Consider the following 54348-nt stretch of genomic DNA (forward strand, 5'->3'; position numbering starts at 1 on the left):
TGGTGCCGGCGGCGATCTCGATCTGGATCGGCGCGCCGGTGGGCAGCGCGGCGGGCGTCTCGATGAACGGCGGCGTGCCGCCAGAGCTCAAGGACTTCGTCCTGATGGGCGTGGCGGCGGCGGCGGGGCTGGCGCTGGCGCGGGTGGTGAAGATCCCCGCGGGCCATATCATCGGCCCGCTCCTGATCACCGCGGTCCTGAGCCTTGCCGGGCTGATCGAGCTGCACCTGCCCTTCTGGCCCATCGCCGTGGCGCAGGTGGTGGTCGGCACGAGCCTCGGCCTGCGGTTCCTCGGCATCACCGCGGCGCATGTGCGCAAGGGGATCGTGCTGTCGATCCTCTCGGTGCTGTTCATGCTGGGGCTCGGCGCGGGACTGTCGGTCCTCCTGGCGCGGGTGACCGGCATGGAGGTCATGCAGCTGATCCTCAGCTTCGCCCCGGGCGGGGTCACCGAGATGTCGCTGATCGCGCTCTCGCTGGCGGTCAATCCCGCGCTCGTGAGCCTCTTTCACGTGCTCAGGATCCTGATGACCGTGGGCGTCCTGATGGTCGCCGCGCGGCGGCTGGGCTACGCGCGGTAAGCCGCGCAGGCCCGGGGATCAGCCGCCGGCCTTCTCTTCCAGGGTCAGCCATTCCTCCTCGGCACCCGAGAGCCGGTCCTGGCGCTCGGCCAGCGCCTCGGTCGCCTTGCGGAACTTCACCGGCTCGCGCGAATAGAGCTCGGGATCGGTCAAGAGCTCGTTGAGCTTGGCGATCTCGGCCTCGAGCCGCTCGATCTCGGCGGGCAGCTCCTCGAGCCGGTGCTTCTCGGAAAAGCTCAGCCCCTTGGATTTCGCGGGGCCCTTGGGCTTGGGCTTGGACGCGCTGTCTTTCTGGGGCGCGGGCTTCGGGCTCTCGGCGGCGGCGCGCGCCTTCGGACGCTGGCTCTGGTAGTCCGACCAGCCCCCGGCATAAAGCGTCGCGCGGCCGTCGCCCTCCATGGCCACGGTGGTGGTCGCCACGCGGTCGAGGAAGTCGCGGTCGTGGCTGACCAGGAGCACCGTGCCCTGGTAGTCGCCCAGCAGGTCCTGCAAGAGGTCCAGCGTCTCGACGTCGAGATCGTTGGTCGGCTCGTCGAGGACCAGGAGGTTCGATTCCCGCGCCATGATCTTGGCGAGCAGGAGCCGCGCCTTCTCGCCGCCCGAGAGCGAGTGCACCGGCGCGCGCACCCGGCGTTCGTCGAAGAGGAACTCCTTGAGGTAGCCCACCACGTGCTTCGGCTCGCCGCGCACCAGGATCTGGTCGGCCTTGCCCGAGACCCGCATCTCGGGATCGCCGGTCAGGTTCTCCCAGAGGCTCATCTCGGGGTCGAGCCGCGCGCGGCTCTGATCGAAGACCGCGGGCACCAGGTTGGTGCCGAGCTTGACCGCGCCGGCGTCGGGCGCTTCCTCGCCGGTCAGCATGCGGATCAAGGTGGTCTTGCCCACGCCGTTCGGGCCCACGAAGGCCACCCGGTCGCCGCGTTCGATCTTGATCGAGAAGTCCGAGACAATGCGCTTGCCGTCGAAGCCCTTGGTCAGCCCTTCGGCCTCGATCACCTTCTTGCCCGAGGCGGGCCCGGAGGCGAGGTCCATGGCGGCGGTGCCCTGGCGGCGGATCATCGCGGCGCGCTCCTGGCGGAGGTCCTGCAGCGCCCGCACCCGGCCCTGGTTGCGCTTGCGCCGCGCCGAGATGCCCTCGACGGCCCAGCGGGCCTCGGCCTTGATCTTGCGATCCATCTTGTGGCGCTGCTGGTCCTCTTCCTCCCAGACCTTGTCGCGCCAGGCCTCGAAGGAGGCGAAGCCCTCTTCCTGGCGCCGCACCGCGCCCCGGTCGATCCAGAGCGTCGCGCGGGTCAGCTCCGACAGGAAGCGGCGGTCGTGGCTGATCAGCACGAAGGCCTTGCGGGTGGATTTCAGCTCGCGTTCGAGCCAGCCGATGGCCTCGATGTCGAGGTGGTTGGTCGGCTCGTCGAGGAGCAGCAGCTCGGGGTCCTCGGCCATGAGCTTGGCCAGCGCCGCGCGGCGCTTCTCGCCGCCCGAGGCGGTGGCCACGGGGCGCGCGGGGTCGAACTTCAGCCCCTCGGCGGCGGCCTCGACGCGGTACATCTCGGCGGGGCCGAGCTCGGAGGCGGCGAAGTCGCCCAGGGTCTCGTAGCCCGAGAGGTCGGGGTCCTGCTCCATGTAGCCCACCGAGGTGCCCGGCGGCACGACGCGCAGGCCCTCGTCGGCCTCCACGAGATCGGCCATGACCTTCATCAGGGTGGATTTGCCCGAGCCGTTGCGCCCCACCAGCGCCACCCGGTCCCCGGGCTGCACGACGAGGTTGAGATCGGCGAAGACGGGCTCGCCCCCGTAGGTCAGCGAGATGTCGGAGAGCTGGAGAAGCGGTGCCTGTGCCATGGCCGGGCTATGGCAGTGCTGCGAAGAACCCGCAAGGGGCGGGGTTGGGGGGTGTCGGGGCGCGGAGGGTTGGTGGTTGAGTTGGCGGGGGCGCATGCGGGCGGCTGGGTTAATCCTGACGCTCGGCGCTTGGCCCGGAATTCGGAGGAATTGCCGACGGCACGGGAACGGCAATCCGATCCGATTACCTGGTGGCCCAAGTCCAAGCCTCTTGCGAGAGGCGCTGACGCAGGTCTGCCGCCCCAAAACTCCCGCCCCTCACCCCTATTCGCCGTCCTCACAACCCGCCTCGGCGCGGGCGACCAGCCCGTGCCGCGCCCGACCCTCCCCCCGGGAGGGCGCTTTGGCGAAGTCTTTCATAGTTCAGCGGTCGTCCGGGGCTTTTGAGATAAACTGCTCAGCTCGGGCGGAGCGCCTGCGCCCACCCAGGGTCGGGCGCGGCACTCTTGTTTTGGGCGGGGCGCGTGGTGAGGGGTGGTGGAGGAAGCCCACCTGGTTCGGTGAAAGAGGCGCTTGCCTTCACCCGGGACGGAACAGCGGGCACTAACTTCGGAAGGTGCTCTCGCCCTGCCCCAGACCTCGCGAATGCCCCCGACTCGCCGTCCTCACAACCCGCCAAGGCGCGGGCGACCAGCCCGTGCCGCGCCCGACCCTCCCCTCGGGAGGGCGCTTTGGCGAAGTCATGCATAGTTCAGCGGTCGTCCGGGGCTTTCGAGATAAAGTGTGCAGCTCGGACGGAGCGCCGGCGCCCACCCAGGGTCGGGCGCGGCACTCTTGGTTTGGGTGGGAGTGTGGTGAGGGGTGGTGGGGCCTACCGTGTGGGTAGTTAGGCGCGCGGTGGGGGAGGAACCAACGTTCGTTCAGAGGCCAGCCCGTCGCGCGCAGGACTGCTCCCAGCAGCGCCTCGCCACGCCCCATCCCCCCTCACCCCGCCACGGCCCGCAAGGCGCGCTTGCGCGCTGCGGGGATGCGGCCGATCTCGACGCCGGTGAAGACGTGCAGCGTGTTCATCTCCGCGTCCACCACCGCGTGGTCGCTGACCCAGCCGCCCATGGCGAGGTAGCTCTTGAGAAGCGGCGGCATGCCCTTCAGCGCCGCGCGGGGGTCGGGCCCCGCACCCTCGCCAGAAAAACCGCCCAAAGGCACCACCCGCGCCGCCTTTACCCGGGGGCGCCAGGCCTCCGGGCCGAGGTGGTGCGCGCCGAGCCGGGCGAAGGCCGCGCGATGGGCCTCGGGGTCGGTGCCCGGGAAGGAGGCGCAGCCGAAAAGCATCTCGACCCCGGCGGCATCGACCAGCGCGGTCAGCGCCCCCCAGGCGAGGCGCGCCACATCGGGGTCGCGCAGGCCGGGCGCGAGGCAGAACCGGCCGATCTCGATGAGCGGCCCGGCGAATCCCGCCAGCCCGGAGAGGTCGTAGAACTGCGCCGCATAGGACCGCGAGACCTCGCCTCCGCCCGAGAGCTGCAACAGCCGGAAACAGGCCAGCGGCGCGCCCCCCTCGCGGGGCTCGACCAGGAGGTGCCGGCAGATGTCGTCGAAGGAATCACGATCGCGGCCCGGGCGGCAGAAGAAGGCTTGATGCCGCAGCCGCGCGAGCGCCTCGCGGTCGGAGACCCCCTCGGCCAGCCGCGCCCGGTAGCGCCCGCGTTCGAGGGAAAACCCCGCGCCGCTCATGCCGCCCGGCCCTGCCCCGCCCCGCGCCAAGCCTGAACCGGACCGGGGCGCATGGGCTTATTCCCCGACGAGTCCCGCCGGGTTCAGCGAGCCGATATTGCCGAAGAGCTTGCGGATGAAGCTGATGTCGCCACCCGAGCTGGCGGTGACCCGGCGCGAGATCGGCACCACGCGGCCATCCTCGAGCCCGTAACGCTCGATGTTGGAGACCACGCCTGCCTCGCTGAAGGAGATCGCCACCACCTCCCGCTCGACGACCTCGGGGCGCTGCCAGGCGAAATGGCGCATGGTCGAGCCGACCCAGTAGTAGGCGCTGTCCGACAACACGCCCGAGGCGGTGGGCACGCCCACGGTCTCCTCGACGGTGGCGCGGGTGTCGATGCCCGGCACGATGGCCTGCAGGTCTTCCTCGGGGGGCACATAGCCGTGATTGCGGAAATCCGCGCTACAGGCGGCAAGCATCAGCATGGCTGCCGAAAGAAGGGCGCTGGCCTTGCCCGTCGCCCGCTTGTGACTGCCGCTCATCGCGTCCCTCTTGCCTTGGGGCCCATCGGCCTTTTATCCCGATTACAGAAGGACGCCCCGGCAATCAAGCCGATGCGGCGACAGGCAGAATCGCGCGGGTGGGGCCCGCGGCGAGGCAGCGGGGCGACAGCGCCGCCCCGGCGCCGCCCGCCCTCCCCCGCGCGCCCCAAGGCAAGGAGCCCGCAAGACCATGGCCGAGACCGACGCCAGCCCCGGACCCTTCCGGGTTGCGAAACTCGACAACAGCGCGCCGACGCCCTTTGCGCTGACCTCCGGCCCCGAGGCCCGCGCCGAGATCGCCCGCGAGCTGGGCTTCGAGGCGATCCGCAAGCTGACCTTCTCGGGCGAGCTGAAGCCGCTCGGCAAGCATGGCTGGCGGCTCGAGGGGCTCCTGGGCGCGACCATCGTGCAGACCTGCGTGGTCACGCTGGCCCCGGTGACCACCCGCATCGACCAGAAAGTGAGCCGCACCTATACGCCCGAGCGCCAGCTCGAGACGCCCGAGCCCGGCTCCGAGGTGGAAATGCCCGAGGACGACAGCATCGAGCCTCTGGGCGAGAGCATCGCCCCCGAGGCCGCGATGATCGAGGCGCTGTCGCTGGCCGCCCCCGACTACCCGCGCGCCGAGGATGCCCCGCCGGTCGCCGCCGAGGCCCGCCCCGAGGGCGCCGAGCCGATCCGCGAGGAAGAGACCAAGCCCTTTGCCGGGCTCGAGGCGCTCAAGCAGAAACTGGGCGGAACCGAGGGCGAGTAACCGCAGAAGGGGCTTGCGTTTTCGCGCGCCCTGACTATGTTCGCGCCTTCACATGAATTCAGGGTTGCCAGCGGGACGCGATAGGGACTATCAGCCCGCCAGTTTACCGACACCGACGGGCGGAGCGCCCGCCCCAGATGAGATTGAGGTTGAGACATGGCCGTCCAACAGAACAAGGTTTCGAAATCGCGCCGCAACAACCGCCGGGCCCATGATGCCCTGGTCGCGTCGAACCCGAACGAATGCACCAGCTGCGGCGAGCTGAAGCGCCCGCACCACGTCTGCCCCTCCTGCGGCAACTACGCCGACCGCGAAGTGGTCGCCGTGGCCGATGACGTCGATCTGGACGAAGACGCCGCCTAAGCATCAGCCGCGCGAGGCCCATCTCCATGACCTCCGAGCAGGATCAGAGGGCGACGGGCGACGCGGGGGTAGTGCTTTCCATCGACGCGATGGGCGGAGATCAGGGGCCGGCGGCGGTTGTCGCCGGCATCGCTTTGTCCGCGCAGAAGAACCCGCGCGTCCGCTTCATCCTGCATGGCGACAAGCCGGTGCTCGAGAAACTCGTGGCCAAGACCCGCGAGCTCGAGGGCCGCTGCGAGATCCGCCATGCCGAGGATGTCGTCTCCATGGACGACAAGCCCAGCCAGGTCATGCGCCGTGGCAAGGGCACCTCGATGTGGTCGGCGCTGGAATCGGTGCGCGAGGGCGAGGCGACGGTGGCCGTCTCCTGCGGCAACACCGGCGCGCTCATGGCGCTGTCGATGGTGCGGCTGCGCAAGCTGCCGGGCGTGAACCGTCCGGCCATCGCGATTCTCTGGCCGTCCCGCAACGCCCAGGGCTTCAACGTGATGCTGGACGTCGGCGCCGATATCCGGGCCGACGCCAAGGACCTCCTGCAATACGCGCTGATGGGCGTCTCCTATGCCCGCAACGGCCTGGCCCTGGCCCGGCCGCGGGTGGGCCTCCTGAACGTCGGCACCGAGGAGCACAAGGGCCGCTCCGAGCTGCATGACGCCCACCGGATGATCGGCCAGACCTGCGACGACGCGGAGTTCGACTTCGTGGGATTCGTCGAGGGCGGCGACATTCCCGGCAACAAGGCCGATGTCATCGTGACCGACGGCTTCACCGGCAATGTCGCGCTGAAGACCGGCGAGGGCACGGCGAGCCTCATTCGCGACCTCCTGCGCGAGGCCTTCGCCTATTCGCCGCTCTCGCGGATCGCCTCGCTCCTGGCCTTCACCTCGCTCAAGCGGCTGTCCAAGCGCACCGATCCGCGCCGGGTCAACGGCGGGGTGTTTCTCGGTCTCAACGGCACTGTGGTAAAATCCCACGGCGCGGCCGACGCCACCGGCGTGTCGGCCGCGGTGAAACTGGCCTTCCGGCTGGCCGAGTCGGGCTTCACCGATCGCCTCAAGGCACGGGTTGCATCCGCCGCGGAGCTTGCCGAGGATGCCGCGACCTCTGCCGGAACAGATGGAACGGATACATGACGACGCGCGCTGTGGTCGCCGGATGCGGCCACTATCTTCCTGAACGGGTGGTGGAGAACGCCGAGTTCGAAAAGACGCTCGATACCTCGGATTCCTGGATTCGCACCCGCTCCGGCATCGAGCGCCGGCATTTCGCCGCCGAGGACGAGACCACCTCGCAGATGGCGGTGAACGCCTCCCGCGCGGCCCTGGCCGACGCCGGGCTGACGGCGGAAGACATCGACGCGGTGATCGTCGCCACCTCGACCGCCGATCTGACCTTCCCCTCCGCCGCGACCATGGTGCAGGCCGGGCTCGGCATGGAGAAGGGCTTTGCCTTCGACGTGCAGGCGGTCTGCGCGGGTTTCATCTACGCGCTGGCCAATGCCAATGCGCTGATCGTCTCGGGCCAGGCCAGCCGGGTGCTGGTCATCGGCTCGGAGACCTTTTCGCGGATTCTCGACTGGAACGACCGCTCGACCTGCGTGCTGTTCGGCGACGGCGCGGGCGCGCTGATCCTCGAGGCGCAGGAGGGCGACGGCACCGTCGAGGACCGCGGCGTTCTTTCCACCGATCTCAACTCGGACGGGCGCCACAAGGACATCCTTTATGTCGACGGCGGCGTCTCCACCCGCAACACCGGCCATCTGCGCATGGAGGGCAAGGAGGTCTTCCGCCACGCGGTCGAAAAGCTCGCCCAGACCGCGACCACCGCGCTTGGCAAGCTCGGGCTGACCGGTGCGGATGTCGACTGGGTGGTGCCGCACCAGGCCAATATCCGTATCATCGCGGGCACCGCGAAGAAACTCGGCCTGCCGATGGAGAACGTCGTGGTGACCGTGCAGGACCACGGCAATACCTCGGCCGCCTCGATCCCCCTGGCGCTCTCGGTCGGCAAGGCCGAGGGCAAGATCAAGACCGGCGATCTGGTCGTCACCGAGGCGATCGGCGGCGGCCTGGCCTGGGGCGCGGTGGTGCTGCGCTGGTAGCCCGCGGCGGCCCCTGTGGCCGCCTCTGCAAGCCCTTGATATTGACTCGGAAAATCCGCCGCGCCTAAACTCGCCGAAATGTCAGCCGGGAGGTGGCTATGGGGGACAATACTCTCACCCGTATGGATCTGAGCGAAGCCGTCTTCCGCGAGGTCGGCCTGTCGCGCAACGAAAGCGCCGATCTGGTGGAGGCGGTGCTGCAGCATATGTCCGACGCGCTGGTCGCGGGCGAACAGGTGAAGATCTCGTCCTTCGGGACCTTTTCCGTGCGCGACAAGGCGGCCCGGGTGGGGCGCAACCCCAAGACCGGCGAAGAGGTGCCGATCCAGCCTCGGCGCGTCCTGACCTTCCGGCCCTCGCACCTGATGAAGGAACGCGTCGCGGTCGGCAACAAGAGCTGAGAGGCCCGATGAGTAAATCCCCCGACGCCTTCCGCACGATCAGCGAGGTGGCGGAGTGGCTCGAGACCCCGGCCCATGTCCTCCGCTTCTGGGAAAGCAAGTTCGCCCAGGTGAAACCCGTCAAGCGCGCGGGCGGGCGGCGCTATTACCGTCCGAACGACATGCTGCTTCTGGGCGGGATCAAGCGGCTCCTGCATGACGACGGGATGACCATCAAGGGCGTGCAGAAGATCCTCTCCGAGAAGGGTCTGCGCGCGGTGGCGAACCTGTCGCAGCCCCTGCCCGGCGAAGAATGGATCGAGGCGGAGCCCGAGGCGATGGCCGAAGCGCCCGCGCCAGAAGGGGCGGAAGGCGCCGGCGAGGAGGCGCCCTTCACCGAGGCCGAACCCGCCCAGCCGACCGTGGTGCCCTTCACCGGCAAGACCGCCGAAGCGGCGCGGCCCCCGCGTGGCGGTGACGCGGCGCGGGCTGAGGGGGCGCAGGCGCAGCAGGAAACCGAGGCAGCGCAGGAGGCGGAGGCCCGACACGCACCCGAGGCCGCGCAGGCCCCTGAGGCCCAACACACGCCCGACGCGGCGCGCGCGGCCGAGGCGCAACACGCGCCCGACACGCAACACGCGACCGAGACCGCGCAGCCCGAGCTCCCCGAGACCCAGGAGGTCGCCCCGACCGATGCTCCCGCGCCTCTCTCGGGTGACGCCGCAGAAGGCACAGGCCAGACCGCCGCCTCGGCCTCCGCCGAGAGCGCAGCGGATCACCCCGCCGAAGACACAACCGCCGCCGAGCGCAGCGTGCCAAGCGACACACCCCTGCCCGAAGGCGGGCTTTTCGGCGAGACGCCGGAGTTCCTCGCCAAGCCGCTGACCGAACGCGGCGAAGGCGTGCGCGCGCCCGAGGCCAAGTCGGGCCTGGGCCTCTCCGGGCAGACCCCAACGGAGCCCGCGCCCGAGGTGCCCGAGACCTCCGATCTGCCCGAGACCGCGGGTGCCGCCACCACCGAGACCCTGCCCGGCACGCCACCCAAGGGCCCGCTGGCGCATCTCGGCGGGCTGCGCGCCCTGACCCGCGACGAGGCCGCGGCGCTCACCCCGCTGGTCGACCGCCTGCGCGCCCTGACCCGGCAGGCTTCGTAAATTTTCCGCTTTGTTGGGGTTGCGACGGCGCGCAAAAAGGGTATGAACCGTCTCCAGAAGTCGGGCTATGGCGCAGCCTGGTAGCGCGTCCGTCTGGGGGACGGAAGGTCGCAGGTTCGAGTCCTGCTAGCCCGACCAATTCACCGATTTCTGCACCAAATGAACGCTTTGGCGTTCCCTGCCCCCTGCCCGCTTGTTAAGGATTGCGAAGCGACAGGAGGGACAGGCCGGTATGACGGGCGTGCTTGCAAGCCAGCAGATCGAGGCATTGATCGACCGGGGCGCCATCACCCCCGGCGCGCGGCTGGTCGAAGGCCAGATCCAGCCCGCGAGCCTGGATTTGCGGCTCGGCCATGAGGCGATCCGCGTCCGGGCCTCCTTCCTCGCCGGCCAGGGCCGCAGCGTCGCCGACCGCATCGCCGAGTTCGAGATGCACCGGGTGAACCTCTCCGGCGGCGCGGTCCTCGAGAAGGGCTGCGTCTACGTCGTGCCCTTGATGGAAAGCCTCGACCTCGAAGACGGCGTGGCCGCCATCGCCAACGCCAAGAGCTCCACCGGACGGCTCGACCTTTTGACCCGCACGATCACCGACGACGGCACCGAGTTCGACCGAATCCCCCCCGGCTACCGCGGCCCGCTTTATGCTGAGATCTGCCCGCGCTCCTTCTCGGTGCTGGTGCGCCCGGGCATGCGGCTGAACCAGATCCGCTTTCGCCGGGGCCGATCGGTGCTGGACGACACCGAGCTGACCGCGCTGCATCAGGCCGAGGCGCTGGTGAATGGCGGCGAGGCGCTGATCCGCGACGGGCTGGGCTTCTCGGTGGACCTGCAGCCCGAGGGCCAGGACGACCTTGTCGGCTACCGCGCCAAGCCGCACACCGGGGTGATCGACCTCGATCGTCTCGGCCATTACGACCCGGCGGATTACTGGGAAGAGCTGCGCACCCGCGCCGGGCGGATCATCCTCGACCCCGATGCCTTCTACATCCTCGTCAGCCGCGAGGCGGTGCATATCCCGCCCGGATATGCCGCCGAGATGGCGCCCTATCTTGCCATGGTGGGCGAATTCCGGGTGCATTACGCGGGTTTCTTCGACCCGGGCTTCGGCCATTCCGCCGCCGGCGGCGCGGGCTCGCGCGGGGTGCTGGAAGTGCGCTGCCACGAGGCGCCCTTCGTGCTGGAGCACGGCCAGATCGTCGGACGGCTGGTCTACGAGCGCATGGATGCGCCCCCGGCGCAGCTTTACGGCGCGGGGATTGCCTCGAACTACCAGGGCCAGGGGCTGAAGCTCTCCAAGCATTTCCGGACCTGAGGCGGGGCGGCGCGGCCGGTCGGTGGCGGGTTGATTGTCGGGCGGGCGGCAGATGTCAGGGATCAGCGGCAGCCTCTCCGCCCGCTCCCCGCGCTCAAACCTGCTGTCCCCCGCGCCACAGCGCCCGACAAACCGGCAACCCAAGCGGGAACCCGCCCGCTGAATTATACTCCTATCGGCGACTTTTCGCCCGGCAACACACCTCCCCCCGCCCCCGAGGGAACGCCGCTCATGGCTCGCGGATTGGCACCGCATCCGGCCCGCATCGGGTCGCGACTGTCATCATGGGAGCAGAGAAATGCTGACCAACGCCAAGTTCCTGATCGCCGGCACCGCCCTGTCCGCCGCCATCGCCGCCCCGATCGCGGCCCAGGCGGTGACCACCTCCGAGGATTACGCCCTCGAGATCCAGGTCACGCCCGAAAGCACCGCCGCCGTGGCCGCGACCATCCCCGCCGAGGCGGAATTCACCGTGGAGACCTGCCTTGAGGCGGTCGACTGGTGCCGCGTCAGCTACAACGGCGCGCAAGGCTGGGTGCAGAAGGCGACGCTCGACGTCAACTTCGACCGCGTCTCCGTCACCCGCTACGACTGGAGCAACGCCCGGGTCATCGCCGTGATCAAGGCCGACGAGGACGCCGATGTGGTCGTCGACCCGGCCTATACCCCGGTCCTCGCCTATGCCCGCGCCAACCCGGTCAGCCCGGTCGAGCGTGAGCTGGTGATCGAATCGGGCGCGGTGATCCCGCAGGACGTGCTGCTTTACGAGGTGCCCGAGAGCGCCTATCGCTACGTGCCGGTGAACGACCAGCTCGTGGTGGTCGAGCCCGCGACGCGCCAGGTGGTCTACGTCGAGGCCTATTGAGCGGTGGGCCTGGGGCCCCGGGGGCCGGTTGAGGCCCTCGGGCGCCCTGCCCTTGCCCCTGCCCCTGCCCTTGCGCTTGCTCGGGATACGCCGCGCCCGGGCCGGGTCTGACGTTAGCGAGGCGTCCAGCCTCCGCCACCTGACCCGCAGGCATCGCGCCGCGCACGCAAGCCCACCGACAGATGCAAAGACCCCGGCCGCGCCTCCGCCGCCGGGGTCTCTCCTGTCTCTCAGCACAAATCCGGCCCGCTCAGAACCGCCCGATGCGGCGCGCGGCGCGCATGGCCTTGCCGGCCTGCCGGGTCTGGCGCTTGGCGGTCTTGGCGCGGCGGCGCTCTTCGGGGGTCATCTCCTCGGGGCTTTTGCCCTTGCCGAAGGCGCGGTCCATGCCGGCGTTCACACCTCTGCCGATCAGCTTCCGCATGACCATGCGGACGACCATGTTAACGATCTGGTTCGCGTTCATCTCTGCCTCGCAACTCTCCCCGGGAAGCCCCGGGGTTTGCGGATGTCTACCGGAAGATTGTGCAAATTTGGAGGCCCGGCGGGGGTTCAGAGCTAATGCATCGCGGACGTGAGCTTCGGCCAAGGGCCGGTCGCGACGCCTCAACCTCGCCCCCGGCGAGCGCCAACGCAGAACCATCAGAGCCCCGCATTGATTTCCGGTCCGTTTCCGGACCAAGCCGAATCCGCTTGAGAAACGACTGCGAAAATAACGCGGGATTTCAGGGGAGTAAGTGGCGCACCCGCAAGGATTCGAACCTTGGGCCTCTGCCTTCGGAGGGCAGCGCTCTATCCAGCTGAGCTACGGGTGCGTTGCGCGCTAGGTAACGGCTTGGCCGGGCGGACGCAAGGCGGATCACCGGCGCGGGAAAAAATTCCCGCGCCCGCGCGCTCAGCCGGCCTTCCGGGCCAGGGCGAGCATGGTCATCTCGGGGATCATCGGCCCGATCTCGGGCGTCTCGAAGCCCGCCTCGGCAATCAGCGCCGCCAGGCTGTCGGTGTCGTTCGACCGCGCCTCGGGGGTGAAGGCGGTGTGCTGGAGCTGCCAGAGCGCGGCCAGCCGCGGGCCCTCGCGGTTCGCGTTCACGATGAAGTCGTGCACCATGACCAGCCCGCCCGGGTTCAGCGCCGCGCGCGCCTTGTCGAGGAGCCGCGGCTGCGCCTCGCCCGGCACGCCCGAGAAGAGATAGGACATCAGCACGGCGTCGAGCCCCTCGGGCCAGGCCGCCTCGATGGCATTGCCCTCGACGTAGTCGATCCGGTCTGAGAGGCCCGCGTCGGCGATATAGGCGCGGCCAAGCTTGGCGACATTGGGGAAATCGAGGATCGTCACGCGCAGCTCGGGATAGGCCTTGCAGAGCCCGATCGCGAAGGCCCCGGTGCCGCCGCCCACGTCGAGCAGGTGCCGCGCCCCGGAGAGGTCGACCTTCTTGGCGAGCTGCCGCGCCGGCCCGGCAGAGCCGGCGTGCTGGCTTTCAGAGTAAAGCCGCGCCTCCTCGGGGTCGCTGAACCAGGTCTCGTAGCTGTCGGTGGCGCCCTCGGGCAGCGCGCCGGTCAGCGCCGGGCCAAGCTGGTCGAGCAGGCGATACATCTGCCGGCCCACCTGCAGGCGCAGGTAATCGCCGAAGTCGTATTTCGCGCCTTTCACAAGGAAAGCATCCGCGGCGGGCGCATTGGCGAAGCGCCCGTTCTCGACAGTGACGAGGCCAAGACCCGCCAGCGCGGTCAGAAGCGTCGCGGCCCGGTCGGGATGGATGCCCGCCGCGCGGCCCGCCCCCTCGGCGTCGAGCGGGCCGTCGGCCAGCGCCGTGAAGAGCCCCAGATCGAGCGCCGTGAACAAGGCCTTGGACCCCATGAAGCCAAAGGCGATGTCGGAGATTTGGTCGGCGTCGGTCAGCGGCGCGGGCGCGGGCATGGGCGGCTCCAGGGTCTGTGGCAATCGCGCGCTACCTTAAGGAGCCCCCCTCAGGATACAACCGGCTCAGCCGAAAAGGTCGTGTGCCAGTTCCAGCGCGTCGATCAGAGCGTCGACCTCGGCCTCGGTGTTGTAAAGACCGAAGGACGCCCGGCAAGTGCCTGTCACGCCCAGGAAATCCATGAGCGGCCCGGCGCAGTGATGCCCGGCCCGGACGGCCACGCCCTTCTTGTCGAGAATGGTCGAGATATCATGGGCATGCGCGGCGCCGTTCATGGTGAAGGAGAAGATCGCTGCCTTGTCCTCGGTGGTGCCCTGCACGCTCAGCCAGTTCAGCCCGTCGAGCCTGTCGCGGGCGTAATCGCGCAGCTGCGCCTCGTGCTGGGCTACATTCTGCATGCCGAGATCCATGAGATATTCCAGCGCCACGCCCAGCCCGATGGTCTGCACGATGCCCGGCGTGCCCGCCTCGAACTTCATCGGCGGTTCGGCATAGGTCACGCTGTCCTTGTGCACTTCGCGGATCATGTCGCCACCGCCGAGGAAGGGCCGCATCTCGGCCAACCTGTCGCGATGGATGAAGATCGCCCCGGAACCGCTTGGTCCATATAGTTTATGCCCGGTGATCGCGTAGAAATCCGCGCCCAGCTCGTCGAGGTTCACGGGCATATGCACCGCCGCCTGGCTGCCGTCGACCAGGACCGGGACGCCCTTGGCATGGGCGGCCTCGATCACCGTCTTCACGTCCACCACGGTGCCCAGGACGTTCGACAGATGACTGATCGCCACGAGCTTGGTCTTGGGGGTGATGGCGTCGATCACCGCCTGCGGATCCAGCGCACCGCGGCTGTCCACATCGACCCATTTCAGCGCCACGCCCTGGCGTTCGCGCAGGAAGTGCCAGGGCACGATATTGGCGTGATGCTCCATCACCGACAGGACGATCTCGTCACCGGCTTCCATGCGCGGCATGGCCCAGCCGTAGGCCACGGTGTTGATGCCCTGGGTGGTGCCGGTGTTGAGCAGGATCTGGCTTTCGTCGCTGACCCCAAGGAAGCGCGCGATGATCCCGCGCACGCCCTCGTACTTCTCGGTCGCGAGGTTCGAGAGGTAGTGCAAGCCCCTGTGGACGTTGGAATATTCCTCGGCATAGCCGCGCGTCACCGCGTCGATCACCACCTGCGGCTTCTGCGCGGAGGCGCCGTTGTCGAGATAGACCAGCGGCTTGCCGTTCACCTGCCGCGACAGGATCGGAAAATCCCGGCGGATCTCGGTCACGTCATACATTCGCGTTCATCCCGGTTGCTGTCGCCCCGAAGAGCGAGAAGAGAAAAGACAGCCCCACGGCCAGCCCGGCCACCGCGATCAGCAGCAGGAAGGCGGCCTTGCCGCGCGAGGCGAAGCCATGGGCCTCGGCAAGGAAGTTGATCAGGAGCCAGATCCCGATGAGCCCGGCCCCGAAGGAGACCAGCAGCGCCAGCGCCGGCAGGATCGGCATCAGCACCAGCATCAGCGCCTGGACCAGCGCGCGAAGCGCCTGCAGCCAGATCAGGAGCAGCGCCACGTCGCGCATCTGCCCTGTACCGCCGATCGCCCGGCCCGCCCAGGTCAGCGCCAGGGTGCCGAGCGCCAGCATGCCCACGAGCCCGCCGAAAAAGATCAGCGGCTGTTCGACGAAAGCCGCGATGGCGGGATCGGGCGCCACCTGCAGCGCCGCGGCGCGCACGAAGAGCGTGTTCAGCACCAGCGCCAGCGCGCCTGAGAGCAGCAGCGCCTCGGTCCCGAGCCGGAGCGACAGGAGCCAGCGCGCCACCTCGCGGGGGGTCACGACGCTCTGCCAGGCGAGCTGGAGGAGGCCCGCAACGCTCATGCCGCGGCCTCGCCGTATTCGGCGACCTTGAGGCCGGTGATCCAGAACCAGAGGAAGACCCCGATCCAGAGCAGACCCACCAGCGTCAGCGCCGGCCCTTCGGCGATGAAGCCCGCCACCAGCCCGTTCAGGAGCACCAGCGGGCTGGCCGCCAGAAGGCTCCAGAACAGCGCCAGCCGCGCGCCATACCAGCTGCCGCGGCCGCCCAGGGCGCGCAGCACGATATGGCTCAGCGCCGCCAGCCCGTAGAAGACCAGGGGCGCGATGAAGATCCAGCCGAAGAGCGCCCCGCCCAGAAGCGGGTTCAGCTCTTCGCCGGCCAGATGCGCCTGGCGGGCAAGCGCCGGCAGCCGCGAGAGGAAGTAGAGCAGGCAGGCCGCCATGAGCAGCGCCAACGCCCGGTCCTCGCGCGGGCCCGCGGCGAGGCGGCGACGAAACACCGCCCCCGGCCCGCGATAGCTCGCCAGGATATCCGTCGAGACAGCCAAGGGATCAGGCGGCCCGGCGTCTCAGGAGCCAGGCCTCGATCCGGCCGTTGATCTCGTCCTGGAGGTCGTGGTCCTCGATCTCGAGCACCGCCTCGGCGAGGAAGGCCAGCGTCAGAAGGTCCTCGGCATGGCCCACCGGCACCCCGCGCGAGCGCAGGTAGAACAGCGCCTCCTCGTCGATCGCGCCGGAGGTCGACCCGTGCGAGCAGGCCACGTCGTCGGCGTAGATCTCGAGCTCGGGCTTGGCGTCGAACTCGCTGTCCTCGTCGAGCAGCAGCGACTGGCTGATCTGGTAGCCATCGGTCTGCTGGGCGCCGGGCTTCACCAGGATCTTGCCCTGGAAGACGCCGCGCGCGCCGTTGCGCAGCACCTTCTTGAAGACCTGCCGGCTTTCGCAGTTCACCGCGTCATGGGTGACGAAGACCGTGTCGTCGTGGTGGAAGTCGCCGTCGCCCATGCAGGCGCCCGCGACATGGGCCACTGCGTCGTCGCCGGTCAGCTCGATCACCACCTCGTTGCGGGTCAGCTTGCCGTTGGCGGTCAGGGTGAAGGACTTGAAGACCGACTCCTGGCCGAGGCGCGCGAAAAGATGCGTCGCGGCGCGGCGCTCGTGGTCGCGGCCCTGGGCGCGGATGTGGTGGAAGGTGGCGTTGTCCGCGACCTCGACCTCCATCGCCTTGTTAAAGCGCGCCGCGGCCGGGCCGTTTTCCAGAACGGTCAGTTCGGCGCCCTCTTCGACCTTGATGCAATGGTGCAGGATCGCATCCGAAGTCTCGGATTTATGGCGATAAACCAGGTTCACGGGCTTGGCCGCCTTGCCGGTGGCGCGGATCAGCACGCCATCGGTCGCGAAGGCGGTGTTGAGCGCCGCCAGCGGCCGAGCAACCGGGTCCTGCCCGGCCAGCTCGAGCCGGCCGTAGAGGTCCTTGGCCCAGTGGATGTCGGCGCCGCTGGTGCCGAGACGCTCGATCTCGATCCCGGCCAGCGACAGGTCGTCCGAGGCCTCGGCATCGAAGACGCCGTCCACGAAGACCACCTTCAGCCGGTCCACCGCGTCAAACAGCGGCGCCTCGCCGCTGTCAAAGAGCGCCGCATGGGGCGCCTCGGGGGCGACCAGCGTCGCGGGCTTGGTGTATTTCCAGTATTCGTCGCGGGCATGCGGCAGCCCCATGGCGCGGACCCGCGCCAGGGCGTCCCGGCGGGCCGCCTCGCTCCAGCCGCCCTCGGGCAGCGAGAGCGCCGCGAGCCGTTCCTCGGTCGCGTCGAATTTCACCTGCGGTTGAGCCATTACGCGCCCTCCGTCACGATGTCTGCATAGCCGTTTTCCTCGACCTCGAGCGCCAGCTCGGGGCCGCCGGTCTTCACGATCCGGCCGTCGGACATGATGTGCACGACGTCGGGTTTGATGTGGTTCAGAAGCCGCTGGTAGTGGGTGATGACCAGGAAGCCGCGATCCGGCGAGCGCAGCTTGTTCACGCCGTCGGCCACCAGCTTCATCGCGTCCACGTCGAGGCCGGAGTCGGTCTCGTCGAGGATGCAGAGCTTCGGCGCGATCATCGCCATCTGCAGGATCTCGTTACGCTTCTTCTCACCGCCCGAGAAGCCGACGTTGACCGGACGCTTCAGCATCTCGGCGTCGATCTCCAGCTCCTTGGCCTTGGCGCGGACCTCCTTGAGGAAGTCGGTGGAGGACATCTCTTCCTGGCCGCGCGCCTTGCGCTGCGCGTTCACCGCGGTGCGCAGGAAGGTCATGTTGCCGACGCCCGGGATCTCGACGGGGTATTGGAAGGCCAGGAAGAGGCCCGCCGCAGCGCGCTCTTCGGGCTCCATCTCGAGGATGTCCTCGCCCAGGAGGTTCGCCGAGCCCTCGGTGACCTCGTAGCCGTCGCGGCCCGAGAGCACGTAGGACAGCGTCGACTTGCCAGAGCCGTTCGGGCCCATGATCGCGTGGACCTTGCCGGCCTCGACCTCGAGGTTGACGCCCTTGAGGATCTGCTTGTCCTCCTCTTCGAGCTTCACGTGCAGGTTCTCGATGTTCAGCATCTCTTCGTCCTTTGTCCTTGTCCTTCGGTGCCGGGCCTCAGGGCCTCAGGGGCGCACCATCAACTGCATGATCCGGAGCAGCCGCGCGGGCGGGATGGGCTCCGGGATGATCTCGAACCGGGCCATGCGGCCCGTGATCTCTGGGGGGCCGAGGAATTCCTCGACCTGGTGGTAATGCCTGCGCTGCACGTAATCATCGAAGAGCAGCGTGAGAGGGGTCTGGGCCAGGAATTTCGCGGCGAGCGCGCAGCCCTGCCGGAAACGGCCGTCCACCAGCACCACCTGCGGCTGGCGAAAGCCTTCCTTGGTCCAGACCTCGAGCGGGTAGCGCGGGTAGCGCTTCCATTCGGTGTCATCGACCGGGTGCCCCCATTCACGGGTGGCGCCGATGTCGGACCAGAGCACCTCGACGCTTGTTCCCTCGGCGGGCGGATGGGCGGCGAACCAGCCCTGCATCATCCGCGCCCAGTCGGGGTCGGATTCGACCGAGGTCACCTGCTTGCCGGGCATCTCGCCCGCCAGCACCGTCGAGCCGCCCGAGCCGTATTCGAGGATCACCTCGGCGCGGGCGTATTCGGCGCGCAGAAGCGCGGCCTCGGCCTCGGGCATGGTGAGCTCGGGGCGGGATATGACCTCGGTGCCGGTCATCGCCGCGCGGCCCCCTGCAGGATCTCGGTATAGGCGGCAAAGGCCGTCTCGGGCAGCGCGCCGCGCCCGATCAGCGCGCGCAGGCAGCGTGCCACGAGGTCGGGCAGCCGCAGCGCGCCCGCGGCGATCAGCGCGTAATGCTTCAGCTCCTCGTCCGAGAAGTCCTGCATGTCGCGCGGGTCGCGCAGGAACAGCGCGTCGCCGTCCAGAAGCTGCGGCGAGAGGCTGCGCGGCTTGAGCGGCAGCTCCGCCGCCTCACGCATCTGCGCGCCGGCGCTGCTCAGGAAGCTGTGCAGCTGGAACCCCTGCCCCGTCAGCTCGCGCATCTGGTCGTGCAGAAGCGGCTGATCCTCGTAAAGCGGCATGAAGGCCACCTCGGTGATCACCGCCAGCGTCCGCGCCAGCCGGGCCCGGCCGTTCTCGAAGACCGCCAGCTCGCCGCCCTGGATGTCGATCTTCAGAAGGTCGAGCCGCTCGATCTCGGCGATGTCGTCGAGCCGCCGGGTCTCGATCCCGATCCGCTCGCGGACCTCGGTCATGCGCGACAAGCGCGGCTTGTTCAGGTAGCCTTGCGCGCGGCGGTCCGGCGTGAAAAGCGAGGTGAAGCCGCCCGAGCGGCAGACGTTCAGCGTGCCCTGGGTGCCGTCGCCCACCGCATGCGGCAGGTAGCGTTCGTGCGGGCCCTGCCGGTCGGCCAGGGCCGCGAAGGCCGAGGGCTGCGGCTCGAAGCCGGTGACCCGGGCCGCCCCCGCCGCGACCAGCGGCATGTAGACCGGCAGTTCGGTCGGATTGGCGCCGATGTCCACGATCTCGGTCAGCCGCGCAGGCGCGAGGATCTCCGCCAGGCGGCGGATCTCGGCCTCGGTGCTGTCCTCGATGCGGTCCTTGGCCATGGCTCAGATGTCCTCCACCACGACGGCGGTGCCGGAGACCGAAACCATGAGCATCGACTCGCCCACGACCTCGTAGTCGATGTCGATGCCCACCACGGCATTGGCCCCGGCCTGCCGCGCGCGGGCTTCCAGCTCGCGCATGGCGGTGTCGCGGGCATCCTCGAGCTTGGCCTCATAGGCGCCCGAGCGGCCGCCGACGATGTCGGTGACCTGGGCGAAGAAGTCCCGGAAGACATTGGCGCCCATGAACGCCTCGCCGACGACGATGCCGCGGTAAGCGCGGATCGGGCGGCCCTCGAGGGTATGCGTGGTCGACAGGATCATGACGGCAGCATTGCGTAGTTGATGATCATCAGGAACAGCAGCGCGGCCAGGCCGGCCACCATGGAGGTCAGCGTGATCGAGCCCATGATTAGGCCCTGCCGGTTGCCCCGGCGGGCGCGGATCATCAGCCCGATGAAGGCGCCGATGGCCGCCCCGATGCCCGCGCCCGCGCTTTTCAGCAGCAGATAGGCCAGAAGTTCGGCGCTCATTTCTTTCTCCTGCCGGTGACGAGCTGGGCGAAGATATTGCCGAGGAACCCCGAGAGGAACGAGATCCCCAGGAAGACCCCGAGGTCGAGGGCCCCGGCCACGGCGTTCACCACGACCGAGAAGCCCAGGCAGAAGACCCCGGTCAGAAAGGCGGGCAGGAGGGCGAACTTCAGCATGCCGCCGCTCCCGTCAGGGCCCGGCGGGCCGCGGTGGCCGGGGGGTGCGCCCCCTGCCCCTTGGCCCGCTGAGGGCCCTTTGCCGCGCCGCCCAAGGCCCGCTCCCCGCGCGCCGGCTTAGCCGACGGAGCCTTCGAGCGAGATCGCCACGAGCTGCTGGGCTTCCATGGCGAACTCCATGGGCAGGGCCTGCAGCACCTCCTTGGCGAAACCGTTGACGATCAGCGCCACGGCCTCTTCCTCGTCCATGCCGCGCTGGCGGCAGTAGAACATCTGGTCGTCATCGACCTTGGAGGTCGTGGCCTCGTGCTCCACCCGGCTCGAGTTGTTCTTTACCTCGATGTAGGGAACCGTGTGGGCCCCGCATTTGTCGCCGATCAGGAGGCTGTCGCACTGGGTGTAGTTGCGCGAGTTCACTGCCTTGGGGTGCATCGAGACAAGCCCGCGGTAGGTGTTCTGCGCCTGCCCCGCCGAGATGCCCTTGGAGACGATCCGCGAGCGGGTGTTCTTGCCCAGGTGCACCATCTTGGTGCCGGTGTCGGCCTGCTGATGGTTGTTGGTGATCGCGATCGAGTAGAACTCGCCCTGGCTCTCGTTGCCGCGCAGGATGCAGGAGGGATACTTCCAGGTCACCGCGGAGCCGGTCTCGACCTGGGTCCACATCACCTTGGAGCGGTCACCCCGGCAATCGGCGCGCTTGGTCACGAAGTTGTAGATGCCACCGCGGCCTTCCTCGTCCCCGGGGAACCAGTTCTGCACGGTGGAATACTTCACCTCGGCGTCTTCCTCGGCGATGATCTCGACCACCGCGGCATGCAGCTGCGCCTGGTCGCGCTGGGGCGCGGTGCAGCCTTCGAGGTAGGACACGTAGGAGCCCTTGTCGGCGATGATCAGCGTCCGCTCGAACTGGCCGGTGTTCTCGGCGTTGATGCGGAAATAGGTCGAGAGCTCCATCGGGCAGCGCACGCCCGGCGGCACGTAGACGAAGGAGCCGTCCGAGAAGACCGCCGAGTTCAGCGTGGCGTAGAAGTTGTCCGAGACCGGCACGACCGAGCCCAGGTACTTCTTCACCAGCTCCGGGTGATTGCGGATCGCCTCGGAGATCGAGCAGAAGATCACGCCGGCCTTTTCCAGCTCCTTCTGGAAGGTGGTGCCGACCGAGACGCTGTCGAAGACCGCGTCCACGGCGACCTTGCGCTCGCTCTCGCGGCCCTCGGCGGGGGCGGCCTCATCGGCGCCCTCGACGCCGGCCAGGATCATCTGCTCGCGCAGCGGGATACCCAGCTTCTCGTAGGTCTCAAGGAGCTTCGGATCCACCTCGTCGAGCGACTTCGGCTTCTCTTCCATGCTCTTCGGGCGGGCGTAGTAATACTGGTTCTGGAAGTCGATCTGGGGATAGTCGACCATCGCCCAATTCGGCTCTTCCTTCTGGAGCCAGCGCTCATAGGCCTGCAGACGCCATTCGGTCATCCACTCGGGCTCTTCGTTCTTCTCGGAGATGAGGCGCACGATGTCGGGCGTCAGCCCTTTCGGCGCGTATTCCATCTCGATGTCGGTTTCCCAGCCGTATTTGTACTTGCCGCCGAGGTTGCGGACCTTGTCGACCGTTTCCTGGTCGACGCCTTCCTTCACTTCGGGAGTGTCGAGAGCTGTCATCGTCCGACCTTTCCTAATCCTGCTTCTGTCGCGCGTCCCGGCCCTGTCAGGCCGCCCGCGCCCGGTGTTTGTCCCTGTGCCGCGCCCAGGTCTGGGCAAAGCGCATCACGTCTTCTTCCGTCGTCTCGAGCCCGAGGCTGACCCTGATCGCGCCGGAGGCGGTCGCGGCATCCGCGCCCATCGCCCTCAGCACGCGGCTCTCGCGGACCTTGCCCGAGGAACAGGCCGAGCCCGCGCTGATCGCGAAGCCGGCGAGGTCCATCTGCATGACCTGCGTCTCGCCTTTCCAGCCCGGCACCGAGAAACAACTGGTGTTGGGCAGGCGCGGCGCCGCCTTGCCCATGAACTTAACCTCGGGCGCGGCCTCTGCAACGGCTTCTTCTAGAATGTTTCTAAGTTTTTCGATCTCCGCCCAGCGATCCGCGTCCAGATCACCGGCGGCGGCCTGGGCCGCGGCGCCGAAGCCGGCGATGCCGATCAGGTTCTCGGTGCCCGAGCGGCGCCCCATCTCCTGGCCGCCGCCGCGGATCTGCGCCGCAAGATCGGTGCCGCGCGGCATGACCAGCGCCCCGACGCCCTTGGGCCCGCCGAGCTTGTGCGCCGAAACGATGGCCATGCGCGCGCCGGTCCAGTTGAAGGCGAAGGGCCGTTTGCCGAAGACCTGAGTGGCATCGGTCAGGGCCAGACCCTCGGGCAGGCGCTGGATCACGCCGGTCTCGCTGTTGGCGGCCTGCAGGACGCTGTCGCCCGGATCGTCCACCGTCACCCGGCCCTCGCCGTCGACCGGCAGGCTCGGCTCGATCCAGGCGGCCACGGCGTCATGTTCGATGTCGCCGCCCTTGAGCGCGCGGCCCGCGAGCCCCAGCGCCGCGGCCTCGGTGGCGCCCGAGAGAAAGATCACATCCGCCCCGTCGGCGCCGAGCGCGGTCGCCACCTGGCGGCGCGCGGTCTCGACGATGGACTTGGCGGCACGTCCCTCGGCGTGGACCGAGGAGGGATTGCCGACCTGGTCCATGGCCGCGATCATCGCGTCACGGGCCTCGCGCCGCAGCGGCGCGGTGGCGTTCCAGTCAAGATACACCCTCTGGCTCACGGCCGGCCCCCTTGTCTTGGCAAAGCGTGGCTCTCCGGGGATACGGCGGCGCCCGCCCTGCGGATCGGTGAAGCGCTCCCGGGCATCAGCTGTCGTCCACCACGGCAAAGAGCGAGGGCACCGCCGGGCATGGCACCAGCGCGTTGCCCACCACGTCGGAAAGCCGGGTCTGGTGCAGGAAGACATAGACATGCGCCGAGAGCCCCTGCCAGAGCCGGTTCGACAGCGATTGCGCCTTCGACCCCGAGAGCCCGCCCGAGGCGCCGGCGCCCTTGTGCATGGCGTCCACCGTCTCGTCGACGGCGGACAGCACGTCGACCACGCGGATCTCGGTCGAGGGGCGCGACAGCCGGTAGCCGCCGCCGGGGCCCCGGACCGAGGTCACCAGCTCCGCCCGGCGCAGCTTCACGAAGAGCTGTTCGAGATAGGCCAGCGAAATGTCCTGCCGCCGCGCGATATCCGAGAGGGTCACGAGGTCCCCCTCGGGTTGCATCGCGATATCGACAAGCGCGACCATCGCGTAACGGCCCTTGGTGCTGAGTTTCATCGCGTCGCTCCTTCGCGGCCAAGCCGGTTTGCCCCATGCGGCGATTGACCTCAATCCCCGGTTTGCCTATCTCGCACGGAGTCAAAAGGGGCGCAGCCCCGGATTTAGAATTGTTCTAAATAGGTTGAGGGAAGTCGTCAAGATTTCCCGTATCCAAAGGAGCTTCGCGCCTCATGCCCGAGGTTATTTTTCCCGGACCCGAAGGCCGCCTCGAAGGCCGTTACCACCCGCAGAAGGACCGCGACGCGCCGATCGCCATCGTGCTGCATCCGCATCCGCAGTTCGGCGGCACGATGAACAACAAGGTTGTCTACAACCTGCATTACGCCTTCTACAACATGGGCTTCACCGTCATGCGGTTCAATTTCCGCGGTGTCGGGCGCAGCCAGGGCGAATACGACCAGGGGGTGGGCGAGCTGTCCGATGCGGCCGCCGCGCTCGATTACCTGCAATCGCTCAACGCCAATTCCAAGCATTGCTGGGTCGCGGGCTTCTCCTTCGGGGCCTGGATCGGCATGCAGCTCCTGATGCGCCGGCCCGAGATCACCGGCTTCATCTCGGCCAGCCCGCCGGCCAATATGTATGACTTCTCCTTCCTGGCGCCCTGCCCCTCCTCGGGCCTGATCGTGAACGGCACCGCCGACCGCGTGGCGACCCCCGGCGACACCCGCCAGCTGGTGGGCAAGCTGCAGGACCAGAAGGGCATCACCATCACCCACGAAGAGATCGAGGGCTCCGGCCATTTCTTCGAGGAGCCGCACATGGAGACCATGATCGACACGGTCACCGGCTACGTGAAGCGGCGCCTGACCGAGACGACGCGGTAAGGCGGCGGAGATGGCCTCCTATATCACCGAGCTCGCCGACCGGCTCGCCCGGGACACCCTGGCGGCGATGGACGCCTCGGGCGAGGACCGGCTGCACGTCGAGGTGGCCGAGGTGCTCGCCGCCGCCTCGACCACGCTTGAGGAGGAATATCTCACCTGCATGCGCGTCCGCCTCGCCGAGCGCCGCGGGCGGTCGTTCCTAGAGCGCCGGATCGCGGAGCTGGGGATCGGGGCGAAGAGCGGGTGAGGTGCTGCGGGGCGTGGTGGTTGCCGCGCCTTTGCGGAACGTGACCGGGCCGTCCGTGAGGGGCGGCCCTTTTTTGTGATGGTTGGTCTGGGACGCGGCGCCACCCCGCGCCACCCTGCACAGCAGACGGCGAAGGAAGGGCCAAGGCTGAACCCGGTGCTTCAGCGCGAGCGCCTGCCTCGAGCGACACCACTAAAACCTGCACCATACCGCCCTCTCCACAAGCACGATCAGAGGGCACGCGCCGGACCGGGGGCCGGCGCTGCTTACCTCTGAGCGAGGCGCTTTATCCCGGCAAGGTCAAGGCTAGAGGCGAGTTGGGCGCGCCACCCACAAGAGCGCCGGCCCAAGGGGCCGGTCCGGCGCGCGCTCGGCATCTTCGATGCTATTCGGGCGCAAGGAGGCGCTTGGGATGCCAGGTCGGAAAGACTGCTAACCGGAGGAGTGCCGAGGGTCTCGGCCTCTACCGTAGGAATGAACTCCCCCGTGTCGTGCTGGGTGCCCCTACCACCCATCCCGAACAGAGGGCGCGCACCGGACCGGGGGCCGGCGCTGCCAACCTCTGAGCGAGGCGCTTTATCCCAACAAGGTCAGGGCTAGGGGTAATCTGAGCACGCCATGCCAAAGAGCGCCGGCCCAAGGGGCCGGTCCGGCGCGCGCCCGGCACCTTCGGTGCTATTCGGGCGCAAGAAGGGCCTTGATTGGACCCGAGGATCTTAGTGCAGACGCCTGTCATGGATTCAACGTGCGTAAGCCGCGTCCTACCGCCCCGTCCACTAGCGTCAATAAAGCGCGCAAGAAGCGGTGGCTTGTCCGAGCCAGCCCCCCCTGTTACGCCGCCTTCTCCGCCTGCATCTCGCGCAACAGCGCGCCGTAGCCGCCGTCCTCGGCGAAGCGCTCCTCCTGCGAGGTCGTCTTCCGGCCGAGCGCGCCGTTGCGGTAGGGGAACCGCCCGAAGAGCCGGATCACCTCGCGGTGCACGCGGGCGTGCAGCAGGTTGCTCTCGGCCTCGGGCATCCGCTCCTTCATCAGGCGCACGCATTGCTCCTGGTCGCAGAGGTTCTCCGAATGCATCAAGGGCAGGTAGAAGAACTGCCGCGCCGGGGCGTCGATCTTCAGGTCCCACTGCTTGCGGATCGCCTGTTTCGCCGCCGCGAGCGCGATCTGGTCGCCGGCGAAGGCCCGGGCCGAGCCGCGGAACATGTTGCGGGCGAACTGGTCGATCAGGATCACATAGGCCAGGACCCCCGAGGGATAGGTCAGCCAGAGCGCGTGATGGCCCTCCATCGCCGCCTCGTAGCTCGGCCCGAAGCGCCGGGTGATCTCGGCGTCGAGCGCGTCCTCCTGCTTATACCACCCTTCCGGTCCGACCTCGTCGAGCCAGAAGGCCAATATCTCCTCGGGTCCGGCGGTCATGGCTCCGCTCCCTCGTCCAACATCACTACCCTTCCCCAAGGGTAATCACGCGCGCACCGGAGGGCACAATCACCTTTTATGTCAACGATGTGACAGGGTTGCGCCTCAGCCCTCCGCGCCCGGGCGGGCGCCGGGGGACACAGGATCCGCGTCCTCCTCGCCGTCCGCCTCGGCCTCGGCGGTCTCGATCGCCCAGTCCTGTGCGGCACCCATGGCCACCATGGAGGCGGTCGGCATCACCGGGATGTAGTCGTTGGTGTCATCGGCGGTCGGACGGCGCGAGGCGCGCCAGAGCGCGTAGCCCATGAGCATCAGCATCGGGATGGCGATCAGCACGAAGAAGGCCGCGGGCCCCGAGGTGGTCATCAGGAAACCGGTCAGGATCGGGCCCATGACCGCGAAGACACCGTTCAGGAACTGCAGCCCCGCCGAGGCCGCCGCCATGTCCTCGAACTCGAGGAAGTCGTTGGTATGGGCGATCAGCAGCGAATAAAGCGGGTTGGCCGCGCCGCCGATCATGAAGGCCGCGCCGACCAGCACCAGGAACTGCTCGGAGAAAAGCGAGGCCACAACCGCCGCGGCACCGCCGACGCCCGCCACGATGGAGATCAGCAGGCGCCGGTCCATGCGGTCGGAGACATAACCCAGGGGATACTGGAAGATCAGCGCGCCGGTGTAGAAGGCCGCCACGAAGATCGAGGTCTGCGCCAGGCTCAACCCGGCCTCGGTGGCGAAGACCGCCGCCATGCCGAACTGCGCCGCGAAGACCGAGCCCATGAGCGCCATGCCGACGCAACCCAGGGGCGAGGACTGGAAGAGCTGGCCCAGCGTCATCCGCTTGGTCGACTCGAAGGCCGGCGTCGGAGAGATGCTCAGAAGGATCGGCGCGAAGGCCAGCGAGACCAGCACCGAAGGGATCACGAAGAGCAGGAAGCCCGACTGGTCCGGCAGGTTCAGGATCGCCTGGGCGGCGATGATGCCGACCATCTGCACGATCATGTAGAGCGACAGCGCCTGCCCTCGGGTCTCGTTGGTCGAGGAGTTGTTCAGCCAGCTCTCGGCGGTGACGTAGAGACCGCAGAAGGCAAAGCCCAGGACCACCCGGCCAGCGACCCAGAAGGGCGCATAGGGCAGCGCGGGGAACAGGATCAGCACCGCCGAGACGATCGAGCCGAGGGCCGCGAAGACGCGCACATGGCCGACCCGCTGGATCATCCGCGGGGTCATCTGCGAGGCGATGATGAAGCCCAGGAAATAGGCCGCCATGACGATCGACATCATGAAGGGCGAAAAGCCCTGCGCCGAGCCCCGGACACCCAGGAGCGAGCCCTGGAGGCCGTTGCCGACCATCAAGAGCGTCATGCCCAGAAGCAGGGCCCAGGAGCTGTTGAATACCTGGATCATGGCGGGTGTCCCCTGTCGTTTCGCCGCCGCCTTAGCGCGATTCTCCGGGGGGTCACAACGGCCCCGCGACAGGGGTCTGTCGCAAACGGCACTTTCGGCTCAGGGGATCAGCAGCGAGGCGTCCCCGTAGGAGAAGAACCGGTAGCGCTCGGCGATGGCGTGGGCATAGATCTCGAGGATCCGCTCGCGCCCCATGAGGGCCGCCACCAGCATCATCAGCGTCGATTTCGGCAGGTGGAAATTGGTCATCAGCGCATCGGTCACCCGGAAGGTGAAGCCGGGATAGATGAAGATGTCGGTCTCGCCCGCGAAAGGCGCGATGGCGCCGGTCTCGCGCGCCGCGCTTTCGATCAGGCGCAGGGCGGTGGTGCCGACAGGGATGATCCGCCCGCCCGCGGCGCGGGTCGCGGCGATCTCCTCCGCAGCCTCGGCGCTGACCTCGCCCCATTCGGCGTGCATCTTGTGGGTGGTCACATCCTCGACCTTGACCGGCAGGAAGGTGCCCGCGCCCACATGCAGGGTGACATGGCTGAAGGTGACGCCGCGGGCCTCCAGCGCCTCAAGGAGCGGCGCATCGAAATGCAGCGATGCCGTGGGCGCCGCGACCGCGCCCGAGCGGCGGGCCCAGATGGTCTGGTAGTCCTCCTTGTCGCGGGCATCAGCGGGGCGCTTGGCGGCGATATAGGGCGGCAGCGGCATGGCCCCGGCCTCGGCCAGGGCGGCGTCGAAATCCTCGCCCGAGAGGTTGAAGCGCAGCCTGGCCTGGCCGTCCTCCTTGGCCTCGAGCGTGGCGGAGAGAGCCTCGGAGAAGACAACCTCCTCACCCTCGCGCAGCTTCTTCAACGGCTTGACCAGCGCGCCCCAGCTGCCGTCGGCCTGCGGCTCAAGGAGCGTCACCTCGATCCGCGCCTCGGTCGGGCCTTCAGGTCCCGACCGCCGCCGGGTGCCCGAAAGCCGCGCCGGGATCACGCGGGTGTCGTTCAGGACCAGCCGGTCGCCGGGACGCAGCCAGTCGGGCAGATCGCGCACCACCGCGTCATGGGTGGCAGAGCCCTCGGCCACCAGGAGCCGCGCGGAGGAGCGCGGCCGCGCGGGCCGGGTCGCGATCCGGTCCTCGGGCAGGTCGAAATCGAAATCGGAAAGCAGCATCTCGGGCGGGCCTCGGGTGGTCTTCGGTGCGGTCTCGGGATCAGTTCCCCGGGCTCGGCGGCGGGCGCCGGAAGATCTCGCGGAACATGCCGGGTGTGAACACCGAAAGCGGATTGACCGCAACCCGGGGCTCGGCCATCGCGCCGGTCACGTTGAAGTTGAAGCCGAAGAGCCCCTCGCCCGGGCGGGTCAGAAGCTGGCCCACGCCGTTCAGGAAGTAGATCGGCGAGAAGACCCCCTGCACGTCGATCCGCCGGTTGGCGAGGTCGAGGTAGCCGTCGACCGAGATGCCCATCGAGGGGCCGACCGCCGCGGCGCGTTCGATCACCAGCTGGCGCGGGGTCAGGCGGAACTGCGCGTCCACGTCGGAGAAATAGATCCCCGGCCCCTCGAGCTGGTCGATGATGCCGACGATCGAGACCGCGTCGAGCAGCGCGCCCAGGATCGGCGCGTCGCGCAGCCGGGCGTCGCTGACCTTGAGCCGCCCGTCATAGGTGCCGCGCGCACCCCGGACCGGCACCAGCGTCATGTCGAGCGTGCCGTCGTCGACCTGACGGAAGAGCCCCGCCGCCTCGAGCACCGCGCCGGCGTTGTCGGATTCGAGCCGGATCGCCGTGCCGCCGTTCTGCGGCACCGCCGCGCCGCTGATCCGCACGCCGTCGCCCTCGAGCCCCGAGGTGAAGCGCCCGTTGAGCCCGCCGGCGACCTGGAAGTCGCCCGAGAGGCCGCGCAGGATGATGCCCTCGGTCACATAGAGCCGGTCGAGCGATACCGAGAGCGGGATCGGCGCGCCGCCCCCGCCGACCGCGCCGCCGCTGCCGCCCAGCTCGGCCCGGCGCAGGTCCAGCGTGCCGCCGTTGATCGCGATGGCCGGCGGACGCCCGGCGCCGCGCGCGCTGAGCGTCACCGCCCCGTCGAACCAGCCGCCCACCGAGACCTCGGGCAGGTCGAGCCGCTGGAAGCCGCCATCGTCTGCGAGCGCCACGTTGCCCCGCGCCTGCAGCCCCGCGCCGGACAGCCGGAGGCCCTCGAGGCTGACGCGCTCGCCGAGGCTGCCCGCCAGCTCGAAGCGACCCGTCGCCTCGCGCGAGAGGCCCCAGTTGATCGCCGGTATCGAGAGGGCAAGGCCCGCGAGCTCCGAGGTCAGCTCGAAGCGCGGCGGCGTTTCCGGCGCCAGCGTCAGGGTGAAGCGCCCGGGCCCGCTGCCGCGCAGGAAGCCCTCGGGCAGGGTCACGCCGAAAGCGCGCGCGGCGCTGTCCGACAGCGTCACCTCGGCCTCGACCCGGGCCGGCTCGCCCTGCGCCTCACCGAAGGGCAGCGCGAAGCGGCCCCGGAGCGGCACGTCCGAGAGCGCCGCCTGCCCCGAGACGGTCAGCCCGGTCTCGGTGACCGAAACGTCGAGCTGCTCGGCGGTGAGCCTCCGGTTCGGCACCAGGCTCTCGCTCGTGGCATTCGCCACGGTGCCGGTGAGGTCGATCTGCATGTCGGGCAGCCGGATGCCGCTGCGGAGCGGCAACCGCAGGGTGCCGGTCGCCGCGATCTCCCCGTCGATCAGCGCCACGGGGCGGTTGGCGCGTTGCATGACCCGCATCGGGTCGGCGTCGAGAAAGGACAGAAGCGCCGTCACTGAGGACCGCGTGTCGAGCCGCAGCTCGCCGGTCGCGGGTTTCTGCGAGCCGTCGGCGATCACGAAGGTGCTGCCGCCCAGATCGATCGGCCCGCCTTCGGCGGGATGGGCGGTGCCCCGGTCGACCATGACCGCCAGCCGGTCGCCGTGGATCACCAGCTGCCCTTCGGCGGATTCGACCGGCGGCAGGGTCTCGGCGAAGCGCACCCGCGCCTCCTCGAAGCGCAGGTCGATGTAGCGCAGCGGCGCCGCGCGGTCGGGCGCGAAACGCAGGGCGATCCTGGCGTCGCGCAGCCGCCCGGTCTCGACATTGGCGACCACCCAGTTGCGGGTCTGGGGCGCCAGCCGCGCGGGCCAATAGGTGGTCACGATGCCCGGCGTGGTCTCGGCGATCTCGGCGTCGAGCGCGACGCGCCAGCCGTCCTGCCCGGCCTCGGCCCGGCCCGAGGCGCGCAGCGGCATCTCCGGGTCCACCACCCGGAAGCGGCCCAGTTCCAGCCGGAAGGGATCGAGGCTCAGCCGCATGTCGGCCTCGGCGCGGTCGATCTCGAGCGGCGCGCCGAAGATGTCCTGCGGGTTGGTCGAGAGATCGGCCAGGGTGAACTGCCCGACGAAGGCGCCCTCTTCGGTCAGCGAGACGCGGCCCTCGGCCTCGGCGCGGCCGAAGGCGCTGTCGACCGAGACCTCGGTGAAGCGCAGCTGCCCGGTCTGCGGGATGTAGCCGAAGGCGGTGCGGGCCCCGGCGAAGGCCACGGGCGTGGCCCCCGGCGTCGGCTGCAATGCGCCCTCGCCGATGGCCAGCGTCACGTCGAGCCCGCCAAGCGCGCCGCTTTCGTCGAGATAGCCGCGCAGGTCGCCCGAGATCGGCGCGCGGATCGCCTCGAGCCAGGCCAGCGCCGGGCTTTGCGTGGCGATGTCGCCCGAGGCCAGCGTGTCGAGGCTGAGCCCGAAGCTCACGTCCTGCGCGCCGATGTCGCTTTCGGCGTCGATCTCGACAAGGCCGAGGCCCGTCTCGCCGCCCAGCAGCGCGATCTCGCCCCTAAGCCGCAGCGCGCCGGCCACCCGTTCGGCGACCAGCGTGCCGCCGTCGGCGGTCCAGCCGCGGCGGGCGCGGGCGTCCTCGTAGCGCAGCGTGATGCCGTCGATGCCGACCCGGTCGAGCCCGTCGAGCCTGGGCGTGCCGAGCGCCTCGTCGATCCGGGCGATCACCGTGGGCAGATCGGGGCGCGCCCCGCCCTGCCCGAGCGTCAGCCCGAGACTGAGCGCGCCGGCCTCGTCGCGCTCCATGGTCAGGAGAAGCCCCGAGGCCTCGGCCTCCTCCAGCGCGATCTCGCGCGACAGGAGCGCCCGCGCCGAGAGCCCGGCGCGCAATTCGCCCAGGCTCGCGACCTCGGCGCCCGTCGCCTCGGTCCGGAGCCGCACGTCGGTCAGCCCGACCCGCACCAGCCCTTCGGAAAGGAGCTGCAGCCGCAGCGCGCTGAACTCCAGGTCGAAGCCCGGCAGCGCCTCTTCCAGCCGTGTCTCGATGCGCTCGCTCAGCCAGCCCGGCGCGTCGATCGGCCGGCCCAGCAGCGCATAGAGGATCAGCCCCGCCATGGCCCCGACCGAGAGGATCAGCCCCAGGCTCCAGCCGCTGACCCGGCCCAGCCGGCCCAGCCATCCCGCTTTCGGTTTTTTGCTCTCCGCCACTGGAAGCCACGCCCCGCCGGTTTATCCTCGCGCCTGCGATACATTCACTAGCGCGAAACCGACCACTTTGGGAACGGGGCAGCGCGGTCACGATCAAGAGGATGACAGGATGCCCGAGCGCGGCGAGATGGCCCCCGACTTTACCCTGCCGGTGACCGGCGGCGCCGAGGTGACGCTCTCGGCCTTGCGCGGCGCGCCGGTGGTGCTGTTCTTCTACCCCCGCGACGACACCTCGGGCTGCACCAAGGAGAACGAGGATTTCACCCGCCTCCTGCCCGAGTTCGAGGCCGCCGGCGTGAGGGTCTACGGCATCTCCAAGGACAGCCTCGCGAGCCATGACAAGTTCATGGCCAAGAAGTCCCTCACCGTGCCGCTTCTGTCCGACGAGGCGGGCTCGGCCTCGGAGGATTTCGGCGTCTGGGTCGAGAAGAAGATGTACGGCAAGACCTTCATGGGCATCGAGCGCGCGACCTTCCTGATCGACGCCGAGGGGCGGCTCGCCGAGGTCTGGCGCAAGGTGAAGGTGCCGGGCCACGCCGACGCGGTGCTGGAGCGCGTCAAAGAGCTCTGATAGGCCCGCCCGCATCGAAGAAGACGCGGGAGAAAGCGCCTTATGCAGATGAGCCTGGCAGAGATGGCGGTGGACGTGCTGACCACCGCCGACGGACGCGAGAAGACCGCCAAGTCCCGCAGATACGCGGCGGAGTGGCAGGCCGCCCGGGCCGAGGGCAAGGAGATCCCTCTGGGCGAAGCCGAGCCGCCGCTGCGGCCCGCGCGTCCCGAGGCGCCCGAGCTGCGCGACCCCCGCGACGTGCCCAAGCGCAAGCCCGGCTCCGAGGCCGGGCGCATCGCGCTACTGCACGCGGTGGCCCACATCGAGCTCAACGCCGTCGACCTGCACTGGGACATCATCCCGCGCTTCACCGGCACGCCGATGCCGCTGGGCTTCTACGACGACTGGGTCCGGGCGGCGGACGAGGAATCCAAGCATTTCAACCTGATGTGCGACTGCCTCGAAGAGGCGGGCAGCCACTACGGCGCCCTGCCCGCCCATGCCGGCATGTGGCGCGCCGCCGAGGACACGGTGGACGACCTGCCGGGCCGGCTGGCCGTGGTGCCCATGGTCCTCGAGGCGCGCGGGCTCGACGTGACGCCGGGCATGATCGAAATCTTCCGCAAGGCCGGCGCCGACAGCGCGGTCGCCGCGCTCGAGACGATCTACGCCGAGGAAGTGGGCCATGTCGCCTACGGCTCGAAGTGGTTCCACTACCTTTGCGGGCGCTTTGAGACCGACCCGACGCCCGAGTTTCACCGCCTCGTCCGGCGCTATTTCAAGGGCGCCCTGAAGCCGCCGTTCAACGAGGAAAAGCGCGCCGAGGCCGGGCTCGCGCCGGATTTCTACTGGCCGCTGGCGCAGTAGCCCCGCGCTGCGGGCCACGAATTTTCCGCCAGACGGCACGCAGAATCGGCGGATTTTCGCCCACACGGCATGAAACCGCCCGTCTGGCCAGCTCCAAAGCCCGAAAAAGTTGCGCTATCGGAAATGTCTTTGTAACCCCTTGCCTCAAGGTGCCGTGAGGGGAAACGAGCGCCGTGATTGGGACGGGAAGAGGACACGGACACTTGCGGACGCAGCTTGTCATCAAGCTCCACTCGACGCTGGAGCGGTACTTTCCTGAACGTCGACTGTTTCTGAAATCCGACACGGATACCCGCTTCATCCGGCTGAGACCGGAAACCCAGGCCATCGCAACGCTGGGCGGGACCGTGGTGGTCGGATGGACGATCATCGCCACTGCCGTTCTTCTGATGGATTCGATCGGCGCTGGAAACTTCCGCGATCAGGCTCTGCGCGATCAGGTGACTTATCAGCAACGGTTGAACGCGCTCTCCGAGGAACGCGACGCCCGCGCCGCCGAGGCCGTGGCCGCGCAGGAGCGCTTCAACGCCGCGCTCGACGAGGTCTCGATGATGCAGTCCGAACTGCTGGCCGCGCAGAACAAGGTGCGCGAGCTGGAGACCGGGCTCGACGTGGTGCAATCGACCCTCGGCAAGACCATGAAGGAGCGCGAGGCCGCCCGCGAGCAATACGCCGCGCTGAAGGGCGATCTCGAGGCCGAGGGCGGCCTGCCCGCCTCGGGCTCCGGCGAGAACGAGACCGTGGCGCTTCTGACCGACGCGCTGTCGCGCACCGCCGCCGAGCGCGACCAGGTGGTCGCCGACGCCGAGGACGCCTTCGTGCGCGCCGACGAGATGCGCACCGAGATCCGGCTGATGGAAGAGAAGAACGACATGATCTTCCGCCAGCTCGAAGAGGCGATGACCGTCTCGGTCAAGCCGCTCGACAAGATGTTCGAGGCCGCGGGCATGGACCCCGACCAGATCATCAGCCAGGTGCGCCGCGGCTATTCCGGCCAGGGCGGCCCGCTGACGCCGCTGTCCTTCTCGACCCGCGGTGAGGATCTGGGCGCCGATGCCGAACGCGCCAACCGCATCCTCAACCAGATGGACCGGCTGAACCTCTACCGGATCGCCGCGCAGAAGGCGCCCTTCGCCTCGCCGCTGCGCGATCCCTTCCGCTTCACCTCGGGTTTCGGCTACCGCTGGGGCCGGTTGCACGCCGGCACCGACTTCGCCGCGCCGCATGGGACGCCGATCTATGCCACCGCCGACGGCACCGTGGTGCATGCCGGCTGGCAGTCGGGATACGGCCGCCTGGTGAAGATCAAGCACGAGTTCGGGATCGAGACCCGCTACGCCCATAATTCCAAGCTCCTGGTCAAGGTGGGTCAAAGGGTCTCGCGCGGGCAGCAGATTGCTGCTATGGGGAATACCGGACGTTCGACCGGCACCCATCTGCATTACGAGGTGCGCGTCGGCGGTAAGCCCGTGAATCCCATGACCTATATCAAGGCTGCGAACGATGTTTTCTAAGAGCAAGATCAACGACCCCGCACCGAAGGCGGACGAGCCGAAACCGTCGTCCGCCTCTGATAGCGCCAAGCCCGCCGCCCCGGACTACAAGTCGGACTTCAAGCCCTCCGCGCCCAAGGCCAAGCCGCCGGCCTCGATCCTTTCGGCCGATCTGCACGTCGAGGGCAACCTCAAGACCTCGGGCGACATCCAGGTCGAGGGCACCGTCGAGGGCGACATCCGCGCGCATCTGCTGACCATCGGCGAGAGCGCCACCATCAAGGGCGAGGTCATCGCCGACGACGTGGTGATCAACGGCCGGATCGTCGGCCGCGTGCGCGGCCTGAAGGTCCGCCTGACCGCCACCGCCCGCGTCGAGGGCGACATCATCCACAAGACCATCGCGATCGAGAGCGGCGCCCATTTCGAAGGCTCGGTGCAGCGCCAGGACGACCCGCTGTCGACCAACAAGGGCAAGCCCGCCGCCGCGCAGGGCCAGGCTTCGGGCGGCCAGTCGCAAGCCGCCGCGCCGGCGCAGAAGCCCGCGCAGCAGACCAGCTGATGCGCCCCGGGGTGTCCGCGCCATGACGGACACCGGGACAGATGACGGACGGGCCTCCGCCACGCGGGGGCCCGTTTTCGATTCCGCCCTCTGCACGGCGGCGGCGCGGAAATACCTGCTGGCCGCGGCGATCCTGGCCTCGGCCCTGGGCTTCATCGACGGCAGCGTGGTGGCCATCGCCCTGCCCGCGATGCGCGCCACGCTCGAAGCCTCGCTGGTCGAGGCGCAGTGGATCGGCAATGCCTACCTGCTGACGCTCTCGGCGCTGATCCTTTTGGGCGGCGCGCTCGGCGACCGCTTCGGGGTGGCGCGGGTCTTCGGCCTGGGCATCGCGGTCTTCGTCCTGGCTTCCATGGTCTGCGCATTGGCGCCGAGCCCCGAGCTGCTGATCGGCGCGCGGGCGATCCAGGGCATCGGCGCGGCGCTCATGGTGCCGGGCTCGCTGGCGCTGATCAGCCAGGCCTACCCGCGCGAGGAGCGCGGCCAGGCGATCGGCACCTGGGCCGCCGCCTCGGCGCTGACCACCGCGCTCGGGCCGGTGGTCGGCGGGCTGGCGCTCGACACCTTCGGCGATGCCGCCTGGCGCTGGATCTTCGCGGTGAACCTGCCGCTCGGGGGGCTGGCGCTCTGGCTGCTCTGGCGCTTCGCCTCGGGCGGGCGCACCCAGGAGGACCGCCCGCTCGACGTCCTCGGCGCGGGCCTCGCGACGCTGGGGCTCTTGCTGATCGCCTGGGGGCTCTCGGGCGGCGAAGGCGCGGGCCACGGCGGGCGGCTGCGCTGGGATCTCGCCGGCGCTGGGGCGGTCATCTTCGCGGGCTTTCTTTATTCCCAGGCCCGGGTGCGCGCGCCCATGGTGCCGCTGGGGCTCTTCGCCAACCGCGTCTTCGCGGCGGCCAACCTTCTGTCGTTCTTCCTGTATTTCGCGCTGACGGCGATGCTCTTCTACCTGCCGATGACGCTGATCGCGACCTGGGGCATCAGCCCGCTGACCGCCGCTCTGGCCTTCGCGCCGCTCTCGGTCTTCATCTCGACGCTCTCGCCCTGGGTTGGGCGGCTGGCCGACCGGATCGGCCCGCGCCTGCCGATCGCGGCGGGCTCGGCGCTGGTGGCCCTGGCCTATGGCGCACTGGCGCTGACGGTGCCGCTGCAGGAGTTCTGGCGCGTCGTGCTGCCCTGCATGGCGCTGGCGGGGCTCGGCATGGCGCTGGTGGTGGCGCCGCTCTCGACGGCGGTCATGGGGGCGGTGGCCGAGGGCGAGACCGGCATCGCCTCGGGCATCAACAACGCGGTGACGCGGGTCGCGGGGCTGATCGCCGTGGCGCTGGCCGGGGCCCTGGCCGGGGCGGTCTATGCGCTCTCCGGCGGAACCGAGAGCTTTGCCGCCGCGAGCAGCGGCGCGGGCCACGTGAGCGCCACCAACGCGGGCTTCCAGGCGGTCGCCTGGGCCGCCGCGGTCCTGTCGGCCGCGAGCGCCCTGGTGGCCTGGCTGGGGCTGAAACCTCAGGCCTCGAGCTCGGCGTCCCAGTAGAGGAAATCGATCCAGCTGTCGTGCAGGTGGTTCGGCGGGAACTTCCGGCCCATGTTGCGCAGCCCCTCCGCGCCGGGCTGGCGCGGCGGCTTGCGCAGCGTCAGGCCCGAGCGGCGCAGGCTCTTCGAGCCCTTGCGCAGGTTGCAGGGCGCGCAGGCCGCGACGACGTTTTCCCAGCTGGTGATCCCGCCCGAGGCGCGCGGCACAACGTGGTCGAAGGTCAGATCGCCCTTCGATCCGCAGTATTGGCAGCGGAATTCGTCCCTCAGAAAAAGATTGAAGCGCGTGAAGGCCACGCGCTTCTGGGGTTTGACGAAATCCTTGAGGACGACGACGCTGGGGATCCTGAGGCTCATCGAGGGGCTTCGGACGACCTCGTCGTATTCGGCGATGATGTCCACCCGGTCGAGGAAGGCCGCCTTCACCGCCTCCTGCCAGGGCCAGAGGCTCAATGGGTAATAGGAGAGCGGCCTGTAATCCGCGTTGAGCACGAGCGCGGGATGCTGCCTGAGGCTCCCCGGTTCCCGTACGAAGCTGGTTCTGAAATCGCCGTCCATCTGCGGAGTCGTCCTTCGCCCTGTCTGCTCGTCTCAAGCACCAGGGCGGGACGCCCCGCCCCAGCCACATCTCCACTATATATCGCGTTCGCCACCTGGCAAGCCTCGCAATATACGGTGTCGCTGTGGACAAGTAAGGCGAGTCGGTAACGCCTGCGTAACAGGCAGAGACCTCAGCGCGGGATCAGAAGCCGCATTTGTCGCGCAGGAAGGCCAGCGCCACGCCCAGGCCCTCGGGGTCGATGCCATGAGCGGTGCCCTTCATCACATGGGCGTAGACGTCGGTCCAGCCGGCCTTCTGCAGGGCCTCGGCGGCCTCGGGCAGGCTTTGCGGCGGCACCACGTCGTCCTGGTCGCCATGGACCAGCAGCACCGGCGGGCGGGACACCACCTCGTCGACCAGGAGCTCGGGGTTCAGAAGCCGCCCCGAGAAGCCCGCGATGCCCGCCAGCGCATCCTCGCGCCGAGGCGCCACCTGCAGGCTCATCATGGTGCCCTGCGAGAAGCCGAAAAGCGCCACCTGCTCGGGCATGACGTCCTCGTCGACCATCAGGCTGTCGAGGAAGGCGTCGAGGTCCTGGGCCGCGGCGCGCATGCCCTCTTCGCTGTCCTCCTGGCTGGAGCCGTCGATCCAGGGGATCGGGAACCACTGGAAGCCGAAGGGCGCCCCGGCGCAGGCCTCGGGCGCGTCGGGCGCCACGAATAGCGTGTCGGGCAGGTGTTCGGCCAGGGGATCGGCAAGGCCCAGAAGGTCCGCGCCATTGGCGCCATAGCCATGCAGGAAGACCACGACGGAGCGGGTTTCGCCCGATTTGGGCTCCTTGCGTCCGGCTTGCAATACGCGCGTCATGCGATGCCCTCTCGATCCTTTGCCACGTGGTAGTAGGCCCAGAGCGCCCGGGCTGCAACCGATCGCCAGGGCGACCAGGCGCGGGCCATCTCGCGCAGGGGCTTCTCGCGCGGGCGCTCGGGCAGCTCGAAGAGGACCCGCGCGGCCTCCTGTAGCGCCAGGTCGCCGGGCGCGAAGACATCCGCCCGGCCAAGCGCGAACATCGCGTAGATCTCGGCGGTCCAGACGCCGATGCCCTTCACCTCGGTCAGCGTCGCGACGACCTCCTGGGTGGGCGTCTCGCGCAGGGCGGCGTAGTCGATCCGCGCCTCGGCCAGCGCCTTGGCGTAGCGCGCCTTCTGCCGCGACAACCCGTGCTCGCGCAGTGTCTCTTCCGAGACCGCGCGGATCGCCGCCTCCTCGGTGAAGCCTGCCGCCTCGAGCCGGCCCCGGATCGCCCGCGCCGAGGCGACCGAGACCTGCTGGCTGACGATGGCGTTCAGAAGCTGGCCGAAGCCGTCGGGTGTGCGCCTCAGCGGCAGGGGCCCGGTCGCCGCCATGGCGCGGGCAAAGCGCGGCTCGGCCTCGGCAAGCCAGGCCGCGCCCTCGGCGACGCAGGCGTCGGTCAGGATGATGCGGCCGATCTCAGCCATGAAAGCGCCTCCTCGGGGGTTCTTGCGCGGGGGCCCGGGGGCGCCGGGCCGCGGGACATCAGGATGACCGTGACGCCGAGGCGGCGGGCGGCCTCGATCTTGGGCCAGCTCCCGCTGCCGCCGGCGTCGCGGGTGATGAGATGGGTGACGCCGAGCCGCTGCATCAGCGCCCGCTCTCCGGCGATGTCGAAGGGGCCGGGCGCGGTCAGGACCCGCGCGCCCCGGACCGGGGGGCGGCCCCCTGCCCCGCCGCGCCGGCGCAGGATCAGATGGCCCGGCCAGCGCGCGAGCGTCGCGTAATCCTCGCCCCCGGTGGTGGCGAAGACCCGGGCGCCCTGCGGCAGATGATGCAGCGCCCGGGCCATGTCGCGGACGCGGAGCCAGCGCGCCCCGGGGCGCGGAACATAGCCCGGCCGCTCGAGCCGCAGAAGCGGCAGCCTCCGGGCGCGGGCAGCGCGCCAGAGCGCCCAGTGGCCCGCGCGGTCGCAGGGGTGGCGGGCGTCGATCACCGCCGTCAGATCCTCGGGCAGTCGCGCCCCGGGCGAAAGCGCACGGGCCTCCGGCAGCTGCGCCAGAAGCGCCCGCGCCTCCGCGCTGCCCGTGACGATCCCGACGGCCTGCCTCATGGCGCAAGACATATCCCCCTGAGGCCGCAAAGACCACGCCTTGCCGCCGCCCCGCGCGAGGGATAGCAATGCCGCATGACCGATCAGCGCGCCAAGAAAAACGTCGCCGTCCTCGTCGCGGCCCAAGCGATCCTGGGCGCGCAGATGCCCATGATTTTCATCGTCGGCGGGCTGGCCGGCCAGTCGCTCGCGGGCAACCCCTGCTTCGCGACGCTGCCGATCTCGCTGATCATCATCGGCTCGATGGTCTCGGCCTCGCCGCTGGCGAGCTTCATGCAGAGCCACGGTCGCCGGGCGGGCTTCTTCGTCGGCGCCACCGGCGGCGCGCTGGGTGGGGTGATCGGGGCCGCGGGGCTCTGGTTCGCCTCCTTCCCGCTGTTCCTGCTCGGCTCCTTCATGACCGGGATCTATTTCGCCGCGCATAACTTCTACCGCTTCGCCGCCGCCGACACCGCCTCCGAGGCCTTCCGGCCCAAGGCCATCTCCTACGTGCTGGCGGGCGGGCTGATTTCGGCGCTGATCGGGCCGCAGATCGTCAAGCTGACCTCCGAGGCCTTCGTGGTGCCCTTCCTCGGCACCTATGGCGCGGTGATCGCGGTGAACGTGCTGGGCGCGGGGCTTTTTGCCTTCCTCGACATCCCCAAGCCCGCTGCCCCGAGCGCCGAGACCCCCGCCGGGCGCAGCCGGGGCGAGCTGCTGCGCACCCCGCGCATCGCCGTGGCGATCATCTGCGCCATGGTCTCCTACGCGCTGATGAACCTGGTGATGACCTCGACGCCGCTCGCGGTGGTGGGCTGCGGCTTCGCCCAGTCCGATGCCGCCAACATCGTCTCGGCGCATGTCTTGGCGATGTATGTGCCCTCCTTCTTCACCGGCCATGTGATCGCGCGCTTCGGGGTCGAGAAGGTCATCGGGCTCGGCCTCGCGATCCTCGCGGGCGCGGGCATCGTGGCGCTGGCGGGCATGGAGCTCGGCAATTTCTACCTGGCGCTGGTGCTTCTGGGTGTCGGCTGGAACTTTGGCTTCATCGGCGCGACGACGCTGCTGGCGGGCGCCCACCGCCCCGAGGAGCGCGGCCGCGTCCAGGGTCTGAACGACGTGATCGTCTTCGGCGGCGTGGCGGTGGCCTCGCTGGCCTCGGGCGGGCTGATGAACTGCTCGGGCGGCAGCGTCGGCGCCGGCTGGGCGGCGGTGAACCTGGCGATGCTGCCGCTCCTGGCGCTGGCGGGCGGGGCGCTCTTGTGGCGGACGCTGCGGCCGCGCACGCAGGCGGCGGAGTGAGGCTAAGGGCCTCGGTTCGCGGGAGGGGCGCTGCTTTGCGCCCCGGCCCGGGCCTTCAGAACCGCCCGAGCGCTTTCAGGTAAGCCAGCCGCGCGGCGCTTTTCGCGGGGTTCGGCTCCAGCCGCCCCTCGAGGACCGCCGCGGGGTCCTTCCGCACCGTCTTCAGCACCGGCTCGGCCTCCCAGGTCGCGAGGAACGCCGGGCGCGCCGGTTTCGAGACCTTGGCCCGCCGCGCCTCGGCGAGACGCTTGAGGCCCTGCTCGGCCAGCTCGGCGAGTTGCCCGTGCTCCTCGGACAGCAGCGGCTGGCGGTTCTTCGCGCGCAGCTCCGGCACCGCGCGCAGGAAGGCCGCGAGCCCTGCCGCATAGCCCGCCCCGAGCGCGGCTGTTTCGTCGACCTCGCCGAGGCTGCGCGCCGCGGCGAGAAGCAGGAGGCCGCCGGTCTCCTCGATGTAGCGGTCGAAATGCTCGCGGTCCTCGAAGGGCTCGGGGTAGAGATCCCAGCGCCGCGCACCGACCAGCCGGTCGAGCCGCTCCGCCAGCCCCGGCCCGAGCGCCAGCGCCAAGGGCGTGACCACGTCGTGACGCCGCACCACGCCGCCGGCCTCGATCTCGGCCAGGGCGTCGCGCCACCATTGCAGCCGCATCTCGCCGATCATCGGCTCCGAGGTCACCCAGGGCGCCCGGGCGACCTCGAGGTTGAAGGCATAGATCGGGAAGAGCACCCGGCGCGCGGCGACTGGCGCCGCCATGACCGCCCGGAAGCGCGGCGGATCGCCCTTTTCGACCGCCTGGGCGCAGGCCGTGAGATCGTCATCGAAGTCCATGCGGGGCACCTAGCCCCGCGGGCGCCCGGCGAAAAGGGGGTTTGCGTGGGGCGCGCGGTGGGACGGGGCGATTTGGCGCGGGGGATGGTGGAAGCCCAACGGTCGGTCCGCCGTCCTCCCCCCCCTCTCAGAGAGGGCGCGCGCCGGACCGGGGGCCGGCGCGGCTGCACTCCGAGCTGCGCACTTTATCCCAACAAGGTCAGGACTAGCGTCGGGCTAAGCACAACATCCCAAGGAGCGCCGGCCCAAGGGGCCGGTCCGGCGCGCGCCCGGCATCTTTGATGCTATTCGGGCGCAAGGGGGGGGAATGGAACGGAGATGTTGCGTGGGGAACTGCGCGGTGTGGTTCAAAGGGGTCGCCGACCCTGGCGTCGTCGCATGGGGGTTGGCGGGCATGATCGGCGTGTTGTGAACCGAGGCTGGAGACATGCTCTGAAGGCAACGTTGGAGCGGTGCTCCCCCCTCCCAGCGAGGGCGCGCGCCGGACCGGGGGACGGCGCTTCCGACCTCCGAGCTGCGCACTTTATCCCAACAAGGTCAGGACTAGCGACGAACTAAGCTCGCCACCCCAAGAAGCGCCGGCCCATAGGGCCGGTCCGGCGCGCGCCCGGCACCTTCGGTGCTGTTCGGGCGCAAGAGGGGACAACCTCTGTCCCCAAAGAACCTCCCTACCCCTGCACGACGTCCCGCGCGAGCTTCCAGCGCACCGCGTCGAGCAGCGCCTCGAAGGAGGCGTCGACGATATTCGCCGAGACCCCCACGGTCGACCAGCGCCGGCCCTCGCCGTCCTCGCTGTCGATCACCACGCGGGTCACCGCCTCGGTGCCGCCCTGGGTGATCCGCACCTTGTAGTCGATGAGCCGCATGTCCTCGATCACCGACTGGTAGGGCCCGAGGTCCTTGGCCAACGCCTTGGCCAGCGCATTCAGTGGCCCCCGGTCCGAGCCCAGCTCGTCCATCGACTCGCTGACCGAGAGCTTCTTCTCGCCGTCGATCTTCACCACCACAACCGCCTCGGACAGCGACACCATCTCGTTGCGCTTGTTCTTGCGGCGCTCGACGGTGACCCGGTAGCGCTTGACCTCGAAGAAGTCGGGCATCAGGCCCAGCTCCTCGCGGGCGAGCATCTCGAAGGAGCCCTGCGCGGTGTCATAGGCATAGCCCTGGTCCTCGCGCGCCTTGACCCGGTCGAGGATGCGCCCCAGCGCGGGATCGTCGCCCGCCACCTCGAGCCCGGCCTCGGAGAGCCGCCGCTTGAGGTTCGACCGCCCGGCCTGGTTCGACATCGGCACCACCCGGGCATTGCCGACGCTCTCGGGCGCGACATGCTCGTAGAGGTCCGGCGCCTTGACCACCGCCGAGGCATGCAGCCCCGCCTTATGCGCAAAGGCCGAGGCGCCCACATAGGGCAGCTGCTTCATCGGCACCCGGTTCAGCACGTCGTCGAGCATCCGGCTGATCCGGGTGAGCCCGGTCAGCGCCTCGCGGCTGACCCCGGTCTCGAAGCGGCTGGCATAGGGCTCCTTCATCAGGAGCGTCGGCAGGAGCGAGACGAGGTTGGCATTGCCGCAGCGCTCGCCCAGCCCGTTCAGCGTGCCCTGGATCTGCCGCGCGCCGGCGTCGACGGCGGCCAGCGCCCCGGCCTCGGCCATGCCGGTGTCGTTGTGGGTGTGGATGCCCAGCCTGTCGCCGGGGATGCCGGTGGCGATCAGCTCCGAGACCACCTCTCCGATGACCACCGGCAGGGTGCCGCCATTGGTGTCGCAAAGCACCACCCAGCGGGCCCCGCCCTCGAGCGCGGCCTCGAGGCAGGCGCGGGCATAGCCCGGGTCCGCGGCATAACCGTCGAAGAAATGCTCGGCGTCGAAGATCGCCTCGCGGCCCTCGGCGACCACATGGGCGAAGGAGGCGCGGATGTTCTCGAGGTTCTCCTCGCGGCTGATCCCGAGCGCCGCCTCGACGTGGTAGACATGGCTCTTGCCGACCAGGCAGACGGCCGGCGTGCGGGCGTTCAGGACCGCCGCCAGCACGTCGTCATTGGCCGCCGAGCGGCCCGCGCGCTTGGTCATGCCGAAGGCGGTCATGGTCGCATGGGCGCTCTCCGCGACCTCGAAGAAGGCCGAATCCGTGGGGTTCGCCCCGGGCCAGCCGCCTTCGATGTAGTCGAGCCCGAGCCCGTCGAGCGCCGCTGCGATCTTCTGCTTCTCGGGCGTGGAGAACTGCACGCCCTGGGTCTGCTGCCCGTCGCGCAGGGTGGTGTCGAAGAGGTAGAGCTTTTCTTTCTTCATTCTGAGCTCTCCTCGGGGACCTTCGGTGGCACGACGATGATCGGCAAAGCACGTGTGCCTCTATTCAACGATGCCAAGAATTCCCGTGCATCGTGCTGCTGGCCCTCGATAATATTGAACGCCTCGGGACGGTAGCCGCTGCGAAGCAATTGCAGAGCCTCAAAAGAAAACCCAAGCTCTTTGCCCATTGCCTGAAGTAGATCCGCAGTTTTGTCTTCTGCGTCTTGGATAGCCTTAAGCCTCACGCTCTGATCTGCAGATTTCCATCGACTTTCGCTATTGTAGACCTGCATTAACTCATTAAGTGCTGCGAGGACTTGAGATGAGCCAGCAAACTCGACGTCTACAAGGTTGAGCGCCTCTACACGTTGGGGACTAAGCGCAGTCTTTCGAGCGGCCATCAACGACCTATAGACATTCAGCTTTCTTTCCCGCTTTTCTTTTCGGTTCTGAAAATATTGAGCAATTAGAACAGCGCAGATGGGCCCCATCACAATTGCTAGTGTTGTGATCCAGAATTCAGCGCTCATTTGACGGCCTCCAGCTTGCCCGCGTCGAATTCCGCGCCGGGCAGCAGCTCGACGCCCGCCTTGGACATGCGGACCTCGACGCCGGCTTCCTTGAGCTGGGCCTTGAGCCGGTCGACCTCGGAGAAGTCCTTGGTCTGCATGGCGGCCGCGCGGGCCTCGGCCAGCCGGGCTTCCCAGGACGAGAAGTCCACGCCGGCGCTGTCCCAGCCGCCAAGCGCGGGATCGAGCAGGCCCAGAAGACCGGCCCCGGCCTTCAGACCGCCCGCGTCGCCCGCGGCGGCCAGCTTGTGCAGCTCGGCGATGGCACCGGCGGTGTTCAGGTCCTCGGCGAGCGCGGCCAGAACCGCCTCGGGCACGGGCCCCGCGGTCACGCTGTCGGTCAAAGCGCGCCACTTCCGAAGCGTCGCCTCCGCCTCCCGCCGCTTCTGCGCGGTCCAGTCCATCGGCTTGCGGTAATGCGCCGAGAGCAGCACGAACCGCACCACCTCGCCCGGGATGCCCTCGTCGAGCAGATCCCGCACGGTGAAGAAATTGCCGAGCGATTTCGACATCTTCTTGCCTTCGACCTGCAGCATCTCGTTGTGCAGCCAGACGTTGGCGAAATGGCCCTCGGGGTGGGCGCAGGCGGATTGCGCGATCTCGTTCTCGTGGTGCGGAAACATCAGGTCGTTGCCGCCGCCGTGGATGTCGAAGCTCTCGCCCAGAAGCGCGCCGGCCATGGCCGAGCACTCGATGTGCCAGCCGGGGCGGCCGCGGCCCCAGGGGCTGTCCCAGCCCGGCAGCCCCTCCTCGGAGGGCTTCCAGAGCACGAAATCCATCGGGTTCTTCTTGTAGGGCGCCACCTCGACCCGGGCGCCGGCGATCATGTCGTCGACCGAGCGGCCCGAGAGCTTGCCGTATTGCGCGTAGCTCTCCACGGCAAAGAGCACATGGCCCTCGGCCTCGTAGGCATGGCCCTTGGCGATCAGGTCCTCGATCATCGCCACCATCTGCCGGACATATTGCGTGGCTCGTGGCGCATGAGTCGGCTCGAGCGCACCAAGCGCGCCCATGTCCTCGAGATACCAGCCGATCGTCTCCCCGGTGATCGCGCCGATCTCGCGGCCGCTCTCCTGGGCGCGGGCGTTGATCTTGTCGTCGACGTCGGTGAAGTTCCGCACGTAGGTCACATGCTCGGCGCCGTAGACATGGCGCAGGAGCCGGTAGAGCACGTCGAAGACCACCACCGGGCGGGCATTGCCGAGATGCGCCCGGTCGTAGACCGTCGGCCCGCAGACATACATGCGCACGTTCTTCGGGTCGATCGGGACGAAGGGTTCCTTCGTGCGGGTGCGGGTGTTGTGGAAAGTCAGGTCCATGCGTGCCTCAAGCCTCGGGCGTCTCCTCGGAGGCGGGCTCTAGCAGCTTCGTTTTGCGAAAGGAACGAAAAGACGGCCCGCCGATGGATCAGCAGGAAATGCAGCAGATAATGATGGTTGCCGCTTGCGTCATGGCGCTTCGGTAGACCTTCGCCGGGGGCTTGGCAAGCCTGTTGTGCCCGGCCCGCGGCTTGGGCAAGCTCCGCCCCGACGCCAGGCCCGCCACCAGCCCGCCGCAGAGAAGGATCGCCCATGCCGCCCATCGCGCCCCGCATCGCCGAGATGAACGCCTCCGGCTCGGACGGCTGGGAGCTGTTCCTCAGGGCCCGCGAGATGGTCGCCGCGGGGCGCCCGGTGATCGAGCTGACCATCGGCGAGCATGACGTGCCGACCGATCCCGCGATCCTCGATGCGATGGATGCCGCGGCGCGTGGCGGGCACACGGGCTATGCCATGGTGCCCGGCCATGACGCGCTGCGCACGGCCATCGCCCGGCGCCTCGCCGACCAGAGCGGCGTGCCCACCGGGCCCGAGAACGTGCTGGTCACCCCGGGCGGGCAATCGGCGCTTTTCGCCGCGCATCTCCTGGCCTGCGCGCCGGGCGACGCGGCGCTCTACCTCGATCCGCATTACGCCACCTACCCCGGCACGATCCGCGCCGCCTCGGCCCGGGCGGTGCGGGTGCCGACCGATCCTGCCCGCGGCTTCCTGCCCGAGCCCGAGGCCGTCGTCCGGGCCGCCCGGGACCACGATGCACGGTCGCTCCTGATCAACACGCCCAACAACCCGACCGGGCGGGTCTATCCCGAGGCCGTGCTGGAGGGGCTCGCCGAGGTGGCCCGCGCCCGCGACCTCTGGATGATCTCGGACGAGGTCTATGACACCCAGGTCTGGCAAGGCGCCCATCTCAGCCCGCGCGCCCTGCCCGGCATGGCCGAGCGCACGCTGGTCGTGGGCTCGATGTCCAAATCCTTCGCCATGACCGGCTCGCGGATCGGCTGGATCGCCGGGCCCGCGCGGGCCATCTCGCATCTGATCGACCTGGCCACGGTCACGACCTACGGCGTGGCGGGCTTCATCCAGAAGGCGGCGCTGACGGCGCTCGAGGCCGGGCCGGCGTTCGAGCGCGGGATCGCCGCGCCCTTCGCGCGCCGCCGCGAGATCGCCCGCGAGATCCTGGAGGGCACGCCGGGGCTCAGGCTCCTGCCGCCCGAGGGGGCGATGTACCTGATGCTCGACGTGCGGCCGACGGGGCTCTCGGGCGAGGGCTTCGCCTCGGCGCTCCTCGAGGAGGAGGAGATCGCCGTCATGCCGGGCGAGAGCTTCGGCGAAGCCGCGCGCGGGCATATCCGCGTCGCCATGACGGTGCCCGACGCGCAGTTCCGCGCCGCGTTGACCCGGCTGGCGCGCTTCGCCGAGGCGCGGGCCGCGGCGGTGGCCTGATGGCACGGGTCTCCTCGATCAAGGGCCTGGGCCCGGCCTTCGAGGCCGAATGCGCCCGCGCCGGGATCGAGACCGCCGAGGAGCTGCGCGCGCTTGGCGCCCACGAGGCCTATGCCCGCATGGTCCGGGCCGGCACGCGGCCGCATTTCATCGGCTATTACGCGCTGACCATGGTGCTCATGGGGCGGCCCTGGAACGACTGCCGGGGCGCCGAGAAAGAAACGCTCCGGGCCCGCTTCGACGCGCTGCGCGCGGCGCGTCCCGCCGATCCCGACGGGCTGCCCGAGACGCTGGCCCGGGCGCTCGACCAGATCGGCGTGCGGGGCGGCAAGCGCGGCTAGGCGCGCTGCCCCCATGCCCGGCCCCATGGGAACCGCCGCCCCGGGCCTCGCGTTTTCAAACCAAAGGAACGCAACCCCCGGAGGCCCTCATGGACCTGATCCGCATCATCCTCTCGGTCATCCTGCCGCCGCTCGGCGTCTTCCTGCAGGTTGGCCTCGGCAAGCACTTCTGGCTGAACATCCTTCTGACGATCCTGGGCTATATCCCCGGCATCGTGCATGCGGTCTGGATCATCGCCCGGACCGGCCCGCGCAGCGCATGAGCCCCGTGCCGCGCATCGACCCCGAGGCCGAACGCGCGACCCTGGCGCGGGTGGAGGCGGTGGCCCACAGGATGGACCGCGCATTCCGCCTGCCCGGCACGCGCATAAGGCTGGGCTGGGATTCCATCGTCGGCCTGATCCCCGGCATTGGCGACACGCTGGCGCTGGCGCCCGCGCTCTACATCATCGCCGCCGCGCGGCGGCTCGGCGCGCCCTGGCCGCTGCTTCTGAAGATGAGCGTGAACCTCGGCATCGACTGGCTGATCGGCCTGGTGCCGCTGGCGGGCGACCTGCTGGACGTGGGCTACAAGGCCAACACCCGCAACGCGCGGGCCCTGCGCGACTTCCTCGACCGCCGCGACGAAGCGCGGATGGCGCAGGCGCCAGAGGCGGCGCGCTGAGGTTTGCAGGGTGCCGCGCCCCGCGTCGGAGACCCCGCCCTCACAGATCCCTCAAAAACAAAAAAAGGAGCGCCACCCGGGCGCTCCTTTTCGTATCTCCGGTCCAAGATCGGACGGCTGGTTCAGCCGACGATCTCGAGGCCCGCGAAGAAGAAGGCGATCTCTTCGGCCGCGGTCTCGGGGGCGTCCGAGCCGTGCACCGAGTTCTCGCCGACGCTTTCGGCGAACTCGGCGCGGATGGTGCCGGGCTCGGCGTCCGCGGGGTTGGTGGCGCCCATGACTTCACGGTTCTTGGCGATCGCGCCTTCCCCTTCGAGCACCTGCACCACGACCGGCGCGGAGGCCATGAATTCGCACAGCTCGTCGTAGAAGGGGCGCTCCTTGTGCACGGCGTAGAAGGTGCCGGCCTGCGCCTTGGACAGCTGGATGCGCTTCTGCGCCACGATGGTCAGGCCCGCTTCCTCGAACTTGGCATTGATCTTGCCGGTGAGGTTGCGCTTGGTCGCGTCGGGTTTGATGATCGACAGGGTACGTTCGATAGCCATGATCGCCTCTCTGGGGTCTGTCCCGGCGGCGGATCCGCGCGGGAATCTAAAAATCGAGGCTGCGCTTATCACGGGCGGGAGGGCTTGCAAACATGTCGCGCGCCCGCGCGGCGGCGCGCAGCGCAGGGGCGCGCGGGCGGGCCCGGGCCTCGCGCACCAACCCCAAGGCCCCCTGACGCGAAGACCCCGCGAAAGCCCGCTTCCCCAGCCGCGCGGCCTTTGTTAAGGCCCGCGCATGCTCAGCCTGACCGATCTTTCTTTCGCCATGGACGGCCGCCCGCTTTTCGAGGGCGCGACCGCGACGATTCCCGCCGGCCACAAGGTCGGCCTCGTGGGGGCCAACGGCACCGGCAAGACCACGCTCTTCCGGTTGATCCGGGGTGAGCTGACCGCCGACGGCGGCGAGATCGAGCTGCCGCGCGGCGCCCGCATCGGCGGTGTCGCCCAGGAGGCCCCGGCCACCGAGGAAAGCCTGATCGACACCGTGCTGGCCGCCGACAGCGAGCGCGCCGCGCTCATGGCCGAGGCCGAGACCGCCACCGACGGCCGCCGCATCGCCGAGGTGCAGACCCGGCTCGCCGATATCGACGCCTGGTCCGCCGAGGCCCGCGCCGCCACCATCCTCAAAGGCCTTGGCTTCGACGAGGACCAGCAGCAGATGCCCTGTTCGGCCTTCTCGGGCGGCTGGCGGATGCGCGTGGCGCTGGCCGGCGTGCTCTTTGCCGCGCCGGATCTTCTGCTGCTCGACGAGCCGACGAACTACCTCGATCTCGAAGGCGCGCTCTGGCTCGAAAGCTACCTCGCGCGCTATCCGCACACGGTGATCGTGATCAGCCACGACCGCGGGCTTCTGAACCGCGCGGTCGGCGCGATCCTGCATCTCTCGGAGAAGCGGCTGACCTTCTACCAGGGGCCCTACGACCAGTTCGCCCGCCAGCGCGCCGAGAAGCGCGCCCATCTCGAGGCCGCGGCCAAGAAGCAGGAGGCCCGGCGCGCGCATCTGCAGTCCTATGTCGACCGCTTCCGCTACAAGGCCGACAAGGCCCGGCAGGCGCAGTCGCGAATCAAGATGATCGAGAAGATGGAGAGCATCACCCTGCCCGAGGATGCCGAGCGGCGGGTCTTCACCTTCCCCGCGCCCGAGGAGCTGTCGCCGCCGATCGTGCATCTCGAGGGCGGCGCCACCGGCTACGGCGAGACCCAGGTGCTGGGCCGGCTGAACCTGCGCATCGACCAGGACGACCGGATCGCGCTTCTGGGCAAGAACGGCGAGGGCAAGTCGACGCTGTCGAAGCTCCTCTCGGACCGGCTGCCGCTGTTCGAGGGCAAGCAGACCCGCGCCTCGAAGCTGCGGATCGGCTATTTCGCCCAGCACCAGGTCGACGAGCTGCGCCTCGAGGAGACGCCGCTGGAACACCTCGGGCGCGAGCGTCCGGGCGAGGCCCCGGCCAAGCTGCGCGCGAGGCTCGCGGGCTTCGGGCTGCAGGCGGCCCAGGCCGACACCGTGGTGGGCCGGCTCTCGGGCGGGCAGAAGGCGCGGCTGTCGCTCCTGCTCGCGACGCTCGACGCGCCGCATATGCTGATCCTCGACGAGCCGACCAACCACCTCGACATCGAGAGCCGCGAGGCGCTGATCGAGGCGCTGAACGCCTATACCGGCGCGGTGATCCTGGTCAGCCACGACATGCATTTGCTGAGCCTGGTGGCCGACCGGCTCTGGCTCGTGGGCGGCGGCACGGTGGAGCCCTACGAGGGCGACCTCGAGAGCTACCGCAAGCTCCTGCTGGGCCAGGACCAGAAGCCGCAGAAGCCGGGCAAGCAGCGGGCGGCCAAGCCCGAGAAACCCTCGCGCGATGCGATCCTGGCGCTGCGCTCGGACGTGCGCAAATGCGAGGCCCGGGTCGAGAAGATCGAGGAGATGCGCGAGAAGCTCGCCGCCAAGCTTGCCGACCCCGACCTCTACGAGACCGCGCGGGCGGGCGAGCTGGAGACCTGGAACCGCAAATACGCCGAGATCATGGAGGGGCTGGAACGCGCCGAGGCGCTCTGGCTGAGCGCGCAGGAAAAGCTGGAGGCCGCGGAAAGCGCCTGAGGCGCGGGGGCGGGGCGGCCCCTGCCCGGTGAGCTTGGCAGGATGAGCCTAGCGCGCCGCCCCATCGGCGCGCGCCCCCTTGCCCCATGCCGCCGCGCCCCTTAAGCGCGAAGGCATGGACCTCGCGCTTCTCATCTCCGCCTTCACGACGCTTTTCGTGGTGATCGACCCGATCGGCACCACGCCGGTCTTCATCGCGCTGACCCGCGGCATGAGCCCGGCACGGCGGCGCGCCATCGCGCTGCGCTCCTGCATGATCGCCGCGGCGATCCTCTGTCTTTTCGCGGTCGCGGGCGAGGCGGTCCTGGGCTTCGTCGGCATCACCATGCCCGCCTTCCGCATCGCAGGCGGCCTCCTGCTGTTCCTGACCGCGCTCGACATGCTCTTCGAGCGCCGCACCAAGCGCCGCGAGGACAAGGCCGAGGAAGCCGAGGACGACGTGCCCGACCCCTCGGTCTTCCCCATGGCGATCCCGCTTCTCGCGGGCCCCGGCGCGATCACCTCGGTGATCCTCCTGGTGAGCCGCGCGGGCGATCCCGCCGAACTGGCCACGGTCTTCGCGGTGATGTTCGGCGTCCTGGCCATCGCGCTGGTGCTGCTGCTGACCTCGGGCTTCATCGAGCGCGTGCTCGGCAAGATCGGCATCACCGTGGTCACCCGGCTTCTCGGCCTTCTCCTCGCTGCGCTCTCGGTGCAATTCGTGGCCGACGGGCTCCTGGCCTTCGGCTTCGGCACGCCGCCCGGCTGAGCATCTTTCCAATCCCGGCCCCCGTGCCTATCTCAGGGCCATGGACGCCATGGATTACGGACAATTCGCCTATCTCGCGCTTCTGGGCGCGGTGCTGGTCTTCTGGTTCTTCGTGCAGGACCGCGCCAATCTCGGCACCAAGGTCAAGGCGCTGGCGGCCTGGGTCTTCATCTTCCTCGGCGCCATCGCGGTGATCGGCCTCTGGGACGACATCCGCGGCACGGTGCGCCCGCAGCAGAGCTACCTGGCCGAGGAGGCGCGCATCGTTCTGCCGCGCCAGGCCGACGGCCATTACCACGCGCGGCTGGAGGTGAACGGCACGCCGGTCTCCTTCCTGGTCGACACCGGGGCAAGCGGCACGGTTCTGGGGCAGCGCGACGCGGCGCGGCTGGGCTTCGCGCCCGAGGAGCTGGCCTATACCGGCGTCGCCGAGACGGCGAACGGCTCGGTCCGGACCGCGCGGGTGACGCTCGACAGCGTCGCGCTCGGGCCCTTCGAGGATCAAAACGTGCCGGCCTATGTGACCGAGGGCGCGCTGGAGCAATCGCTCCTGGGGATGAGCTACCTGCAGCGCTTCGGGCGGCTGGAGATCGCGGGCGACGAGCTGATCCTGGAGCGCTGAGGCGCGGATCTTCACGGAAGATCCGGGTGGGACTTTTAGGAAAAGTCCCTGTGGTGCATGGGTTGTCGGGGGTGGCGAAGTCGGATCTTCGCGGAAGATCCGAGTGGGACATTTGAGAAAAGTCCCGGGGTGCGCGGGGTGTTGGGTTTGGCGCGGACGGATCTTCGCGGAAGATCCCGGTCGGACTTTTGGCAAAAGTCCGGGGCTCCGGGCCAAAGGATCTTCGTGAAGATCCGCACCAGGACTTTTGGAAAAAGTCCTGCCACGCCCCGCAGCACCCCCTAGCGCTCCGCCTTCTTCTCCCAGCGGCCGCTTTCCTCGGACCAATATTGCGCCGCGCAGCCCGCGTCGGTCAGCGCCTTCCACTGCACCCGCGCGGCCTGCACCGCGGCGGGATCGGTGCCGTCGAACAGCACGCAGACCCGCTCCAGCGCCGTGACCTCCTCGGGGCCCACCTCGGCGCCGTCGATCGCCATGACGCATTGCGGCTCATTGGGCGCGGCGCGGGCCTCGGTCAGAAGGATCGGCTGGCGCGCGTCGGCCTTGCCCCCGGCTCGGCCGTGCGGCAGGAACTCCTCCGCCTCGCCGAGCCAGAGCCGCTGGTCGAGCCAGTCGAGCCGCGCGGCGTCCCGGCCCCGGACCGCGACCCGCCAGCCCGCCCCGCGCGCCTTGCCGAGGAGCATGGGCAATGTCTCCTCGAGCGGGCGGCGGGTCAGGTGGTAGAAATAGGCCGCGCCCATGGTGCTCAGCCCTCGTAGCGGTCCGCGACCAGCCGGTTCAGCGCCATGACGCCCCAGCCCGAGGCGCCTTTCGGCGCCAGCGGCGTCTCCTTGGCGGTCTTGGCCATGCCGGCGATGTCGATGTGGATCCAGGGCGTCTCTTCCTTGACGAAGACCTTGAGGAACTCCGCGGCGGTGATCGTGCCCGCGGCGCGCCCGCCGGTGTTCTTGATGTCCGCGAGCGGGGTCTTGATCTGCTCGGCGTAGCCCGGGCCGAAGGGCAGCCGCCAGACGCCCTCGCCCTCCGCCGCGGCGGCCTTGGAGAAGGCGCCCGAGAGGTCCTCGTCATTGGCGAAATAGGCGGCGTTCTCATGGCCGAGCGCGATGATGCAGGCGCCGGTCAGCGTGGCGAGGTCGATCATCGCGGCGGGCTTCTCGTATTCCTGCGCGTACCAGAGCACATCGGCCAGGACGAGCCGGCCCTCGGCGTCGGTGTTGATGATCTCGATGGTCTCGCCCTTCATGCTGCGCACGATGTCGCCGGGGCGCGAGGCGCGGCCGTCGGGCATGTTCTCGACGATACCGACGAGGCCGGTGACATTGGCCCGCGCCTTGCGCCGGGCGAGCGCCTTCATCACGCCCGCGACGGTGCCCGCGCCGCCCATGTCCATGGTCATGTCCTCCATGCCCGCGGCGGGCTTCAGCGAGATGCCGCCGGTGTCGAAGACCACGCCCTTGCCGACCAGCGCCAGCGGCGCGGCATCGGCCTCGCCGCCCTTCCAGCGCATGATGACGAATTTCGCCGGGCTCTCGGAGCCCTGGCTGACCGAGAGATAGGCGCCCATGCCCAGCTCGGCCATGCGGTCCTCCTCGATCACCTCGACCTCGACGCCGAGATCACGCAGCGCCTCGAGGCGGGTGGCGAACTCGGTGGTGGTCAGCACGTTGGCGGGCTCGGAGACCAGGTCGCGGGTGAAGACCACGCCCTCGGCCACCGCCAGCGCGGTCTCGACCCGCGGGCCCACCTCATCGGGCTTGGAGACCATGAGCGTCACCGCGCCCGGGGCCTCGCCCTTCTCGGTCTTGTGGTCGGTGAAACCATAGGCCCGCAGCGCCAGGCCCGCGGCCAGGTCCTCGGGGCGGGTCAGGGATTCGGCCAGGACCAGCGAAGGCTTGGTGGAGACCTTGGCCAGCGCGGCCCCGGCCTTGCGCGCCTCGGCGACCGAGGGGCGGCGCGGCAGTTTCACGACATCGATGGCCTCGGCCGCCATGCCGGCGGGCCAGGCGAGGCTCATCACATCGCCGGTCTTGGCCTTCTCGAAGCCCGCGCTCTCCACGGCGCGGGCCAGAGCGCCCTTGCTGAGGCGGTTGAGCCGCCGCGCGCCGGGGCTCAGCTTGCCCTCGGGCGTGACGCAGACCGCGACGCGGCCCTCGGCCTCCTTCAGCGCCTC

Annotated in this window: 57 protein-coding genes and 2 tRNA genes (2 of these 59 only partly in view); 25 read left to right on the top strand and 34 right to left on the bottom strand. The window is 69.3% G+C overall.

The genetic code is table 11. The features are described 5' to 3' along the window. Window positions 1–581, top strand: the 3' portion of a protein-coding gene (locus ACX938_RS04180) for an AbrB family transcriptional regulator (protein WP_459430098.1). It extends 493 nt beyond the left edge of the window; the window shows 581 of its 1074 coding nt (coding positions 494–1074); its start codon lies off the left edge, out of view; its stop codon occupies window positions 579–581. A gap of 18 nt (window positions 582–599) precedes the next feature. Here ACX938_RS04180 and ACX938_RS04185 read toward each other — a convergent pair whose 3' ends face one another. The 3 genes from ACX938_RS04185 to ACX938_RS04195 all read right to left on the bottom strand — a co-directional run bounded on the left by ACX938_RS04185 (window position 600) and on the right by ACX938_RS04195 (window position 4619). After that, window positions 600–2420, bottom strand: a complete 1821-nt coding sequence (locus ACX938_RS04185; RefSeq protein ID WP_459430099.1) for an ABC-F family ATP-binding cassette domain-containing protein — start codon at window positions 2418–2420, stop codon at window positions 600–602. A 924-nt stretch (window positions 2421–3344) separates the two neighbouring features. Further along, the gene (locus ACX938_RS04190; RefSeq protein WP_459430100.1) at window positions 3345–4094 is read right to left on the bottom strand and encodes a GNAT family N-acetyltransferase; all 750 of its coding nucleotides are present in this window, start codon (window positions 4092–4094) and stop codon (window positions 3345–3347) included. Between the two features lie 57 nt (window positions 4095–4151). Next, window positions 4152–4619 (bottom strand): outer membrane protein assembly factor BamE, encoded by a 468-nt coding sequence (locus tag ACX938_RS04195; protein ID WP_232752825.1) that lies wholly within the window; start codon window positions 4617–4619, stop codon window positions 4152–4154. Between the two features lie 190 nt (window positions 4620–4809). On the opposite strand from ACX938_RS04195, the gene ACX938_RS04200 reads away from it, so the two are divergent. The 9 genes from ACX938_RS04200 to ACX938_RS04240 all read left to right on the top strand — a co-directional run bounded on the left by ACX938_RS04200 (window position 4810) and on the right by ACX938_RS04240 (window position 11548). Next, a complete protein-coding gene (locus ACX938_RS04200) occupies window positions 4810–5373 on the top strand; it encodes a DUF177 domain-containing protein (RefSeq protein ID WP_232752824.1) in 564 nt (187 codons plus the stop codon). A gap of 156 nt (window positions 5374–5529) precedes the next feature. Further along, window positions 5530–5736: a 50S ribosomal protein L32 gene (rpmF, locus tag ACX938_RS04205; RefSeq protein WP_459430101.1), complete on the top strand. Its 207-nt coding sequence runs from the start codon at window positions 5530–5532 to the stop codon at window positions 5734–5736. 26 nt (window positions 5737–5762) lie between these two features. Beyond that, window positions 5763–6869: a phosphate acyltransferase PlsX gene (gene plsX, locus ACX938_RS04210; protein ID WP_232752821.1), complete on the top strand. Its 1107-nt coding sequence runs from the start codon at window positions 5763–5765 to the stop codon at window positions 6867–6869. Further along, window positions 6866–7837 (top strand): beta-ketoacyl-ACP synthase III, encoded by a 972-nt coding sequence (locus tag ACX938_RS04215; protein WP_459430102.1) that lies wholly within the window; start codon window positions 6866–6868, stop codon window positions 7835–7837. Before plsX ends, ACX938_RS04215 begins: the two co-directional genes overlap by 4 nt. Before the next feature lie 98 nt (window positions 7838–7935). After that, complete coding sequence (ihfA, locus tag ACX938_RS04220; protein ID WP_232752818.1) at window positions 7936–8238, top strand: integration host factor subunit alpha; 303 nt, start codon at window positions 7936–7938, stop codon at window positions 8236–8238. A gap of 8 nt (window positions 8239–8246) precedes the next feature. After that, on the top strand, window positions 8247–9371 hold the full coding sequence (locus ACX938_RS04225) for a MerR family transcriptional regulator (RefSeq protein WP_459430103.1): 1125 nt from the start codon (window positions 8247–8249) through the stop codon (window positions 9369–9371). A 61-nt stretch (window positions 9372–9432) separates the two neighbouring features. Next, window positions 9433–9509 (top strand) — tRNA-Pro (locus ACX938_RS04230). A gap of 94 nt (window positions 9510–9603) precedes the next feature. Continuing rightward, window positions 9604–10683, top strand: a complete 1080-nt coding sequence (locus ACX938_RS04235) for a 2'-deoxycytidine 5'-triphosphate deaminase (protein ID WP_459430104.1) — start codon at window positions 9604–9606, stop codon at window positions 10681–10683. A 298-nt stretch (window positions 10684–10981) separates the two neighbouring features. Continuing rightward, complete coding sequence (locus tag ACX938_RS04240) at window positions 10982–11548, top strand: DUF1236 domain-containing protein (RefSeq protein WP_459430105.1); 567 nt, start codon at window positions 10982–10984, stop codon at window positions 11546–11548. A 250-nt stretch (window positions 11549–11798) separates the two neighbouring features. Here ACX938_RS04240 and ACX938_RS04245 read toward each other — a convergent pair whose 3' ends face one another. From ACX938_RS04245 to iscR, 16 genes are all read right to left on the bottom strand, one after another. Next, entirely contained in the window at window positions 11799–12014 is a 216-nt protein-coding gene (locus ACX938_RS04245) for a hypothetical protein (RefSeq protein ID WP_232752813.1), read from the bottom strand. A 272-nt stretch (window positions 12015–12286) separates the two neighbouring features. Further along, window positions 12287–12363: transfer RNA gene (locus ACX938_RS04250), tRNA-Arg, on the bottom strand. Between the two features lie 80 nt (window positions 12364–12443). Beyond that, window positions 12444–13490: a methyltransferase gene (locus ACX938_RS04255; protein WP_459430106.1), complete on the bottom strand. Its 1047-nt coding sequence runs from the start codon at window positions 13488–13490 to the stop codon at window positions 12444–12446. 42 nt (window positions 13491–13532) lie between these two features. Beyond that, entirely contained in the window at window positions 13533–14753 is a 1221-nt protein-coding gene (locus ACX938_RS04260) for a cysteine desulfurase (RefSeq protein ID WP_459430107.1), read from the bottom strand. Continuing rightward, a complete protein-coding gene (locus ACX938_RS04265) occupies window positions 14746–15336 on the bottom strand; it encodes a Yip1 family protein (RefSeq protein ID WP_459430108.1) in 591 nt (196 codons plus the stop codon). The genes ACX938_RS04260 and ACX938_RS04265 overlap by 8 nt, the downstream gene beginning before the upstream one ends. Beyond that, the gene (locus ACX938_RS04270) at window positions 15333–15824 is read right to left on the bottom strand and encodes a YIP1 family protein (protein ID WP_459430109.1); all 492 of its coding nucleotides are present in this window, start codon (window positions 15822–15824) and stop codon (window positions 15333–15335) included. The genes ACX938_RS04265 and ACX938_RS04270 overlap by 4 nt, the downstream gene beginning before the upstream one ends. 4 nt (window positions 15825–15828) lie before the next feature. Next, entirely contained in the window at window positions 15829–17112 is a 1284-nt protein-coding gene (sufD, locus tag ACX938_RS04275; protein WP_459430110.1) for a Fe-S cluster assembly protein SufD, read from the bottom strand. Further along, window positions 17112–17867: a Fe-S cluster assembly ATPase SufC gene (sufC, locus tag ACX938_RS04280; protein WP_459430111.1), complete on the bottom strand. Its 756-nt coding sequence runs from the start codon at window positions 17865–17867 to the stop codon at window positions 17112–17114. The genes sufD and sufC overlap by 1 nt, the downstream gene beginning before the upstream one ends. Window positions 17868–17912: 45 nt before the next feature. Continuing rightward, window positions 17913–18515, bottom strand: a complete 603-nt coding sequence (locus tag ACX938_RS04285) for a hypothetical protein (RefSeq protein ID WP_459430112.1) — start codon at window positions 18513–18515, stop codon at window positions 17913–17915. Next, a complete protein-coding gene (locus ACX938_RS04290; protein WP_459430113.1) occupies window positions 18512–19408 on the bottom strand; it encodes an FkbM family methyltransferase in 897 nt (298 codons plus the stop codon). Before ACX938_RS04290 ends, ACX938_RS04285 begins: the two co-directional genes overlap by 4 nt. A 3-nt stretch (window positions 19409–19411) precedes the next feature. Further along, on the bottom strand, window positions 19412–19732 hold the full coding sequence (locus ACX938_RS04295; RefSeq protein ID WP_459430114.1) for a heavy metal-binding domain-containing protein: 321 nt from the start codon (window positions 19730–19732) through the stop codon (window positions 19412–19414). Continuing rightward, a complete protein-coding gene (locus ACX938_RS04300; RefSeq protein ID WP_232752796.1) occupies window positions 19729–19941 on the bottom strand; it encodes a hypothetical protein in 213 nt (70 codons plus the stop codon). The genes ACX938_RS04295 and ACX938_RS04300 overlap by 4 nt, the downstream gene beginning before the upstream one ends. After that, window positions 19938–20117, bottom strand: a complete 180-nt coding sequence (locus ACX938_RS04305) for a hypothetical protein (RefSeq protein ID WP_232752795.1) — start codon at window positions 20115–20117, stop codon at window positions 19938–19940. Before ACX938_RS04305 ends, ACX938_RS04300 begins: the two co-directional genes overlap by 4 nt. A 117-nt stretch (window positions 20118–20234) precedes the next feature. Continuing rightward, window positions 20235–21773 (bottom strand): Fe-S cluster assembly protein SufB, encoded by a 1539-nt coding sequence (gene sufB, locus ACX938_RS04310; protein WP_459430115.1) that lies wholly within the window; start codon window positions 21771–21773, stop codon window positions 20235–20237. A gap of 46 nt (window positions 21774–21819) precedes the next feature. Further along, entirely contained in the window at window positions 21820–22866 is a 1047-nt protein-coding gene (locus ACX938_RS04315; protein WP_459430116.1) for a cysteine desulfurase family protein, read from the bottom strand. An 85-nt stretch (window positions 22867–22951) separates the two neighbouring features. After that, window positions 22952–23413: a Fe-S cluster assembly transcriptional regulator IscR gene (gene iscR / locus ACX938_RS04320; RefSeq protein WP_232752792.1), complete on the bottom strand. Its 462-nt coding sequence runs from the start codon at window positions 23411–23413 to the stop codon at window positions 22952–22954. A 173-nt stretch (window positions 23414–23586) separates the two neighbouring features. Between iscR and ACX938_RS04325 the strand changes: the two genes are divergently transcribed. Next, on the top strand, window positions 23587–24240 hold the full coding sequence (locus tag ACX938_RS04325) for an alpha/beta hydrolase (protein ID WP_232752791.1): 654 nt from the start codon (window positions 23587–23589) through the stop codon (window positions 24238–24240). A 10-nt stretch (window positions 24241–24250) separates the two neighbouring features. Then, complete coding sequence (locus tag ACX938_RS04330; protein WP_232752790.1) at window positions 24251–24487, top strand: hypothetical protein; 237 nt, start codon at window positions 24251–24253, stop codon at window positions 24485–24487. 831 nt (window positions 24488–25318) lie between these two features. Here the strand turns inward: ACX938_RS04330 and ACX938_RS04335 are convergent. The 4 genes from ACX938_RS04335 to ACX938_RS04350 form a co-directional block, all read right to left on the bottom strand. After that, window positions 25319–25903, bottom strand: coding sequence for a DUF924 family protein (locus ACX938_RS04335; RefSeq protein WP_459430117.1), 585 nt, complete (start codon window positions 25901–25903; stop codon window positions 25319–25321). A 105-nt stretch (window positions 25904–26008) separates the two neighbouring features. Further along, on the bottom strand, window positions 26009–27307 hold the full coding sequence (locus ACX938_RS04340; RefSeq protein ID WP_459430118.1) for an MFS transporter: 1299 nt from the start codon (window positions 27305–27307) through the stop codon (window positions 26009–26011). A 99-nt stretch (window positions 27308–27406) separates the two neighbouring features. Further along, the gene (gene queA / locus ACX938_RS04345; protein WP_459430119.1) at window positions 27407–28456 is read right to left on the bottom strand and encodes a tRNA preQ1(34) S-adenosylmethionine ribosyltransferase-isomerase QueA; all 1050 of its coding nucleotides are present in this window, start codon (window positions 28454–28456) and stop codon (window positions 27407–27409) included. 40 nt (window positions 28457–28496) lie between these two features. Next, window positions 28497–31772: a YhdP family protein gene (locus tag ACX938_RS04350; protein ID WP_459430120.1), complete on the bottom strand. Its 3276-nt coding sequence runs from the start codon at window positions 31770–31772 to the stop codon at window positions 28497–28499. Between the two features lie 109 nt (window positions 31773–31881). Between ACX938_RS04350 and ACX938_RS04355 the strand changes: the two genes are divergently transcribed. The 5 genes from ACX938_RS04355 to ACX938_RS04375 all read left to right on the top strand — a co-directional run bounded on the left by ACX938_RS04355 (window position 31882) and on the right by ACX938_RS04375 (window position 36775). Then, the gene (locus ACX938_RS04355) at window positions 31882–32343 is read left to right on the top strand and encodes a peroxiredoxin (RefSeq protein WP_459430121.1); all 462 of its coding nucleotides are present in this window, start codon (window positions 31882–31884) and stop codon (window positions 32341–32343) included. Window positions 32344–32385: 42 nt separating this feature from the next. Continuing rightward, window positions 32386–33192 (top strand): ferritin-like domain-containing protein, encoded by an 807-nt coding sequence (locus tag ACX938_RS04360; protein ID WP_459430122.1) that lies wholly within the window; start codon window positions 32386–32388, stop codon window positions 33190–33192. 203 nt (window positions 33193–33395) lie between these two features. Next, on the top strand, window positions 33396–34706 hold the full coding sequence (locus tag ACX938_RS04365; protein WP_459430123.1) for a DUF5930 domain-containing protein: 1311 nt from the start codon (window positions 33396–33398) through the stop codon (window positions 34704–34706). Beyond that, entirely contained in the window at window positions 34696–35247 is a 552-nt protein-coding gene (locus tag ACX938_RS04370) for a bactofilin family protein (RefSeq protein WP_459430124.1), read from the top strand. Before ACX938_RS04365 ends, ACX938_RS04370 begins: the two co-directional genes overlap by 11 nt. Before the next feature lie 22 nt (window positions 35248–35269). After that, on the top strand, window positions 35270–36775 hold the full coding sequence (locus ACX938_RS04375; protein ID WP_459430125.1) for an MFS transporter: 1506 nt from the start codon (window positions 35270–35272) through the stop codon (window positions 36773–36775). Here the strand turns inward: ACX938_RS04375 and ACX938_RS04380 are convergent. The 4 genes from ACX938_RS04380 to ACX938_RS04395 all read right to left on the bottom strand — a co-directional run bounded on the left by ACX938_RS04380 (window position 36748) and on the right by ACX938_RS04395 (window position 39440). Next, window positions 36748–37332, bottom strand: a complete 585-nt coding sequence (locus ACX938_RS04380) for an HNH endonuclease (RefSeq protein ID WP_459430126.1) — start codon at window positions 37330–37332, stop codon at window positions 36748–36750. The genes ACX938_RS04375 and ACX938_RS04380 overlap by 28 nt on opposite strands. Before the next feature lie 184 nt (window positions 37333–37516). Further along, complete coding sequence (locus tag ACX938_RS04385; RefSeq protein ID WP_459430127.1) at window positions 37517–38182, bottom strand: alpha/beta hydrolase; 666 nt, start codon at window positions 38180–38182, stop codon at window positions 37517–37519. Then, window positions 38179–38814 carry a DNA-3-methyladenine glycosylase family protein gene (locus ACX938_RS04390; protein WP_459430128.1) on the bottom strand — a complete coding sequence of 212 codons (636 nt, stop codon included), beginning with the start codon at window positions 38812–38814 and terminating at the stop codon, window positions 38179–38181. Before ACX938_RS04390 ends, ACX938_RS04385 begins: the two co-directional genes overlap by 4 nt. After that, window positions 38787–39440, bottom strand: coding sequence for a precorrin-6A/cobalt-precorrin-6A reductase (locus tag ACX938_RS04395; protein ID WP_459430129.1), 654 nt, complete (start codon window positions 39438–39440; stop codon window positions 38787–38789). Before ACX938_RS04395 ends, ACX938_RS04390 begins: the two co-directional genes overlap by 28 nt. Before the next feature lie 75 nt (window positions 39441–39515). Between ACX938_RS04395 and ACX938_RS04400 the strand changes: the two genes are divergently transcribed. Beyond that, window positions 39516–40721 (top strand): MFS transporter, encoded by a 1206-nt coding sequence (locus ACX938_RS04400; protein WP_232752774.1) that lies wholly within the window; start codon window positions 39516–39518, stop codon window positions 40719–40721. A 55-nt stretch (window positions 40722–40776) separates the two neighbouring features. Here ACX938_RS04400 and ACX938_RS04405 read toward each other — a convergent pair whose 3' ends face one another. The 4 genes from ACX938_RS04405 to cysS all read right to left on the bottom strand — a co-directional run bounded on the left by ACX938_RS04405 (window position 40777) and on the right by cysS (window position 45723). Next, on the bottom strand, window positions 40777–41547 hold the full coding sequence (locus tag ACX938_RS04405) for a squalene/phytoene synthase family protein (protein WP_459430130.1): 771 nt from the start codon (window positions 41545–41547) through the stop codon (window positions 40777–40779). Window positions 41548–42215: 668 nt separating this feature from the next. Further along, window positions 42216–43835, bottom strand: coding sequence for a citramalate synthase (gene cimA / locus ACX938_RS04410; RefSeq protein ID WP_459430131.1), 1620 nt, complete (start codon window positions 43833–43835; stop codon window positions 42216–42218). Next, the gene (locus ACX938_RS04415) at window positions 43832–44365 is read right to left on the bottom strand and encodes a DUF6680 family protein (protein WP_459430132.1); all 534 of its coding nucleotides are present in this window, start codon (window positions 44363–44365) and stop codon (window positions 43832–43834) included. Before ACX938_RS04415 ends, cimA begins: the two co-directional genes overlap by 4 nt. Next, a complete protein-coding gene (cysS, locus tag ACX938_RS04420; RefSeq protein ID WP_459430133.1) occupies window positions 44362–45723 on the bottom strand; it encodes a cysteine--tRNA ligase in 1362 nt (453 codons plus the stop codon). The genes ACX938_RS04415 and cysS overlap by 4 nt, the downstream gene beginning before the upstream one ends. Before the next feature lie 252 nt (window positions 45724–45975). On the opposite strand from cysS, the gene ACX938_RS04425 reads away from it, so the two are divergent. The 4 genes from ACX938_RS04425 (at window position 45976) to ACX938_RS04440 (ending at window position 48171) form a co-directional block, all read left to right on the top strand. Beyond that, window positions 45976–47166, top strand: a complete 1191-nt coding sequence (locus ACX938_RS04425; RefSeq protein WP_459430134.1) for a pyridoxal phosphate-dependent aminotransferase — start codon at window positions 45976–45978, stop codon at window positions 47164–47166. Beyond that, complete coding sequence (locus ACX938_RS04430; protein ID WP_459430135.1) at window positions 47166–47507, top strand: TfoX/Sxy family DNA transformation protein; 342 nt, start codon at window positions 47166–47168, stop codon at window positions 47505–47507. The genes ACX938_RS04425 and ACX938_RS04430 overlap by 1 nt, the downstream gene beginning before the upstream one ends. 89 nt (window positions 47508–47596) lie before the next feature. After that, a complete protein-coding gene (locus tag ACX938_RS04435; RefSeq protein ID WP_232752769.1) occupies window positions 47597–47770 on the top strand; it encodes a YqaE/Pmp3 family membrane protein in 174 nt (57 codons plus the stop codon). Next, on the top strand, window positions 47767–48171 hold the full coding sequence (locus tag ACX938_RS04440; RefSeq protein WP_459430136.1) for a DUF4112 domain-containing protein: 405 nt from the start codon (window positions 47767–47769) through the stop codon (window positions 48169–48171). The genes ACX938_RS04435 and ACX938_RS04440 overlap by 4 nt, the downstream gene beginning before the upstream one ends. 122 nt (window positions 48172–48293) lie before the next feature. On the opposite strand, the gene ndk is transcribed toward ACX938_RS04440, so the two are convergent. After that, complete coding sequence (ndk, locus tag ACX938_RS04445) at window positions 48294–48716, bottom strand: nucleoside-diphosphate kinase (RefSeq protein WP_232752766.1); 423 nt, start codon at window positions 48714–48716, stop codon at window positions 48294–48296. A gap of 235 nt (window positions 48717–48951) precedes the next feature. Between ndk and ACX938_RS04450 the strand changes: the two genes are divergently transcribed. From ACX938_RS04450 to ACX938_RS04460, 3 genes are all read left to right on the top strand, one after another. Further along, the gene (locus tag ACX938_RS04450; RefSeq protein ID WP_232752765.1) at window positions 48952–50808 is read left to right on the top strand and encodes an ABC-F family ATP-binding cassette domain-containing protein; all 1857 of its coding nucleotides are present in this window, start codon (window positions 48952–48954) and stop codon (window positions 50806–50808) included. Window positions 50809–50923: 115 nt separating this feature from the next. Beyond that, window positions 50924–51556, top strand: a complete 633-nt coding sequence (locus tag ACX938_RS04455) for a MarC family protein (protein WP_459430137.1) — start codon at window positions 50924–50926, stop codon at window positions 51554–51556. A 40-nt stretch (window positions 51557–51596) separates the two neighbouring features. Further along, on the top strand, window positions 51597–52178 hold the full coding sequence (locus ACX938_RS04460; RefSeq protein ID WP_459430138.1) for a retropepsin-like aspartic protease family protein: 582 nt from the start codon (window positions 51597–51599) through the stop codon (window positions 52176–52178). Between the two features lie 281 nt (window positions 52179–52459). On the opposite strand, the gene ACX938_RS04465 is transcribed toward ACX938_RS04460, so the two are convergent. Next, window positions 52460–52918 (bottom strand): DNA polymerase III subunit chi, encoded by a 459-nt coding sequence (locus tag ACX938_RS04465; RefSeq protein ID WP_459430139.1) that lies wholly within the window; start codon window positions 52916–52918, stop codon window positions 52460–52462. 5 nt (window positions 52919–52923) lie between these two features. Beyond that, window positions 52924–54348: the 3' portion of a leucyl aminopeptidase gene (locus ACX938_RS04470; protein WP_459430140.1), read on the bottom strand. Its footprint extends 42 nt past the window's final position; only the last 1425 of its 1467 coding nucleotides appear in the window; the start codon falls outside the window, past its right edge; it ends in the stop codon at window positions 52924–52926.

It is taken from the genome of Roseivivax sp. (genome assembly GCF_054552075.1).

What these genes read in the sequence shown, in the direction of transcription:
- ACX938_RS04185 (WP_459430099.1), bottom strand. Translation starts at nt 2,420, where the DNA reads ATGGCACAGGCACCGCTTCTCCAGCTCTCCGACATCTCGCTGACCTAC.
- ACX938_RS04190 (WP_459430100.1), bottom strand. Translation starts at nt 4,094, where the DNA reads ATGAGCGGCGCGGGGTTTTCCCTCGAACGCGGGCGCTACCGGGCGCGG.
- ACX938_RS04195 (WP_232752825.1), bottom strand. Translation starts at nt 4,619, where the DNA reads ATGAGCGGCAGTCACAAGCGGGCGACGGGCAAGGCCAGCGCCCTTCTT.
- ACX938_RS04200 (WP_232752824.1), top strand. Translation starts at nt 4,810, where the DNA reads ATGGCCGAGACCGACGCCAGCCCCGGACCCTTCCGGGTTGCGAAACTC.
- rpmF (WP_459430101.1), top strand. Translation starts at nt 5,530, where the DNA reads ATGGCCGTCCAACAGAACAAGGTTTCGAAATCGCGCCGCAACAACCGC.
- plsX (WP_232752821.1), top strand. Translation starts at nt 5,763, where the DNA reads ATGACCTCCGAGCAGGATCAGAGGGCGACGGGCGACGCGGGGGTAGTG.
- ACX938_RS04215 (WP_459430102.1), top strand. Translation starts at nt 6,866, where the DNA reads ATGACGACGCGCGCTGTGGTCGCCGGATGCGGCCACTATCTTCCTGAA.
- ihfA (WP_232752818.1), top strand. Translation starts at nt 7,936, where the DNA reads ATGGGGGACAATACTCTCACCCGTATGGATCTGAGCGAAGCCGTCTTC.
- ACX938_RS04225 (WP_459430103.1), top strand. Translation starts at nt 8,247, where the DNA reads ATGAGTAAATCCCCCGACGCCTTCCGCACGATCAGCGAGGTGGCGGAG.
- ACX938_RS04235 (WP_459430104.1), top strand. Translation starts at nt 9,604, where the DNA reads ATGACGGGCGTGCTTGCAAGCCAGCAGATCGAGGCATTGATCGACCGG.
- ACX938_RS04240 (WP_459430105.1), top strand. Translation starts at nt 10,982, where the DNA reads ATGCTGACCAACGCCAAGTTCCTGATCGCCGGCACCGCCCTGTCCGCC.
- ACX938_RS04245 (WP_232752813.1), bottom strand. Translation starts at nt 12,014, where the DNA reads ATGAACGCGAACCAGATCGTTAACATGGTCGTCCGCATGGTCATGCGG.
- ACX938_RS04260 (WP_459430107.1), bottom strand. Translation starts at nt 14,753, where the DNA reads ATGTATGACGTGACCGAGATCCGCCGGGATTTTCCGATCCTGTCGCGG.
- ACX938_RS04265 (WP_459430108.1), bottom strand. Translation starts at nt 15,336, where the DNA reads ATGAGCGTTGCGGGCCTCCTCCAGCTCGCCTGGCAGAGCGTCGTGACC.
- sufD (WP_459430110.1), bottom strand. Translation starts at nt 17,112, where the DNA reads ATGGCTCAACCGCAGGTGAAATTCGACGCGACCGAGGAACGGCTCGCG.
- sufC (WP_459430111.1), bottom strand. Translation starts at nt 17,867, where the DNA reads ATGCTGAACATCGAGAACCTGCACGTGAAGCTCGAAGAGGAGGACAAG.
- ACX938_RS04285 (WP_459430112.1), bottom strand. Translation starts at nt 18,515, where the DNA reads ATGACCGGCACCGAGGTCATATCCCGCCCCGAGCTCACCATGCCCGAG.
- ACX938_RS04290 (WP_459430113.1), bottom strand. Translation starts at nt 19,408, where the DNA reads ATGGCCAAGGACCGCATCGAGGACAGCACCGAGGCCGAGATCCGCCGC.
- ACX938_RS04295 (WP_459430114.1), bottom strand. Translation starts at nt 19,732, where the DNA reads ATGATCCTGTCGACCACGCATACCCTCGAGGGCCGCCCGATCCGCGCT.
- ACX938_RS04300 (WP_232752796.1), bottom strand. Translation starts at nt 19,941, where the DNA reads ATGAGCGCCGAACTTCTGGCCTATCTGCTGCTGAAAAGCGCGGGCGCG.
- ACX938_RS04305 (WP_232752795.1), bottom strand. Translation starts at nt 20,117, where the DNA reads ATGCTGAAGTTCGCCCTCCTGCCCGCCTTTCTGACCGGGGTCTTCTGC.
- sufB (WP_459430115.1), bottom strand. Translation starts at nt 21,773, where the DNA reads ATGACAGCTCTCGACACTCCCGAAGTGAAGGAAGGCGTCGACCAGGAA.
- iscR (WP_232752792.1), bottom strand. Translation starts at nt 23,413, where the DNA reads ATGAAACTCAGCACCAAGGGCCGTTACGCGATGGTCGCGCTTGTCGAT.
- ACX938_RS04325 (WP_232752791.1), top strand. Translation starts at nt 23,587, where the DNA reads ATGCCCGAGGTTATTTTTCCCGGACCCGAAGGCCGCCTCGAAGGCCGT.
- ACX938_RS04330 (WP_232752790.1), top strand. Translation starts at nt 24,251, where the DNA reads ATGGCCTCCTATATCACCGAGCTCGCCGACCGGCTCGCCCGGGACACC.
- ACX938_RS04335 (WP_459430117.1), bottom strand. Translation starts at nt 25,903, where the DNA reads ATGACCGCCGGACCCGAGGAGATATTGGCCTTCTGGCTCGACGAGGTC.
- ACX938_RS04340 (WP_459430118.1), bottom strand. Translation starts at nt 27,307, where the DNA reads ATGATCCAGGTATTCAACAGCTCCTGGGCCCTGCTTCTGGGCATGACG.
- queA (WP_459430119.1), bottom strand. Translation starts at nt 28,456, where the DNA reads ATGCTGCTTTCCGATTTCGATTTCGACCTGCCCGAGGACCGGATCGCG.
- ACX938_RS04355 (WP_459430121.1), top strand. Translation starts at nt 31,882, where the DNA reads ATGCCCGAGCGCGGCGAGATGGCCCCCGACTTTACCCTGCCGGTGACC.
- ACX938_RS04360 (WP_459430122.1), top strand. Translation starts at nt 32,386, where the DNA reads ATGCAGATGAGCCTGGCAGAGATGGCGGTGGACGTGCTGACCACCGCC.
- ACX938_RS04370 (WP_459430124.1), top strand. Translation starts at nt 34,696, where the DNA reads ATGTTTTCTAAGAGCAAGATCAACGACCCCGCACCGAAGGCGGACGAG.
- ACX938_RS04375 (WP_459430125.1), top strand. Translation starts at nt 35,270, where the DNA reads ATGACGGACACCGGGACAGATGACGGACGGGCCTCCGCCACGCGGGGG.
- ACX938_RS04380 (WP_459430126.1), bottom strand. Translation starts at nt 37,332, where the DNA reads ATGGACGGCGATTTCAGAACCAGCTTCGTACGGGAACCGGGGAGCCTC.
- ACX938_RS04385 (WP_459430127.1), bottom strand. Translation starts at nt 38,182, where the DNA reads ATGACGCGCGTATTGCAAGCCGGACGCAAGGAGCCCAAATCGGGCGAA.
- ACX938_RS04390 (WP_459430128.1), bottom strand. Translation starts at nt 38,814, where the DNA reads ATGGCTGAGATCGGCCGCATCATCCTGACCGACGCCTGCGTCGCCGAG.
- ACX938_RS04395 (WP_459430129.1), bottom strand. Translation starts at nt 39,440, where the DNA reads ATGAGGCAGGCCGTCGGGATCGTCACGGGCAGCGCGGAGGCGCGGGCG.
- ACX938_RS04400 (WP_232752774.1), top strand. Translation starts at nt 39,516, where the DNA reads ATGACCGATCAGCGCGCCAAGAAAAACGTCGCCGTCCTCGTCGCGGCC.
- ACX938_RS04405 (WP_459430130.1), bottom strand. Translation starts at nt 41,547, where the DNA reads ATGGACTTCGATGACGATCTCACGGCCTGCGCCCAGGCGGTCGAAAAG.
- cimA (WP_459430131.1), bottom strand. Translation starts at nt 43,835, where the DNA reads ATGAAGAAAGAAAAGCTCTACCTCTTCGACACCACCCTGCGCGACGGG.
- ACX938_RS04415 (WP_459430132.1), bottom strand. Translation starts at nt 44,365, where the DNA reads ATGAGCGCTGAATTCTGGATCACAACACTAGCAATTGTGATGGGGCCC.
- cysS (WP_459430133.1), bottom strand. Translation starts at nt 45,723, where the DNA reads ATGGACCTGACTTTCCACAACACCCGCACCCGCACGAAGGAACCCTTC.
- ACX938_RS04425 (WP_459430134.1), top strand. Translation starts at nt 45,976, where the DNA reads ATGCCGCCCATCGCGCCCCGCATCGCCGAGATGAACGCCTCCGGCTCG.
- ACX938_RS04430 (WP_459430135.1), top strand. Translation starts at nt 47,166, where the DNA reads ATGGCACGGGTCTCCTCGATCAAGGGCCTGGGCCCGGCCTTCGAGGCC.
- ACX938_RS04435 (WP_232752769.1), top strand. Translation starts at nt 47,597, where the DNA reads ATGGACCTGATCCGCATCATCCTCTCGGTCATCCTGCCGCCGCTCGGC.
- ACX938_RS04440 (WP_459430136.1), top strand. Translation starts at nt 47,767, where the DNA reads ATGAGCCCCGTGCCGCGCATCGACCCCGAGGCCGAACGCGCGACCCTG.
- ndk (WP_232752766.1), bottom strand. Translation starts at nt 48,716, where the DNA reads ATGGCTATCGAACGTACCCTGTCGATCATCAAACCCGACGCGACCAAG.
- ACX938_RS04450 (WP_232752765.1), top strand. Translation starts at nt 48,952, where the DNA reads ATGCTCAGCCTGACCGATCTTTCTTTCGCCATGGACGGCCGCCCGCTT.
- ACX938_RS04455 (WP_459430137.1), top strand. Translation starts at nt 50,924, where the DNA reads ATGGACCTCGCGCTTCTCATCTCCGCCTTCACGACGCTTTTCGTGGTG.
- ACX938_RS04460 (WP_459430138.1), top strand. Translation starts at nt 51,597, where the DNA reads ATGGACGCCATGGATTACGGACAATTCGCCTATCTCGCGCTTCTGGGC.
- ACX938_RS04465 (WP_459430139.1), bottom strand. Translation starts at nt 52,918, where the DNA reads ATGGGCGCGGCCTATTTCTACCACCTGACCCGCCGCCCGCTCGAGGAG.